The 45,757-nt window shown below is 43.5% G+C and carries 29 protein-coding genes (1 of these 29 only partly in view); 16 read left to right on the top strand and 13 right to left on the bottom strand.

Annotation, left to right across the window (positions count from 1 at the left end; genetic code table 11):
- The 4 genes from FAM09_RS28655 to FAM09_RS28670 all read right to left on the bottom strand — a co-directional run.
- On the bottom strand, window positions 1–315 hold the 5' end (the start) of the coding sequence (locus FAM09_RS28655) for an SDR family NAD(P)-dependent oxidoreductase (RefSeq protein WP_136580605.1). The gene continues 681 nt to the left of window position 1, outside the view; the window shows 315 of its 996 coding nt (coding positions 1–315); the start codon lies at window positions 313–315; the stop codon falls past the left edge of the window.
- 204 nt (window positions 316–519) lie between these two features.
- Window positions 520–2,313: a RagB/SusD family nutrient uptake outer membrane protein gene (locus FAM09_RS28660; RefSeq protein WP_136580606.1), complete on the bottom strand. Its 1,794-nt coding sequence runs from the start codon at window positions 2,311–2,313 to the stop codon at window positions 520–522.
- A gap of 31 nt (window positions 2,314–2,344) precedes the next feature.
- The gene (locus FAM09_RS28665) at window positions 2,345–5,683 is read right to left on the bottom strand and encodes a TonB-dependent receptor (RefSeq protein WP_166437302.1); all 3,339 of its coding nucleotides are present in this window, start codon (window positions 5,681–5,683) and stop codon (window positions 2,345–2,347) included.
- A 38-nt stretch (window positions 5,684–5,721) separates the two neighbouring features.
- A complete protein-coding gene (locus FAM09_RS28670) occupies window positions 5,722–6,870 on the bottom strand; it encodes a FecR family protein (protein ID WP_136580608.1) in 1,149 nt (382 codons plus the stop codon).
- A gap of 133 nt (window positions 6,871–7,003) precedes the next feature.
- Here FAM09_RS28670 and FAM09_RS28675 point away from each other — a divergent pair, with 133 nt between their 5' ends.
- The 3 genes from FAM09_RS28675 to FAM09_RS28685 all read left to right on the top strand — a co-directional run bounded on the left by FAM09_RS28675 (window position 7,004) and on the right by FAM09_RS28685 (window position 10,871).
- Window positions 7,004–7,585 (top strand): RNA polymerase sigma factor, encoded by a 582-nt coding sequence (locus tag FAM09_RS28675; protein WP_166437303.1) that lies wholly within the window; start codon window positions 7,004–7,006, stop codon window positions 7,583–7,585.
- A 174-nt stretch (window positions 7,586–7,759) separates the two neighbouring features.
- On the top strand, window positions 7,760–9,418 hold the full coding sequence (locus tag FAM09_RS28680) for a hypothetical protein (protein WP_208025674.1): 1,659 nt from the start codon (window positions 7,760–7,762) through the stop codon (window positions 9,416–9,418).
- Window positions 9,419–9,662: 244 nt separating this feature from the next.
- Window positions 9,663–10,871 carry a hypothetical protein gene (locus FAM09_RS28685; protein WP_136580610.1) on the top strand — a complete coding sequence of 403 codons (1,209 nt, stop codon included), beginning with the start codon at window positions 9,663–9,665 and terminating at the stop codon, window positions 10,869–10,871.
- Window positions 10,872–11,033: 162 nt separating this feature from the next.
- On the opposite strand, the gene FAM09_RS28690 is transcribed toward FAM09_RS28685, so the two are convergent.
- Window positions 11,034–13,970 carry a ligand-binding sensor domain-containing protein gene (locus tag FAM09_RS28690; protein WP_136580611.1) on the bottom strand — a complete coding sequence of 979 codons (2,937 nt, stop codon included), beginning with the start codon at window positions 13,968–13,970 and terminating at the stop codon, window positions 11,034–11,036.
- Between the two features lie 365 nt (window positions 13,971–14,335).
- On the opposite strand from FAM09_RS28690, the gene FAM09_RS28695 reads away from it, so the two are divergent.
- The 8 genes from FAM09_RS28695 to FAM09_RS28725 all read left to right on the top strand — a co-directional run bounded on the left by FAM09_RS28695 (window position 14,336) and on the right by FAM09_RS28725 (window position 26,450).
- On the top strand, window positions 14,336–17,461 hold the full coding sequence (locus tag FAM09_RS28695; RefSeq protein ID WP_136580612.1) for a SusC/RagA family TonB-linked outer membrane protein: 3,126 nt from the start codon (window positions 14,336–14,338) through the stop codon (window positions 17,459–17,461).
- A gap of 22 nt (window positions 17,462–17,483) precedes the next feature.
- Window positions 17,484–18,992 (top strand): RagB/SusD family nutrient uptake outer membrane protein, encoded by a 1,509-nt coding sequence (locus FAM09_RS28700; RefSeq protein WP_136580613.1) that lies wholly within the window; start codon window positions 17,484–17,486, stop codon window positions 18,990–18,992.
- Between the two features lie 20 nt (window positions 18,993–19,012).
- Window positions 19,013–20,569, top strand: coding sequence for a PKD domain-containing protein (locus FAM09_RS28705; protein ID WP_136580614.1), 1,557 nt, complete (start codon window positions 19,013–19,015; stop codon window positions 20,567–20,569).
- Between the two features lie 17 nt (window positions 20,570–20,586).
- Window positions 20,587–21,483, top strand: coding sequence for a PKD domain-containing protein (locus FAM09_RS28710; RefSeq protein ID WP_136580615.1), 897 nt, complete (start codon window positions 20,587–20,589; stop codon window positions 21,481–21,483).
- The gene (locus tag FAM09_RS28715) at window positions 21,480–22,514 is read left to right on the top strand and encodes a family 16 glycosylhydrolase (RefSeq protein WP_136580616.1); all 1,035 of its coding nucleotides are present in this window, start codon (window positions 21,480–21,482) and stop codon (window positions 22,512–22,514) included. Before FAM09_RS28710 ends, FAM09_RS28715 begins: the two co-directional genes overlap by 4 nt.
- Window positions 22,515–22,549: 35 nt before the next feature.
- Window positions 22,550–23,455, top strand: coding sequence for a glycoside hydrolase family 16 protein (locus FAM09_RS28720; protein ID WP_136580617.1), 906 nt, complete (start codon window positions 22,550–22,552; stop codon window positions 23,453–23,455).
- A 219-nt stretch (window positions 23,456–23,674) separates the two neighbouring features.
- A complete protein-coding gene (locus FAM09_RS30835; RefSeq protein ID WP_153825482.1) occupies window positions 23,675–23,836 on the top strand; it encodes a hypothetical protein in 162 nt (53 codons plus the stop codon).
- 802 nt (window positions 23,837–24,638) lie between these two features.
- Window positions 24,639–26,450 (top strand): galactose-binding domain-containing protein, encoded by a 1,812-nt coding sequence (locus tag FAM09_RS28725; protein ID WP_136580618.1) that lies wholly within the window; start codon window positions 24,639–24,641, stop codon window positions 26,448–26,450.
- A gap of 73 nt (window positions 26,451–26,523) precedes the next feature.
- Here the strand turns inward: FAM09_RS28725 and FAM09_RS28730 are convergent, their stop codons facing one another.
- Genes FAM09_RS28730 through FAM09_RS28740 form a run of 3 tightly spaced genes read right to left on the bottom strand, consistent with a single transcriptional unit; the run spans window position 26,524 to window position 32,493 of the window.
- Window positions 26,524–27,495, bottom strand: coding sequence for a BT_3987 domain-containing protein (locus tag FAM09_RS28730; RefSeq protein ID WP_136580619.1), 972 nt, complete (start codon window positions 27,493–27,495; stop codon window positions 26,524–26,526).
- A 39-nt stretch (window positions 27,496–27,534) separates the two neighbouring features.
- Window positions 27,535–29,388 carry a RagB/SusD family nutrient uptake outer membrane protein gene (locus tag FAM09_RS28735; RefSeq protein ID WP_136580620.1) on the bottom strand — a complete coding sequence of 618 codons (1,854 nt, stop codon included), beginning with the start codon at window positions 29,386–29,388 and terminating at the stop codon, window positions 27,535–27,537.
- An 18-nt stretch (window positions 29,389–29,406) separates the two neighbouring features.
- Window positions 29,407–32,493 carry a SusC/RagA family TonB-linked outer membrane protein gene (locus FAM09_RS28740; RefSeq protein ID WP_208025675.1) on the bottom strand — a complete coding sequence of 1,029 codons (3,087 nt, stop codon included), beginning with the start codon at window positions 32,491–32,493 and terminating at the stop codon, window positions 29,407–29,409.
- 246 nt (window positions 32,494–32,739) lie between these two features.
- Here FAM09_RS28740 and FAM09_RS28745 point away from each other — a divergent pair, with 246 nt between their 5' ends.
- Together FAM09_RS28745 and FAM09_RS28750 are read left to right on the top strand one after the other, a co-directional pair.
- Entirely contained in the window at window positions 32,740–34,170 is a 1,431-nt protein-coding gene (locus FAM09_RS28745; RefSeq protein WP_136580621.1) for a sensor histidine kinase, read from the top strand.
- Window positions 34,171–34,182: 12 nt separating this feature from the next.
- Complete coding sequence (locus tag FAM09_RS28750; protein ID WP_136580622.1) at window positions 34,183–34,896, top strand: response regulator transcription factor; 714 nt, start codon at window positions 34,183–34,185, stop codon at window positions 34,894–34,896.
- Window positions 34,897–34,899: 3 nt separating this feature from the next.
- Here the strand turns inward: FAM09_RS28750 and FAM09_RS28755 are convergent, their stop codons facing one another.
- The 3 genes from FAM09_RS28755 to FAM09_RS28765 form a co-directional block, all read right to left on the bottom strand.
- On the bottom strand, window positions 34,900–36,738 hold the full coding sequence (locus FAM09_RS28755; RefSeq protein ID WP_136580623.1) for a phosphoenolpyruvate carboxykinase (GTP): 1,839 nt from the start codon (window positions 36,736–36,738) through the stop codon (window positions 34,900–34,902).
- 48 nt (window positions 36,739–36,786) lie between these two features.
- Entirely contained in the window at window positions 36,787–38,055 is a 1,269-nt protein-coding gene (gene dctA, locus FAM09_RS28760; RefSeq protein WP_136580624.1) for a C4-dicarboxylate transporter DctA, read from the bottom strand.
- Window positions 38,056–38,121: 66 nt separating this feature from the next.
- Window positions 38,122–40,803 (bottom strand): TonB-dependent receptor, encoded by a 2,682-nt coding sequence (locus FAM09_RS28765; protein ID WP_136580625.1) that lies wholly within the window; start codon window positions 40,801–40,803, stop codon window positions 38,122–38,124.
- Between the two features lie 203 nt (window positions 40,804–41,006).
- Here FAM09_RS28765 and FAM09_RS28770 point away from each other — a divergent pair, with 203 nt between their 5' ends.
- On the top strand, window positions 41,007–42,266 hold the full coding sequence (locus FAM09_RS28770) for a hypothetical protein (RefSeq protein ID WP_136580626.1): 1,260 nt from the start codon (window positions 41,007–41,009) through the stop codon (window positions 42,264–42,266).
- A gap of 116 nt (window positions 42,267–42,382) precedes the next feature.
- The gene (locus FAM09_RS28775) at window positions 42,383–42,706 is read left to right on the top strand and encodes a bleomycin resistance protein (RefSeq protein ID WP_243751800.1); all 324 of its coding nucleotides are present in this window, start codon (window positions 42,383–42,385) and stop codon (window positions 42,704–42,706) included.
- 32 nt (window positions 42,707–42,738) lie between these two features.
- Here FAM09_RS28775 and FAM09_RS28780 read toward each other — a convergent pair whose 3' ends face one another.
- Window positions 42,739–43,557, bottom strand: coding sequence for an ion transporter (locus tag FAM09_RS28780; protein WP_136580628.1), 819 nt, complete (start codon window positions 43,555–43,557; stop codon window positions 42,739–42,741).
- Between the two features lie 305 nt (window positions 43,558–43,862).
- Here FAM09_RS28780 and FAM09_RS28785 point away from each other — a divergent pair, with 305 nt between their 5' ends.
- Complete coding sequence (locus tag FAM09_RS28785; protein WP_136580629.1) at window positions 43,863–44,879, top strand: hypothetical protein; 1,017 nt, start codon at window positions 43,863–43,865, stop codon at window positions 44,877–44,879.
- 213 nt (window positions 44,880–45,092) lie between these two features.
- Here FAM09_RS28785 and FAM09_RS28790 read toward each other — a convergent pair whose 3' ends face one another.
- The gene (locus tag FAM09_RS28790; RefSeq protein ID WP_136580630.1) at window positions 45,093–45,434 is read right to left on the bottom strand and encodes a HopJ type III effector protein; all 342 of its coding nucleotides are present in this window, start codon (window positions 45,432–45,434) and stop codon (window positions 45,093–45,095) included.
- Between the last annotated feature and the right edge of the window lie 323 nt (window positions 45,435–45,757).

The raw sequence follows: 45,757 nt of genomic DNA on the forward strand, positions 1-45,757 counted from the left end.
CGAAGCCAAAAACTTTTCCGCAAATGCGTTAATGGAATCTGGACTCATTAAATCCATTGTTTCCAATTCTACGTTCCTGACAGCGGACAAATTTCGCTTTGCTTTTTCGATATCTCTTGCAGGCACAATTACCGTTGCTCCTGCTGCTGCCAGGGTTTTGACAGTCTCCAAACCAATACCTGTGTTACCGCCTGTTACGATGGCGATTTTCCCTGTAAGGTCAATTCCTTTGATTACATCACTTGTAGTGGATGTGGCGTTAAATCCAGACTCTATCGAATGCTGCAACGCTCCTTCATAATTGTTTTGTTCCATCTTTTTATTATTTGTTTTCGATGGAACAAAAGTCGGGAGGAAGTTTCGTAGGCACTTTGTTTAAACGTCCGAATTTGCTTTGTTTAAAAGGTCGGATTCTTTAGGCTGTAATGACTCAAACAAAGAAGCAACGCGCCGTTTGCCGATTCCTCCACGAAATTGAAAACCCGCTCTGGTAGCTCCTGTAGCGGTTTTTTTAATTGATCACCACCCCGGATTTTGGATAATCGCTTTATCCCTGTCGAGCTCATACTGACTGATCGGCCACCAATAATAAGAAGGCTTGAACAAATGGGGTGTAGCGGTTTCCACTCTCTCGTAAAAAGCATCCCCATCTTTATTGACGTTCATGCCATGTAAGGTGCCCATCACCTGTGGCGCTATTTTCCAGCGTCTGATGTCGAACCAGCGGTGTCCTTCATATGCCAACTCTATTCGTCTTTCCGCCCAAATCATGCTACGCATATCATTTCTATCAGCCGGCAGGGGAAGTGCATCCTGTCCAATGCCATATTGCGGTATGCCCGCCCGCTCACGAACCATATTGAGATAGCGTACAATATCGGGGTGGCCAGGTTGATACTCATTGAGCGCTTCCGCATAGTTCAGGTACATCTCACCCAAACGGAACAGGATAATGGGCCTGTCCTGTCTTTGTCCGTTTCCGCCGGAGCCTATGTTTGTTCCGGGCCCAACATTTTTTCTTATTAAATAGCCGGTTTTACTATAATCTGTTGGATGTCCATTCTTGCCATTGGGGCCTGAAAGGTAAAAGGTAATTGGCGCCGTGGACCTCATATTTCCGCCCTGCCACATACTGTTATTATAGGTTACCCCATGATAAAACCGGGGTTCCCTGTTCATATACATGTTATAAATAATTTGTCCGTTGACGTTAGTGTAGCCGGTTTCGGAATACAGAGCAGACGCGGCAGGCAATTTTCCATCTTTCATAAAATAGGCATCAACCATCTCCTGCGTAGGGCCGATCCCGCACCAGCCGCCTGCCTGCCTGGGGGTACAATGTACATCCCATTGCGTTACATTATTCGATTTTCGGGCAAAGATCTGCTCATCGTTCCACGATTGAAAATAAATGCCATCCAGCGACTTAATTACATTTCCCGATGGGTCCTTGTACAAGGAATAGATCCCTAAATCGATCACCGCTTTGGCTGCGTCTGCCGCCCGCTTCCATTTTTCAGGATTGTTGACAGGTGATATGAACGGCGTGCCATCGGCCGTTTTAAATGTCGACAGGTCGGTGTTTCCATTATACAAGGGGCTGGCAGCATACAATAATAAGCGCGCTTTTACAGCCAGGGCCATTCCTTTTGTGGCCCTTCCATATTCTGCATCGCTTTGCTGACCATTTCTTTCCGGGTACAACGGAAGCGTTGCTGCGGCCTTGTCTAATTCGCCTGCAACATAGTCAACACAATCATCATACGAACTCCGTGGTATTTGCATTGCACCGGCAACAGCGTCCGGAGGAATGGTTTCTTCCCCCATTAAAACAACCGGCCCGTATTGACGCATTAAACAGAAATAATAATAAGCCCTTAAAAATCTGGCTTCGGCTTTATATTGATCGATCAGCGGCTGTCCGTTCAACTGGAGGATCTCCTCATTTTCATCGATGTGGTTTATAAAGTAAGAGGCAGACCGGATGGCCTGGTAATACGAACCCCATCGCTCGAAGGGAATATTGGAAGGATTCAGATTGCCGATATTCACGGGGTAATTGGGCGACCCTGACCAGGTAAGATCGGCTTCATCACTTGTGCCAACCCAGGGAAAATCATGAATGGCCTCCCATTCATCAGGCACATAGCTGTATATATTGGCCAGGAATTGTTCGGATGTCGCTTTTTTACGGAACACTTCTTCAATAGTGATCCTGTCATTGGGCACCTGGTCGAGGTATTTTTTACAGGCGATAAAAAAACATGTACAGCTTAAAAGAACCAGGCCTTTATATTTGAATAGTTGTACCATTATAGTTACTATTTATTGGGATATAAGCTTTTTAGAATGTGCACCTGAAACCAAAGTTGTAAGTCTTTAAAAGTGGATACTGTGATCCCCTTCCATCTCCCAACTCTACGTCCCAAAGCTTAAAGCCGCTGAACGTACATAAATTGTAGCCGATAAAATAGATGTTCAGATGAGAGGCGCCAATACGCTTCAGCCATTTTTTATTATGCAGATCATAATTTAATTCAGCGGTCTGCAATCGCAGAAAGGCGCCGTTCTTAACCCACCACGAACTGGGTTCAAAGTTCATATTATCATTGCCATAGGTAACACGGGGATACAACGGATGAGGGTTGGGGTTATCGGGCGCCCAACGATCGCTGATCTGGGCTAACAAATTACCACGCTCCCCACCATACGAAAAAGGCCGGAAACCGTCGCCACTCAGAGATATATCAACAGCGCTTATTCCTTTGAACCAGGCGCCTATTGACCAGTTTTTCCAACTAATGGTAGGTCCAAAACCATATACTATTTCCGGTATGCTGCCGTATCCGATCGGCCCCTGGTCATACGCATCGATCTTTCCGTCTTCGTTCAGGTCTGCATATTTGATATCGCCGGGTAAATTGGTACCTACCTGGGTTGGGCTCTTTGCCACTTCCTCTTTCGACTGGAACAATCCCAGTGCCGTATACCCGAATCGCTGGCCCAGTTTACGCCCAATGCGCTGTTGCCAGGGATAAGGCCACAGGGCATTGGCATAGTCAATTACTTTTGACCGGTTCCAGGTAAAATTGCTTTTGAACCCAACTGTAACATTCTTGCCCATCCGTTTATTCATTTCAAGAGTGGCATCTACTCCTTTATTGTTCACAGCGCCTAAATTGGCGTATGGCAAATTGGTAATACCTATAATGGTAGGTACATCTCCGCGCTGACGAAATATGCCTGTTCTTTTTTCCCTGAATAGGTCAACTGTCAAAGACACATCATTTTGCCAGGTTTTAATTTCAACACCCAGGTTGTACTTCGCGGCTTTTTCCCAGGTGACAGTGACTGCATAATCACCGAAATTCAATCCGCCAATATCGTTGTTGACATTATTGCGCCCATAACTATAGCCGTTCTGCCCGTTGATCGTAGAGATATAAGCAAACCTGCGTCCGCCGATGTTGCTGTTGCCCACTTCCCCGTAAGAGAACCGGAGTTTAAAAAATGAAAGCGCGTTTTTAAGCGGCGAGAAGAATTTTTCTTCCGATGCTACCCAGCCTGCTCCGAACGAAGGGAAAAATCCAAACTGATGATCTGGCGCGAATGTCTCCGAACCATTGTACCCAAAGTTTGCTTCGGCGAGGTATTTATTATCGTAGGCATACGTCATTCTTCCGGCTAACCCTATATAACGGAAGGGAATGGAGTTGATAAAGTCCCCGGCAAACGCTTCCACTCTGTCTGACTGGTTGTACAGCAGCATGCCCGTTACTTCATGGTTTCCGAATATGCGGTTATAATTGACGACAGCTTCTGTATAGAACTGCCTGTTTCCCCCATTCGATCTGTTGTACCCTAAGTAATTCGTACCAATGCGGGTTTTATCGAGCAGGAGGCGGCCAGTATTATCTCTACCGGTAGCCAGATAACCGTCAACCGATTTTGTTCTTTGTATATTATGCTGGTTATAATTATCGAAAGAGAACATGGCGGCGAGCGAAAGGCCGTTCAATAAAAAGTTTAAATTTTGGGTGACACGGATATTACTCCACAGTTGGGTCCTGAACTCTGTTGCGTAGCCCGACTGCGTTAACAATGTATAGGGATTATAAATATCGCCTGTACGTAATTGAGAAAAGGCGCCATTCGAATATTTAACCGGGATCGATATGGGCGGTAACACATAGGCGGCATTGAATATGGAACCCGTTGCGTTACCGGGATAGTTACCATTACTGATCCAGCCCGATGCGCCAAAATCAACTTTCATCGTTTTCGTTACATGCAAAGTAAGATTAGCCGTGAAATTGTATCTTTTGAATTTCATGGATGAATTATAATCGGCCAGCTCATCTGTTTTGAACATCCCTGTTTCATTATAGTAACCGACTGATAAATAATATTGTGCTTTTTCAGAACCGCCTGATGCATTCACCCTGGCCCGCTGGTTATGGCCGAACCTGTTAAAGATCACATCGAACCAATTCACATTCGGATACAGGTCGGGGTCGGTCTGGTTGGCTGTTTTGGCTATCCGTTCCAGGGAATAACGCAATGTAGGGTCGTTGGGATTGCTGTTTTTATACGCTTCGTTCGATACCTCCAAATACGTTACCCCGTCGGCAAATTGAGGAAGCCGGGTAAATTCCGTAATACCCTGGTCATATTGTATATTGATTGACCCTTTCCCGTTTTTTCCTTTTTTAGTCTGGATCAGGATTACGCCATTGGCGCCCCGTACGCCATACATGGCAGTGGCGGAAGCATCTTTCAGTATCGTAAAGCTGGCAATGTCTTCAGCATCTACGTTGTTGAACGATCTGTCTACACCATCGACCAATACCAGCGGGGCACTGCTGGTAAATGTAGATATGCCTCTGATGTAGATCTCGGCATTGTCATAACCAGGTTCTCCACTTCGCTGAACCCCGATAATTCCCGCTACGCGGCCGGCAATGCTGTTTGTAAGATTGGCAACAGGTTGCTTTAGTTCTTCTGCTTTGATCGAACTTTGGGCGCCAATGGAAGTGATCTTTTTCTGTGTACCATAACTTACTACAATAACTTCATTTAATTTACTGTCGGTTTTGGAAAGCCTGATCGAAAGATTGGTATTGGCGCCAACGACCACCCGCTCGGTCTTATAACCGATATAGGAGAATAAAAGTGCCGTACCGGCATCAGGCACATCAATTTGAAAAGCGCCATTTGCGTCGGTCATGATCCCGGTGGTTGCATTGCCTTCAATCGTAATGGAAACGCCCTGCATAGCCTGGTTCGTAACACTGTCAGCAACAGTGCCTGTAACGTGTATTAAACTTATAGCAGGTGGGGGTGATAGTTCCCGGTCACTGTTTTCCTTGGGTACTATGAGCACCGTTTTATTGACGATCCGGTATGTTACAAACTGGTCTTTGAAACAGGAATCCAGTATTTCGGGCAGGGCTTTGTTCCTTAAGTGAACCGTAACCGGCCTGAAATACTTTACTGCGGTGTTTTTATAAAGAAAATCTACCCCGGTTTGTCTTCTGAGCGATTCTACTATGGTGGTTAACGGTGCTTTTTTCACGTTTAACGACAGGTCGTTCTGGCAATTGCTTTCAACGGGTATAAACAAAACGTACAGTATTATACAACAGGGAAGCAGTTGGGTAAGTGTATAAGGTTTTATTTGCATATGGCCGTTAGTTTGGTTGAGCGAATACAATTCGGGCATTAATTGGTTACTATAATTGTTCTGTTTGTGATTCTGAAATGTACTTTTCCGATCGACTGAAGATTTTGCAGGATCTCTGAAATAGGTTTATCCCTTGAGAAAGAACCGCCAAAGGTTTCATTTTGGTCAACATTTTCATAAATAACATCAACATTGTACCAACGGCTTATTACTTTCATAATGCTTTTGATGTCCATATCATCAAACAAAAAATAGCCATTCTTCCAGGAGATGGCCTGGTTAATATCTGGTGAATGGTCAATGGTGAATGGTGAATTAGCTTTTACCACAGCCTGTTCGCCGGGCTTTAATATTGACCATTGGCCAGTGACCAGTGACGACAACTTCACCGAGCCTTCTAACAGCGTTGTACGCATGCTTTCTTCATTTTCATAAGCGTTTACGTTAAAGTGCGTTCCCAGCACCTGTATTTCCTGGTTGCCGGAAATGACGGTAAAGGGATGTTGCTTATTGGGCGCCACTTCAAAATAGGCTTCACCGGATAGTTGTACACGGCGCTCAGTTGCTGAAAACCTTATGGGGTAGGTGAGTTTAGTAGCAGCATTTAACCAAATAGCTGTGCCGTCGGGTAACTTAACCTGGTATTGGCCGCCCCGGGGCGTTTCAATGCTGTTGAAGGCTGTTTTGCCTTCGGCTTCCTGCCGGTTAGAAATGGCGTAAACAAGCTGGCCCTGGTCATTTTTAGATACAGCTACACCATTTTGATTGTAGATGATACCGGTCTTTTGCGCATCAAGGATTATTTTTTGCCCGTTGGCCAGCGTTAACACCGCTTGCTCTCTTCCTGGTACGATCGGTGCGGTTACTGTTTGGGGTAGTGATTGTTTTTTTAGCAGGTCGTTTAGCACAATGCTACATGTTATGAGCAATAGCAGGCTGGCCGCAATAGCCGTTAAACGAACTAATTTTCGTACACGGGTTTGATGTGTTTTTACATGGTGTTTGAAGTTATTATATAATTGATCAATCAGGGCCTGGCTATTGCCGGTTGTTTTTATCCAATCCTTCAACCCTTGTGTGCCGTAATCAACCTGGTTATACCAGTTGTCCAGTTCCTGTTGTTCTTTTTCACCGGCCAGTCCTTTACAGTATTGATCAATAAGATAGATAAGTCTTTTCTTTTTCATATGCAATCGTTACTATATTGAACGATTACCAAAGTGCTAACCGTTATCGAAAACCTAAATTTTTTTAAAATAAAAAAGGATTTGTTATTATTATAAGTCAAAGCAATATATCATCATTCAATAAACCTGCATTGTGGCAATAAGCGATTTAGAACTGCTTATACTTTGGCAACAGGGTAATGACAGCGCATTTGAGGCCATCTATAAAAAATATGCCCTGTTGTTGCTTTCCCAGGCCATGCGCAAAACAAATGACCGTGTAATTGCGGAAGAGATGGTTCATAACACATTTATTACGCTATACAAACAAAGGAAGGATGCCGCGAGATTGCATTCGGTAGGGGCTTACCTTTGTACGATCCTGAAAAACAAGATCCTCGATTATTATAAACACGCATCAGTTGTAAAAAAATATGAAGATTTTTTAGCAACCCGTTCGGCCAAAGAAGATCCTTCTATTGAAACGTTACTGGAAGTTAAAGAATTGGAAAAATTGTTGATGGATCATATTGAAAAGCTGCCGCCACAATGTAAAAAGATATTCAAATTGAGCAGGCTGGAATATCTGAGCAATAAAGAAATTGCCGCCAGGTTACAGATCTCCGAAAATACCGTAGAACAACAAATGCGTAAAGCTTTAAAAATACTCCGTTCAACGCTGCTCAAATATGACAAGGAATTTTTTATGCTGGCAGTTTTTCATCTGCTACAATGAAGCCCATTTTTGCTAAACACGTATTTTCGTCATTGCATCAAAGAACTTTTGAGCTTTCATTTACCCCTATAAAAATTATTGGCAACCATTGCCCATAAAAGGAGTGGCTCCTATACTGCAAACGGATATACGTTAGAGCAAAGTCCGAATTGGTAACAATCATAAATAAATCGTATGAATGGTAAGCAATTGATCGCCTGGATTTGTATTTGTTGTATGCTAAGTGCTTTTCAGCCACATGAAGAAAAGCAGGATGTACCTAAGATCGTGAATATTGTAAACTTCATTCGCCTGCTTGAGCCCCGGGATCCTAAAATAACACAGGATGTATTGTACCAAACGGTGGTAAAGCAGGTAGCCATCATGCGAAAAAACCGCTTGGGCGGTACTTTTTTATTGCAATACGATGCATTGATGGATAAACGTTACCAGGCATTGTTAAGCAGTTTGAACAGAGATTCGTTTGAGATCGGCGCCTGGTGGGAACTGCCGCAGCCGCTGGTTGAAAAAGCCGGCATCAAGTGGCGGGGCCGGTATCCATGGGATTGGCACGCAGATGTTGGTTTTTCCACAGGCTATACGCCGGAACAACGCGAAAAACTGATCGATGTGTACATGAATGACTTTAAAAACATATTCGGTTATTATCCGCGGTCGGTGGGTTCCTGGTTCATCGATGCCCATAGTTTGCAGTATATGTATGAAAAGTATAACATCGTAGCTTCCAGTAATTGTAAAGATCAATATGGTACCGACGGGTATACTTTGTGGGGCGGTTACTGGAACCAGGCTTATTATCCCAGCAAGATCAACTCCTATATGCCTGCTCAACATGAACAAAACCAGATCCCCGTGCCAATTTTTCGCATGCTGGGAAGCGATCCCATCAGGCAGTATGATATGGGACTGGGATCTGCGCGGCAGGGTGTTATCACGCTTGAACCAGTATACGAATTTGGTGGGGGAAGTAAAGACTGGGTGAACTGGTTCTTTACCACTTTTACGAATGATCCGTCTTTAGGTTTCAATTATACACAGGCAGGCCAGGAAAATTCATTTACCTGGGATGGCATGTCGAAAGGGTTTGAGATACAAATGCCGCTGATAGCGCGTTTGCGCGATGAACATAAGATCAGGGTGGAAACAATGGAAGCTTCTGGCCGCTGGTTCAGAAAAAAATATAAAGTAACCCCGGTTACAAGTTTTTCAGTTGATAAAGACCTGGAAGGAAGCGATCTGAAAACAATATGGTTTAACAGCCGTTTTTATAGGATCAACATTTTATGGGAACACGGTACCTTGCGAATACGCGATGTTCACCTGTTCAATGAAAACCTTCCCTCGGTATACGAAACGCAGCCTGTAACCGAAAACGAATGCCGTTTTTTTACGCTGCCATTTGTAGACGGCTATATCTGGAGCAAACCCGAACAGCTTGCCGGCCTGCGGTTAAAGGCAGTCATAGATGGCAAAGTAATTTCTTTGGAAGGCGGCGATCCGAAATTTATACCGCGCCGGCGCGGTACTGGGCCTGCCACCATGCACATCAGTTGGCCTTTGCAAACCGTAAAGGGCAGCGTGGAAATCGATCTGAATGAAAAAAACATGGAGATAAAATTAAAAAGCAACCGGGCTTTGAACTGGTTTTTGGATTTGAACACCTCCGCTGGCGCACAATTGCCTTTTGGATCGGTCAGCGGCACGACCCTTGATTGTAATTTTGAAGGTATGCATTACAACATCCGGGCAGCAAAAGGCAGTTTTTCAAAACCGGGCAACGGATCCGTATTGCGCATACAACCTCAATCCAATTCGATCAATTTGATCTTTTAGATGTCAGCAGCACATATAATTATAGTCCTGTCACTTCTCTTTTTAAGCTAAATTAGGCGTAATACACCGGGCTTGCGTTTTTATCGGTTATGGTGATAATTTACCATTTTGTCCCCGCAATTTTATTAATTCCTCCCCTGTACAATAGTAAATCTATTGGCATTTTGCAGTTGGCTGCCGGTTTCGTTCATGGGATGTTTTGCTATTCTGGTAACCGGCATCTTTTTAACCAAAATTAACCCATATGAAAAATGCACTTCTTTTATTCCCTTTTACGGGACTATTGGTCTTAGTGATGGCTTGTAGCAAAAATAACAGCGGCTCCGAACCAACGACAACTACCGAAGAAGAAAAGCTGCCAACCGTAATCGCCGATAAAGTGAAAGATATTACTACGTCGGCTGCGATTTTTTTCGGTAAAATAACCAACAAGGGTGGCGCCATTACCGACAGGGGCATTTATTGGGGCAAAGAAGCTAACCCCACCGGAAACAAAATTTCTTCAACTGCTTATAGATCAGATGGTGAATTTGAGGTTTCTATAAAAGAGCTGACACCTAATACTACTTATTACGTGCGCGGCTATGCTACCAACAGCAGGGGTACTGCTTATACCAATGATGTTCAGTTTACAACCAACCAGGTGCCCGGTGCTGAGCTTTTTACCGATACTATGTTTGCAGCGGGGGCCACTACCGTGTTTGTGGCAGGAAAAGTGGTAGATGCAAAAGGCATAACGCAAAAAGAAACAGGTATCTGCATCAGCAAAAATGCCGATCCATCCATTAACGACACTAAAGTAGCGGCTCCAGGCAGCGTGCAACCCTTTTTTTTACGCATTAATGGCCTGGAACCTGCAACTGAATATTATATAAGATCGTATTCTACCAACATACATGGGAATACATTTTATGGTCAGAATGTAAAAGTGTCGACCATCCAAAAGGGAAATGTAACGTATACCCTCACTCAAAATCCAAATCCTACCGACGAAGAAAAAGCCGCCTATGCCCGAATAAAGGTTGCGTTTGACGAAGCGGTCGCTTACTACAACAATTTCACTTCTATAACCAAAATACTCAACGTTAATTATGTGCCGGGGGTGCCTACTGCCGATGCCAATATAAACGGAACTATAAGAGTTGGTTCCAACACCGGATACCAGCGCACCGGTACCGCGCTGCACGAAATAGCACATGCTGTAGGTGTTGGTCAACATACGTTCTGGACAAATACCCTTATTAAAAACGGGTTGTACCAGGGTGGGTTTGCCAACAGCATACTGCGTTTCATGACCCGCACTCCGGCTGAAGCCCTGAAGGGTGATAACCTGCATTTCTGGCCTTATGGCATCAATGGCGCCCATGAAGATAACGGACAGGAGATGCTTTACATCACAAACGTACTCATAATGCAGGGTATGAAAAAAGACGGCCTGCCAAGCAGCTATTAACCTGCCAGTAGAAATTTGGCAATTTCACGCTGATGGGCTATATAAATTAAAATGCAGCCAGGCTTTGAATTGGTTCTGCAATCTGCCGGCGGACTCCACTTAAGGAAATGGTCAAATTTGATCATTCTCTTTTTTTGTGTGCGCCAGGCATGGTTATAAGCTCTAAGGTGCAAGATCCCTGCTCCCCGAATTTACATCAAACAAAAACTCAACAAGGTTTGTCTCCGTAGGCAATCCCAGTTTCTTCCTTAACCGGTAGCGGCTTATTTCAACACCTCTTACTGAGATGCTCATCAGTTGGGCGATTTCTTTTGTTGAAAGGTTCATTCGCAAATAGGCACACAATTTTAATTCATGAGGTTTTAGCGATGGATACTTTTCTTTCAGCACATTTAAAAAATCGCTGTGAACGTGGTTGAAATGATGCGAAAACTGTTCCCATTCATCATTGAGCTTTTCTTCGTCGCCTAACACTTTCAGTATCTTTTTTAATTCCGGCATTTCTTCTGCGGCTTTACCCGATTTTTGCAGTTGCTGTAATTCTGTTTTTAACTTCAGAATAAACTCTTTCCTATGAACAAGGTTCATTGCCGAAGAAGCGAGCTCTGCATTTTTATGGGCGATCTCGTTCTCCAACTTTTCATTTTGTAAACGAATGATCTCTTTCTCCGACTTTTCTAACTCGATCTGGTGCTGATAGGCCATTTGCTTTTGTTCCTCTTCGTATTTTTTCTGATCGGCTATACGGCGTTGTTCCTGTTTAACCTGGTGCTTTTTGGCCTGGTACCTGAATAAACAATACAGGAAAAAGGCAACTATAACTCCATATAAAATATATGACCATATCGTTCTGTACCACGGCGGTGTAATGGCAAATGTATAACTGCATTCATTCGATATGTTGTCACTGTTATTTTTTGCTTTTAACCGGAAGGTATATGAACCCGCAGGGAGGTTGGTATAGTCTTTTTCCGGCTTTTTTGTCCATTCGCTCCAGCCTTTATCAAAACCTTCCAGGTAATAGCTGTATTCAATGCCAGGCTGCAGGCCATATAAGGAAGCAGCATAAGAAAAATGAAAAGAATTCCATGTAAACGAAACAGCAGCTGTTCTCGTTTTTACGGCACTGTCATTTGTATCGTAGCCGCCATATAAAACACTGTCTTTACCGGAAAATATTTTTACTGCCGTGATATACACTTTAAAAGGACGGATGTTTTGACGGTACTTTTCATAATTAATATGATAGAAACCATTTTCAGCCCCTATAAAAATGTTCTGGTTGTTAAACGGATATACATTTTCAAAACCACTTAATATCCTGTTCTTTAATTCGGAGATATAAACAATAACCGGTTCCCTGGAACTATAATCCGCTACGCCGGGTGATTTATCCTGCACAAACCAGATGTTGCCCCGGGCATCGTCTTTAAGGTATCGGATGGGCCTGTCGCCAAACACACGGGCATAGGTGGGCGAAGGTGACATAGTGCCTGATCTTTCATCATATTCATAAATTCCTTTTACCGTGGCTACCACGATCTTTCCCTTTATTTTAAAAACATGGTTGTTTAATGAAGAGGGTAAACCTTCTTTGTCAGTAAACAACTTAATTGAATAATCCGGCAGGCTGATCTTATAAACGCCCCGGTAGGGATGTGAAACCCATATATTCTTTTCATCGGTTTCAAGATACCGGGCCGATTCATTAAACTTTTCAATGCTGCCTTTGTCGATATAATTTCCTTTATTATTTTCAAATAAGCGAATTCCCCGATAGTTACCGGCCGCAAAGAATCGACTGGCTGAGCCAGGCAGTTGTTGAAAGGTCCAGAATCCCGTTTCTGCCGTCACTAAACGGCTACCATTGCCCGAAATATTCCAGAAACCATCATCGCGACCGGCAAGGATGTTGTTGCCGGATACATTCAAATTCCAGGTTTGGCCCCCAATCAGTGGCTGAAGGTTATCTGGTAAAGTTGTAAAGTCATTGGTTTGTTGAAAGGGCGCTCGCAGCACGCCGGTCGATAAAGCAAAATACAGGTTGTTACCCAGCGCTTTTACCCCATATCCGCCACCATTATTGAATGATGCCGGATTGATATGTTTTATGGCATTACTAAAAGCAATAAAGCTTAAGCCATTATCGAGCCCCAGCCAAATGTTGTTTGTGGCATCGCAAAACAGCCGGCGGATGGTATTGTTTTGTAAACCGCTTTTCACTGAAATGTTTTCAAGCACCCATCCTTGTTTGTTGATCAGGTAAACGCCGTTGAAATACGTGCCCGCCAGAAAATGACTCGCATCAATGGTTGTTAATGCCGTGAAGTGCTGCTGCCCGGTCGTTGCATTTTTTACATGGAAAGGCTGCAATATATTATTATATAAATAATATAATCCGTTCCCCGATGTACAAACCAGGCTGGTATCCTTACCAAAAGGGATCATATCAGTGATAAAAAAATTGGCAGGCAGGGTTTCCCGGGGTATGAAGGTTTCCCATTGCCCGTTCCTATACCTGAGCACACCCGCTTTTTCATCAAGGGCGATCAACTGGTTGTGGTGTTTGCGTAACGAAAGCCAGGAAGAAATAGGAGGGTGGGCAATAAGCCTGTTATTCGATAGCCTGAAAATTTTGTAGGTAGTGCGGAAGAAAACGTCGTCGCCCAGTGTTACAATATCCCAAACGTCGGCAAATGTTTTTTCAGTATCAGTAAGCAGTGGCTTTAACGACGTGTAAACAAGCTTTCCGGCAGGGTCGGGGGCAAAATAACCCATTTCGTCCTGGGCGCCGGCATACAACCTGCCGTCTTTACCGAATTCAATTGATCTTAAAATAGTATTGTTGGGAACAGGATAAAGCTGCCAGGTTGTCCCATCATATACCAGCAAGCCTTCGTTATTGGCTACATATATCCTGCCTTTACCATCCTGTTTGATCGCCCAGTTTTGTGCACCGCCATTATATTCCTGTTTTGAGAAATTGACCATTTCCCTTTGTCCAATAAACGACTGCCCCTTGCCCTGTGTGGCAATAAACAGCAGTAGCTTTAAAACAAGCCCAAACCAGGTACATCTGTTCGATTTTTTGATTTTCATATGGCAGATGTAGTACAGATGTAGTAAAACATGCTCAAATGTAACATTTTAAAAAGGATTGTGTAGTGCTGATGTAGCCTAAAAATTGTACCGGCCGGGCGGGCAAAATACCTTTACTGAGCGGTTAAACTTACCAGGAGTTATACAGTTTTTTAACATTACAGTTTTTAACGATTGCTGCCATTATGAGTAAATTATTATCATTCCCACTTTTTGCAGGTTACCCAAACCTGTTTAAACATTTCTTTCATTGTCATCCTCCTCTCATTAAAGATTTTAAAATTTATCTGTACAAACTGGCAGAATACCTGGCTTACTGGTTAAGCAACCTACCTGATTTTATACAACATAAAATAACCATGTGTATGAGACTAAAACTAAAGTTCGGGCTTAGCGCCGCGCTTATATTATTATATGGTGCGGTGTGCGCCCAGGGCATAGCTGTAAAGGGAAAAGTCAACAGTAAAGCCGGTGTGCCACTCGAAGGTGCAACGGTTTCTGTTAAAGGTGAAAATATTTCCGTTATTACAGGTGCCGGCGGTATTTTCTCCCTGTCGGTTCCGCAAAAGGGTTCAATCCTTGTTGTTTCTTATATGGGATTTGTATCCATGGAACAGAAGGTTTCGGGAACCGGTGAAATGTATTTTGTGCTTGAAGAAGTTGCCACATCTTTGAAAGATGTTGTAGTAGTTGGCTATGGAACACAAAAAGTAACAAAGGTATCCGGCGCCATTTCTACATTAAAGTCGGCTGAAATTGAAAAACTGAAACCTGTTCGTGTTGAAGAAGCATTGCAGGGTAATGTAGCGGGTGTAAATGTTATTCAAAGCGGTTCACCCGGCGCTAAACCAACTGTATTGATAAGAGGTATTCCCGACCTCGGCGGTACCGACCCAACAGTTATTGTTGATGGCATTCAGCAAACGCTATCTGACCTGAATTCCATTAACCCGGGCGATATAGAAAGCGTAACGGTTTTAAAAGACGCCGCCACAACAGCTATTTATGGTGTAAAGGGTGGCAATGGCGTGATCGTTATCACCACCAAATCGGGTCGCAAAAATCAAAAAACAGAACTTAACCTCAATAGCAGCTATAGCGTTCAGGAAGTGATCAGCACGATCCCTGTATTGAACGCTACCGAATACGGCGCTATACTGAATGAAGGAAGTACGCTGTCGGGCGGAAATATTGTTTTTCAGGACCTCTCTGGTTTGGGCGCCGGTACCAACTGGCAAAAGCAAATTTTTAAAAAGGCGCCCATACAAAACCATAATATATCGGCCAGGGGCGGCAGCGAAAAGATCACGTACTTTATTTCCGCCGGTTATTTATCACAGGGAGGTATCGTTGGCGGTTATGATAAGTCGCGATTTAACCGGCTCAATTTTACTTCCAACGTATCGTTTGACCTTTCTTCAAAACTCAAATTCATTGTTAATGCCACTTACCTTAATCTGAACAGCAAGGGTGTGCAGGAAAATGCTTTTAACAGCATCATCGGCAGCGCATTGAATTATGATCCTACCGTTCCGGTATACAATACCGTACCAAACACCATTGGGCAATACGGGTTCAGCAGTATCATTACCCGTGAAATTTATAATCCCCTTACCAAGCTCGCCAACACCTATAACCGGTTAATTGGCCATAAACTGTATGGCAAGTTTGAACTGCAATATGAGGTGATAAAAAATTTAAAGTTGACTGCCCGCCTTGGATACACCAAGTATGATGGCAACGCCAAAAGTTTTGACCCCCTCGTATTCTGGGGATTAAATAATACCGGCAATACATTAAATGCCGATGGAACTACCATTGCCGGATTTCATAACAGTGTCACACACGACAAGTCCACTGCTTCACAACTGATCTACGAAGGATTTGCCAACTACAATTTTCAGTTGGCTAATGGACATGATTTCGACATAACAGCCGGTATCAACCTCAATAAAGGTATCGGCAATGCGGCAGGAGCAAGCAGGCAGGATGTGCCTTATAACTCCTGGGAGTTTGCCGATTTTACTGCAGCTACGGGAACAACCGCCAACAATAACACGAACGGTTTGCGCGGATCTTATTATCAGTATGTAAACAGGCATGCTTCCGGTTTTGCACGGCTCAATTACGACTACCAGGATAAATACCTTGTTTCATTTACAGGAAGAAGAGACGGCTCGTATGCATTTGGAACCGAAAACAAATTTGGGAACTTTTACTCAGGTTCCGTTGGCTGGGTGGTCACCAACGAAGATTTTTTTAAAGTTGGCTTCATTAATAATCTGAAAGTAAGAGGAAGCTATGGTGCTGTGGGCAGTGATAATAACCTCGATCCCAAAAAGGTGCTGGTAACCATTCAAACAGATTATCTTTCTTCACTCTACGGATCGGGTAATAGCATCGGGTATACATTCGGCAATACATTTTATCCGGGAGCTACTGTTGCTTCGGTTGCCAATAATGCCCTCAAATGGGAAAAACAAAATCAATGGAATGCGGGCTTTGATGCAGCGTTTTTGAACAACCAACTCAACCTGAGTGCCGATTATTTTGAAAAAAGGACCGACGGCTTGCTGTTTACGCCTGTTGCTTCGGGTTACCTGGGCACAATTCCGCCGCCAATTGCCAACATCGGCAGTACAAAGAGCAGCGGTATAGATATTACTGCAGGCTTTAACACGACGATTACAAAAGATCTCAGGTTCACTTCCTCGATAACCTTTACCAAAGCTACCAATATGGTGATCAAAACTTCCGAAGACAGTTCCTGGGTTACCGGTGGCAATTACTTCAATGGCCAGTCGCAGTCTGTTACCATATTTGCACCAGGCAAAGCGCCTGCCGCTTATTATGGTTACAAAACCAATGGCTTGTTTCAAACCTGGGATGAAATTTCAAAATCACCCACGCAAACAGGGGCCCAGCCCGGCGATATAAAATTTGCCGATATCAATGGCGATGGAAAAATTGATGCTGCCGACAGAACCATTATCGGAAATCCCTTCCCCGATTTCACCATGGGGCTTTCGGTTGGCGTTACTTACAAGAACTTCGACCTCAGCGCATTTACGTATGCTTCCGTTGGCAATGATGTATACAGGGCTTTTGAAAGAAATGACAACTACACCAATAAGTACCGGGCCGTATTAGGCCGGTGGACAGGTCCCGGAAGCACCAATGATGCGGATCATCCGCGGTACTCCTTTACAGATGCCAACAATAACAGCCGCGTATCTGACCGGTATGTTGAAGATGGTTCATTTGTAAAGATCAAAAATATCCTCTTAGGGTATACATTGCCATCGACACCCATTACTAAACTGTTCAGAAGTTTGCGCGTATATGCCCAGGTAAAGAACGTTTTCACCTTCACAAAATACGCCGGATACGATCCTGAAATTGCTAACACAGGCCTGTTAGATACCGGTATCGACCGCGGGGCTTATCCGCAGGCAAGGTCGTATACCATTGGGCTTGATATCAAATTTTAATTCCTCTATTAAAATGTAACAGATGAAAAAGTTTAGTATAATATTCATAGCAATAATGCTGATGGGTTTGGGCTCGTGTAAAAAATGGGTTGAGTATGACCCCCATGACGACTTTGTAATTACAGAGATAGATTACCTTAAATCGGAGGCCGATTACCGTGCTCTGGTAGTGGGTGTTTATTCGCCGTTGCAATGGTTGAACCAGGTTGTGCCGGTAAGCGATATTGCGTCGGACGATGCGGTATCGGGCGGCGAAAGTGCTGCCGATGTATTATCGCTTCAGCAAATAGATGATTATACGTACTATCCGGTTAATGCAACACTGGCCGATCTGTGGCAGGTAAGCTACGAAGGGATCAACCGCGCAAACTATTTACATCAGTATAAAGAAATAAATCTGGCAGGCCAAACCGTGAACTTTGCCGGTAAAGAAGCACTGTACGGCGAGGTATATTTTTTAAGGGCCTGGTTTTATTTCACGCTTGTAAAAATGTTCGGCGATGTTCCCTTGTTCACCGAGAGAAGACTGACATTGTCTGATTCACGAAAATTAGCAAGATCATCCAAAGCAGAAGTATATAAACAAATTGAGCAGGACTTAACCGCGGCCATTGCCGTATTACCGGCCGTGCAATCAGATAAAGGGCGCGTTACCAAATATGCCGCACAGGCGCTGTTAGGTAAAGTATTCCTGTACCAGAACAAATTTACCGAGGCCGCTACCATGCTCGAAAATGTTATTACCGCCAATGCCTTTGCACTGGTGAGTGATTTTGGGTCAATCTTTTTGCAGAGCGGTGAAAACGGTCCTGAATCGGTATTTGAAATTCAATACTCAAACGGACAAGGCACTTACGACTGGAATCATGTAACAAGAGGACAGGGGAACTATGCTGTTCAACAATGCGGCATCCGGGGCTTGAATGGTTCAGGCAATATGCCCTATGCGTCTGGATGGAGCACCAATTTGCCAACACAAAATTTGGCCAGGGCCTTTGAAACCGGCGACCAAAGAAAGACGGTAACCATTCTGGATATTGAAGCCTATAAGTCGGCCAATCCTTCTTTTAACATAACCTACCAGGCGGCGCCGTATAAGAATACCGGCCTGTACAATCAAAAATATCTGCCGCGCAAAGGCGAAACCTCAGGACAGGTTGAATTGAACTACCTGAATAATTACAGAACCATTCGTTATGCCGATGTATTGCTGATGGCGGCCGAAGCAAACAACAGGGCAACGGCTGCCAACGATCAAAAAGCAAGGACCTATCTGAACCTGGTGCGGCGCAGGGCTTTTGCCGATCAGTTGCACGACATAACGGCCGGCGGTACTGCCTTATATGATGCGATTTTGAACGAAAGACGACTGGAACTGGCGATGGAAGGAGAACGTTTTTTTGATCTCGTAAGAACAGGCAGGGCATCAACGGTGCTGGGGGCGCTTGGTTTTGTAGCCGGTAAGCACGAAGTGTTTCCCATACCACAAACCGAAGCAGATGGTGGTTTAACGCAAAACAACGGCTATTAATTCTTCACAAAAAATTGTTTATGCAGAAATATATAACTGGCCTGGCCATACTCACCACATTGGTTGCCGGATGCAAAAAAGACAACTATGATGATCTGTCGCTGCTGGCTTCGGCAGAAGACCCGCAAAAATTGTCGGCCCTGTATGAAATTACCCAGGACAATACCGGTTTGGTTACTATAACTCCCAATGGAGAAAGCGTTTCTTATTACGAGGTGTTTTATGGCGATGGAACCAGCACGCCGGCAAAAGTTCAGCCCGGTGACACTACAAAGCATATTTATGGCGAAGGTGTTTATAATGTAAAAACGGTTGCGCATAACCTGGTGGGAAAAACTACCGAACTTACAAAACAGTTAACAGTTACGTTCCGGGCTCCTGAAAACCTGGAAGTAACTGCGGCTATTGATCCGGCCAATAACTTTACCGTGAATGTTTCTGCCACGGCCTTATATGAAACCCATTTTGCGGTGTATTTCGGTACAGGCGCCAATGAAGTGCCGCTTTCGTTTAACGAAGGCCAAACAATAAGCCATACCTATGGTACCTCCGGCACTTATACTATAAAAGTGATCGCATTAAGCGGCGGCGCTGCAACTACACAGATAACAAAAAACATCATCATATCGAGCCCGCTCAACCTGCCGCTACAGTTTGAAGCAGCGGCTTCGAATTATTCATTTACCAATTTCGATGGCGGTAACGCTTCCGTGATCGCCAATCCGCAGGTAAATGGCATCAATACCAGCGCACAGGTAGGCAGAATGGTGAAAGGCGCCGGCCAGGTTTGGGGAGGAAGCCTGATCGCCCTCAGCAGCCCGATAGATTTTTCAACGAATAAGATCTTTCGCATGAAGGTGTTCTCTCCCAGGGCAGGCGCCAAAGTATTATTGAAGGTAGAGAATGCCACCAATTCGGGTATCAGTTACGAAAAAGAAGTAACTACTTCTGTAGCCAATGCCTGGGAAGATCTGGTGTTCGATTATACAGGCATTAATACTTCTAATGCGTATCACAAAATTGTACTCATTTTTGAGCTGGGCACCATGGGAGATGGCTCTGCCAATTTTACGTTCCTCTTCGATGATATTCGCCTGGTGCCCAACGACGTAATGCTTCCCCTGAATTTTGAATCATCTTCGCTCACCTACTCATTTACTGATTTTGATGGCGGTAGTGCCACAGTGATCAACAATCCGCAATTGAATGGCATCAATACCAGCAGCAAGGTGGGCCAAATGGTGAAGAATGCAGGACAGGTTTGGGGTGGAAGCTATATTGCATTGACCAACCCGATCGATTTTTCGGTACTGAAAACTTTTCGCATGAAGGTCTTTTCACCCCGGGCCAATGCGAAAGTGCTGCTGAAGGTAGAGAATTTGAGCAACGGTGGTATTTCATACGAAAAAGAAGTAACCGTTGGTACCGCGAATGCCTGGACCGACTTATCCTTCGATTTCTCCGGTATCAACACCGGCAATTCTTACCAGAAAATTGTATTGATCTTTGATCTGGGAACCGTGGGCGATGGCTCGTCTGACTTTACTTTCCTGTTCGATGATATCAGGTTAATGTAACCGTAAAAAATATTACAATGCAACATTCAATCAAAATACTTACGTGTGCACTGCTGATCATAACAACAGTTGCCGGCTGTAGTAAAACAGATTATTCATTTGGCAACATAAAAACACCAATCGGTTTGAATGTAGACGCGGTAGTTGACGGGGCCGATCAGGCCAATCCCAACGGCAACGGTTCGGGCAGGGTAGCGATAGCAGCCACCGCAACGAACGCACTTTCTTATAAGATCGATTATGGCGATGGAACAACCAGTCTGGAACCATCGGGTATTGTAACGCACAAATACACCACCACAGGTACCAATACCTATACCATTACGGTTAATGCCATTGGCACTGCCGGCGCCATGAGTACCATCAGTAAACAGGTTACTGTATTTGTAGCCTTTTCACTGCCTGCCGATATTATGCAAAATCTCACCAATGGCGGCAGCCGTATATGGATCACCGACAGGGAAGCTGCCGGTCATTTCGGAGTAGGCCCGGCTACTGATTTTTCGCCAATATGGTATGCAGCGGCCCCCAACAGCAGGGAAGCCTGTGCTTATGATGATGAGATCACCTTTTCAAAAGACGCTAACGGCAAAGTATCGATGACCGTAGATAACAAAGGGACCTCGTTCTCTATAGCTGCGGCTACCGCATTTTATGGTATGAGCGGTGGCGATAACTGCTATTCCCTCAATACAGGTGGCACCAAACAATTGTCGTTTATGACGGCTACATCTGGTTCTACTTCTGCCAATTCAAGGCAAATTGAATTGGCTGTTCCTGGCAACGGCATCATCAATTTTGGCACCGGTGCAACAAAATATGAGATCTTGTCTATTACCGATAGCACAATGCATTTGCGCAATATTGGAGCAGACGGGAATTCGTGGTATCAAAAACTAAAAGCGAAATCATGATGGTAATTAAAATTGTAAAAGCAATTGGCTGTTCGCTTCTTTTTATTTCAACCCTTGCATGCGGCAAAAAGGGAGGCGATGAAGCAAATAACACGCCTCCCACTAATCTTTCGCTTACTGCAACGGTAAGTACCGATAAAAGCGGCCATGTTACATTTACCGCTACCGCAACCAACGCCATTTCCTATGATTTTGATTTTGGTAATGGCGTGTTTCAACTGGCGCCTTCGGGCATTGTAACCTATCGCTACACGGCCTCGGGCATGTACACGGTAAATGTAACGGCAAAAAGTGCAGGTGGGCAAACCATTTCGAAATCAATACAGGTAACTGTAACCGTTGAACAGTCTGTAATTTGGGCCGATGAATTTGATACGGCCGGAGCGCCCAACAGCGCAAAATGGGGCTACGATCTGGGCGCCGGTGGCTGGGGTAATAATGAATTGCAGTATTACACCAACAGAACCGACAATGCAGTGATATCGAACGGCACGCTGAAGATCATTGCCAAAGCTGAAAATTACAACGGCAGCGCTTATACCTCGGCAAGATTGTTATCGAAAGACAAGTTCTCTTTCAAATATGGAAAAATAGAAGCAAGGGCCAAATTACCTGCAGGCGTAGGTACCTGGCCTGCCATCTGGATGCTGGGAAACAACATTACTACTGCCGGATGGCCGGCCTGCGGAGAAATAGATATCATGGAGCACGTAGGAAAAGAATTAAATAAAATTTTCGGGACTGTGCATTATATTGGTCACTCGGGTAGTGGCGGTGTTGGAAACACCGTTACCATTTCGAATGCAACCACCGAATTCCATATTTACACCGTTGAATGGTCGGCCACTTCGATCAGGTTCTTTGTCGACAACCAGCTTTTCCACACGGTGAACAACAGCAGCAGTTTACCTTTTAATCAAAACTTTTTTATTATTCTGAATGTAGCCCTGGGCGGCAACTTTGGGGGGCCGATCGATCCGGCATTTTCTTCGGCTGCCATGGAAATCGATTACATCAGGGTTTACCAATAAACATTATCAGGATCAGAACAAAATAACATACACAGATGAAATTGTTAAGTTACAGGCTTATAGGTATTGTTTGTACATTTTCGGCATTGGCGCTGTTTTCTCATTGTATAGATGCAACCGGCAGATCGGCAGTAAGTGAACCGGCAAAGATGGATGAGAAAGAAATATTCTTTGATGATTTTTCAGGCCCTGGCCTCGATACATCAAAATGGAATGTGGAGATCACGGGTATGCATTTCAATAACGAATTACAGGCCTATGTTGACTCTGTGAATGTGTTGCAGTTTGTAAACGGAACCGAAGGGGAAGGGGCCGAGAACGGGGCGGCATTATTTACGCCGAGGTTCGTACCGGGATATACAACCGCCGATGGCCGCAAATTTGATTTTATTTCAAGCCGCATCAATACAAGGAATAAAGCGGAGTTTACATCCGGAACAGTATCGGCAAGAATTAAGCTCACGGAAGGAGCAGGGTTATGGCCGGCCTTTTGGATACTGGGAACAGGGCAATGGCCGGAAACCGGCGAAATAGATGTCATGGAATACGTTGGTGAAAAAGACTGGGCAAGTGCAGCCGTACACGGACCCAAATACAGCGGTGATGCCGGCCTGGTAAACAGGTTGTACTTTGCCGATAGCAACAATGCTACGCAGTGGCATATTTATTCGGTTGACTGGAAACCCGACAGCCTTATCTTCAAATATGATGGCATAACCATGTTCAGAGTAACCAAGGCAATGACTGCTTTTTTTGGGCCCTGGGCATTTGATAATCCCAAATATCTCATTCTGAATTTTGCAGTAGGCGGTGTTTATCCATTTAAAATAAACGGGATCAAAGAACCGTATTACGGCCTATCTGCTACAACGCTGCAGGCTATAAAGGAAGGCAAAAGCAGGATGCTGGTTGATTGGGTGAGGGTGACCACAAACAAGTGATGGAACGTGATGTTTCAAAATCTCACACCTTCCTGCAATACCGGTAAACTGACCGACGTGTTTTGATGTAAATAATCTATTGGTATTTCACGCTGCTGCCTGCAATAGGGCAGCAGCTTTTCAGTTTCTTTGCCATGGCTTAAGCGATTTTTTCAATCAGGCTCTTAATCAGCTAACGGGTTGTACCAGGGTGGGTTTGCCAACAGCATACTGCGTTTCATGACCCGCACTCCGGCTGAAGCCCTGAAGGGTGATAACCTGCATTTCTGGCCTTATGGCATCAATGGCGCCCATGAAGATAACGGACAGGAGATGCTTTACATCACAAACGTACTCATAATGCAGGGTATGAAAAAAGACGGCCTGCCAAGCAGCTATTAACCTGCCATTAGAAATTTGGCAATTTCACGCTGATGGACCATATAAATTAAAATGCAGCCAGGCTTTGAATTGGTTTTTTGATTTGAACACCTCCGCTGGCGCACAATTGCCTTTTAGATCGGTCAGCGGCACGACCCTTGATTGTAATTTTGAAGGTATGTATTACAACATCCGGGCAGCAAAAGGTAGTTTTTCAAAACCGGGCAATGGGTCTGTATTGCGCATACAACCCCAATCCAATTCGATCAATTTGATTTTTTAAACCGGATAGGTGTTCTTAAGGCTTCGTCTTAAGGTAAGGGTATTATTAATTGCTTCACAGAATATATACGCTTAAAGAATTCCATTAATTGGTTCTATCTGTCGGCAGACTCTATAAAAAAGGTAAAGCCCCGCATTGCGGGGTTACCTTTTTTATGCTACATAGTTACATGTTCTAAAAGTGCCAGAAGTTCTCCTGAGGCATGAGTCGTTAGCTACTATCGCTGGCGTTGTAAAAGATTTAGGTATTCAAACATGGAAGATGGTCAGGGCGCGGGCAGTTATAAGTTAAATTTTTCTATCATTTAGTATACAGGGTTAAATAGTTGAGTAATTCCTTTAATTGGTTCCGCCAATACGCGGCTGGCTTTAGGTAGGGTTGGGCCATGCATGCTGACGCTCTTATGCATACGCTATTCCCAAGCTGGCACTAAAATTGACTTTCGGTTCATTAATTTACTGCAGGGGTTTATTTTTCTTCATATTCTATCGCCGGCAGGTGTTAGCTTAATATCAATTCCTCATTTTAAAATGTAATATCATGTCATGTAAAAAAATCTGTTTCCCGGTCATGGTGGGAATGGCTATCATTTTGGGTTGCCGAAAAAACAACCAGGAACCAATGCTGGTAAACGACAGGCCGCTGGCAGCAAAAGGTAAATTGGGCAATAGGGCATTAGCAGGCAATACTACGGTAAATTTTACCCAGGCCATTACCTACAGTGGCGTCAAAGCTGTTTATCCTTTTAGCGGAACTATTTCCACCTACGGTGCTACCGGTATAGCGCAACCTGGTGGAGCTACACAAAGCGCAAGGCTTACCAATTTAAAATTGGGCCTGTATCGTGTGCCCATAAAGTGGAATGGCGGTAATGTAATTTCCAGCGCCGCTGGCGGCCCAACTAACATCTCAGGGTTGGCATGGGTAACGGCTATTAAAAACACAGGATCAGAGCCGATGGTAGTAATAGGTGGCGCCACTAATGATAACGATATTACTCCTTCCGATGCAGCGAACCTGGTAAATTATTTCAAAAACAATGGCATGCCTGTTAAATATTGGGTAGTAGGCAATGAGCCGGGCATGACGATGGATGAATACTGTGCTATGTTCAATACTGTTTTTGACGCCATGAAGAATGCGGATGCCTCCATTAAAATTGGTGGTCCTGCACTGGCCTGGTTTGATATGAACGGCCTTAGAAGATTTATACAGTTATCAGGCAGCAGAGCCGATTTTATAGATTATCATCATTACGCCATGGGTGTAAGTTTTTTGTCTGATGAACAAGCACTGTCAGAAACGGTGAGTTGGGAAAATGAAATAAATGCAATAAGAGCGATGATAACATCTGAACTTCCCGGCGCAGAAAACAGGATAGAGATACAGGTAGGTGAATACAACTGGTCATGGAGAACAGCTAATGGCTACCCCGGCTGGAATGGTGACGACAGGTTTTATAACAGCATAGCCACTGTATGGGGCGCTTCCGTGGCAGGCCATATTGCAAAAGCAGGAGGCCGCGGGCATCAATATGCTGATTTGAACGGAGCATTGGGGCTTACATTTGAAAAGGCTTCAGATGCATCCAATTTTGGAAGAAGTGTAAACGATGCAATGCCCCTTTATTATGGACTGCAAATGTTTTCCGGTGGCAATTTATTCCGGGCATTTGGCAATCCTGCCACTGCCTCTACTACGCTTAGCAACGTAGAAGTGTACGCTTCCACGAACAAAAACATTGTAATGGTGAACAAGGACCTTACTGCCAGTCAAACAGTTTCTGTTGATGCAACAGGAATTACTAATGGCTCAGTGATTGATGTTTGGCAAACCAACAATGCACAACCTTTCAGTGCTCCGCAAAAAGTAGGTTCTATTGTAGCATCCAACGGGTGGTTCAGCTACGATCTTCCGGCAAAAACGGTAACTACATTTATTGTTACAACAAGTATAGCACAAAACCTGGCCCTCACTTCAACAGCTACTGCTTCGGGTTATGTGAACGCTGCGGAATCTCCTGACAAAGCCAAAGACGGAAATACTTCCACTACCAAATGGTGCGATAATGTGAACCACGATAAATGGCTGCAATATGATTTTGGCAGTGGCCGCACTATTAAAAAAATTGTATTGGATTGGGAAGACTGGGATAAGAATACTAAATATAAAATTCAAACCAGTAATGATGGAATTAACTGGACTGATTGCATTGTGGAAAATATCAATGACACTGACCCGAGAAGCTATGATGTAAACCTTAGCAACATCCGTTATGTTCGTTTTTTTGTAGCACAGGCAGATGATACCGATGCAGTACGACTGATGGAGTTTGAAGTATGGGGAAATTAAATTTTATTAAATGCCACAACAAAAAAGCCTCTGATTTTCAGGGGCTTTTTTTATTAAGTAGATAGTATCGCTCTCAATAATAATCCAATAATCTCCACTCTGAAACCTGGATAAGGCTGGCGCCGCTTATGGATGTGATGTTTAACCTGTAATAAGAATATTCGGCTTCTGCAGCAAGATTGAACGTACGGGTTACATTTCTGCCGGGGAAACTTTCATTGCTCCTGCTGTCAATGGTTGTCCACGTTGTTCCATCATTGGAGCCTTCCAGGTTAAAATTTTTAGGATCGCGGTCCGGCGCGTCATTGGCTGAAGTAAGGCTATACGCATCTATCTTCCTGGAAGATGGATAGGCCAACTGCACATAGAGATCTGTGTTGTAATTAAACGCCAGGTATTTTGAAGAGAAGTTACTGTCCACAAGATTGGGTAGTTGCTCAGCGCCGGGAGAATTGGTATAATTTCCTGTAATTGTTCCGCCTTTTGTAACATCCCTTGACCTTACATTGATTTCATCAATTCTGAAATAGGTAACGGAAAGATTATCGTCAATCGTTCCCGATGACACACTGACCAATTTTATCGGCAACATATATTTTACGCCCAACGTTAAATTCTTTGGATTAATGGCCAAAGTAAGCGGCTCCGACGAGGCTCCCCCGTTTTTAACTATGGCGGTAGTGCCCGAAAGGGTGTAGGCGCTTTTTGGCAGCACCTGGTAAACGTTGCCCGTAAAGGCATTTACCTCATTGTATGTTTTTACGAGCGCAGTATCAACCACAAAATCACCGGTAATGTCTGAAGGCGCTCCATTATAGGAGGTATAATAAAATCCGAATGCCGTTTCCTGCACGGAATCCACTTTAACCAGCGCCCGCACTTTGTTTTTATCCTGGTATGCCTGCGGCATATAGCATACACCTTCTTTGAGGGTATACAGATCTTTTTCTTTAAGGCAGGCAGTAAATAAAATTGCAACAGACAACACAGCCACCAGTATTGAAAGTGGCTGAGGTTGTTTATTTATATTGAATCGGCTGAACATATATGCTGTTTTTTGTTTTTAAACCGGGTTAGCTGTTTATTACCAGCCTGGGTTTTGAACCAGGTATTTGTCTTTTAATATTTCGTTGTTGGGGATAGGCCACAAATAATCTCTCGGTAAGAACCTTCTTTTCTGCACCAGCGTTTTTTCATAAAAGCCTGCTCCATCGGCAAAAATGTTCATGCCATATACATCAGCGCCCATTGTTTCGGCGGCAATCTTCCATCTGCGCAGGTCAAAATAGCGAACATTTTCAAACGCCAACTCCACCTGGCGTTCGTGCCTGATAACATTGCGTACTGCATCCTGGCCATTAGGAAGAGGCAATGGATTTGTACCGGCGCCATATTGCGGAAGCCCGGCTCGTTCTCTTATCCCGTTCACCGCTTTAAGAATTTCCGGATCACCGGGGCTTGATTCATTTAATGCCTCTGCATAGTCGAGGTACATCTGGGCCAGCCTTACATATACCCAGCCTCTCGACTGGTTGCTGTTGGCAAGCTGTTTTCTTACGATATACCCGGTAGATGTAACATCCCATGTGCTTTGTGTTCTGCCCGAATTGCCGCTCAGCTCAAAAACAGGCACCACTTCATTAGGGCTGCTACCCTGGTTTTGCCAGTAACAACGGTTATAACTTACGCCTACATAAAATCTTGCTTCCCGGTTAACCCATTGATTAAATGTAGACCGGTCTTTGACATCATAAGGCGCCCTGAAATTGGAGAATCCTGATGTCTGGTAACCCGAAGCAGCATCAGTGATCGCTAATCCATTCTTCATTTCATAAGCATCTACCATGCTTTGGTTCACCGAAAGAAAACCTGCGCCTTTTCCTACCGTGTTATTGTAGCCTACCATTTTTGGTGTTATGTCGTACCAATAGTCGCCGGCGCCTCCGCACATTGATTTTCCCCAGATCCACTCGGTATTCCAGTCGTTCAGCATTACGTTTTTACAGGATTTGTATGCGGCTTTAAATGGGTCGGTATCATTTTCAGTATAAAGCCTGTATGTACCCGGCACAAATTCATTTAGGAATTCCCTGTAAGCATCTGCGGCGAGTTTCCATTTATTGGCATCATACACCTGGTTGATCAATTGCAACCCGTCCTTGTTCTTTAAAGAAGCGTAATCTTTATTGCCATTGAATAACGGACTGGCCGACAGTAATAATGCCTGCGCTTTATAGGCTTTACAAACACCGGTGGTTATGCGCCCCCATTCATTATTTAAAGGCAGGTTGGCAGGTTGATTTTGCCCTAATGTTTCGGAAGTTTTTAATTCAGCATAAGCCTCGTCCAGCTCACGCGTAACATATGCTACGCAATTGTCGAAAGAAGTACGCGGGAAAAATATGTCATCACCAGTTCCCTCAACGGGCACTACATCTTCCAAAATGATTACCGGCCCGTACAGGCGCATCATCCAGTAATAAAAAATAGCTCTCAATGCACGTGCTTCCGCTTTGAAGCGCATTTTCTGCAGGGCTGTTAAATCGGGAGCAGTTGCTGCATCGATCTTTGAAATAAAATCAGTGGCCGTTCTTACCGGTTTATAAAAATTGGTCCAAAAGGTACCGCCCACATTATTATCCCAGGTGCTTTGATTGAGTGCATTGGACATTACCCAACTGAGCGACCAGTAGTTGGCTTCATCCGAAGCGCCTGTCCACGGCCCTGCATAACTCCCACCGGGGGCAAAACGAGTGCTGAATTCATCGGGAATGTTGGCATATACCTGTGCCAGGTACCCGTTGGTATTGTTGTAGGTTTTAAATATATCTGCTTCTTTTAAAAGATTATCGGGTACCTGGTTAAGAAATTTTTTACAGGACGCCATCGTCGCCAGTGCCAGGAACACAATTATTATTTTGGATATCTTGGTTGTCATTGTATCGATAATTAAGAATTAAAAATTAACCTGCAACCCTATAGACATATTACGGGTGTTGGGGTAGGTATTGCCGTTTGACGTATTCAGTTCAGGGTCCCATAATTTGAACTTGCTCCAGTAGAGTAAATTCACACCTGAGAAATAAACCCTGGCGCTGGCTAAGCCAATTTTTTTGAAAGGTTCTTTTGGAATGTTATAGCCGAGATCAACCGTTTTTAAACGAATGAAGCTCATATCCTTTACCCACCAGGTACTGGCCACTGTATTATTCGATGTGGCAGCATTGCCCCAGCCGAGGCGGGGGAAATAAGGATGTTCCGCTTTATTTTCCTGCGTCCACCTGTTGGTTGAGATCATAAAAATGTTACCGTCATTACCGCCGCCACTGAAAGGCATCGCTGCATTGCCCGACATTAACCTCGACGCACCTGATATTCCCTGGAAAAACACACTGAGGTAAAACCTGCCAACGTTCATGTTGGCGCCAAAACCATATACGAAATTGGGCACATCCCAACGACTGATCTTCGTTTGGTCATAAATATCAATAACCCCATCACCGTTCAGGTCCTTATATTTCAGATCACCTACCCTGGGGTTACCCAATGCAATTTGTGAAGGGCTGTTATCAATTTCTTTCTGGCTTTGGAAGATCCTTTCGGCTATATAACCATAACTGGCCAGCAGGTTATGTCCCCTTCTTTCCTGGTAAGGATTGGCAAAAGGAGCCTGCCTGTTCTCCCGCAATATATCTGTGTTGTAAGTGAAGTTTCCCCTGAAAGAAATACTTACTTTTTTGGATAATGAAATGCCCTGCAATTCCACGGTCCCATCAAATCCGGCTGCATCAAGAACGCCGTAGTTGCCAACGGGATTATACTGCAACCCCGCGTAGTCGGGGAAGTCGGCCCTGGTCAAAAATACACCGGTGCGGTGCGACCGAAAATAATCCAGCACAAACGATAGTTTATTATTCAAAACATTAAACTCGAGGCCGAGGTCCTGTGTATGGGCAGTAGCCCATTTTACGTCTGCGCCGTATTGTGAGATGTTCACACCTGTAACACCCATGCTTGCGCCAGGCCTGCCGAATGTAATTCCACGGGCATTGTTTGTAACCAATGTTAAAAATCCAAAACGTAAACCGGTTCCCGGTGCACCCGCTATACCATTGGAGTAACGGATCTTAAAGTATTGGAAAATGTTGGCCAATGGTTCAAAAAACTTTTCTTTTGAAACAACCCAACCCACCCCAATGGAGGGGAAGAAGCCAAACCGGTTAGCAGGCGCATAGTTTTCAGAACCATTATAACCGGCAGTTATTTCTGTAAAGTATTTATCATTATATGAATAAGTGACTTTGCCCGCTACGTTTTGCTGGCGAAACGGAATATAAGTGCTCAGGGTGCCGTTGAAAGGAAATAACTGGCTCAGCTGGTTGTAAACGACTGTAGAGTAAATATGATGATCGCCAAAGTAGCGGTCGTAGGAAACCTGCCCCTCCATGGTGAACTGACGGGTGCCTCCATTGGAGGTGGCGAATCCTAACTCATCCGAACCTGCGATCATTTGTTCCAGGTTCAGGGTGCCGTCGGGTTTATAAGGATTTGCCTGGTTTAAATAGTAAATGCTTCTGTTCCTTATTCTGCGTTCAAATGATTCATTATACAGATCATAAGAATACATACCTCTTGCACTAAGGCCCTTGGTAATAAAATCCAGATCCTGGGTAAGAAAAAGGCCGCTGTTTATTTTTGACGTAAATCTTTTAATATAACCCGTTTGTGTTACGGCCGCCCAGGGATTGGGAGAAGGGGTGGAACCATAACCTATACCCGAAACCAGGTTGCCCGGGTACATAGGTGGGTAAAAAACAGGACTGGCATTTTGTGCCTGGGCAAAGGCCTGCCCGGCGCCCCCGCCAGGCTCAACGAAATTGGTAATATAACCGTTTATGTATAAACTGAATTTTGTTGTTTTGGTCAGGTTCATATCGATGTTCGACGTATAGTTAAACCTTCTGAAGAGGGTGGTGGCGTCGTAATCTACTTTAGGATCTGTTTTCAACAGCGACGTTTCATCATAGTAGGCTACAGAGGTATAGTATTTCGTGTTTTCATTGCCACCGGTAGCGCTGACGTTGAGGCGTTTGTTGAACGAATATTTTTTGAACAATAAGTCCATCCAGTTTACATTCGGAAACCTGTAAGGATTAGCCGTTCCGGAAAGCGTGCTGTCTATATATGCCTGGGTAAACTGCGGGGCCTGGCCAGAAGCAACCAACGCCTCATTTTTAAGTTCCATATAAGTTTTGGCGTCGGCCATTTCAGGCACTTTGGTAAAAGAGGTAGTTCCGTGGTTATAATTCAACATCAGTTTTACCTTACCTGCTTTACCTTTTTTAGTGTTGATGAGAATTACCCCATTGGCGCCCAATGAGCCATATACCGCGGTAGAAGACGCGTCTTTTAAAATGGTGAAAGACTCGATGTCTTCCGGGTCAACGCTGTTTAAGTCTCTGCCCTGCACACCGTCGATGATGACCAATGCACCGCTGGGGCTTCCGCCAAATGTTTGAATTCCTCTTATCCATATATCGGCGGAGTTACTGCCGGGTAACCCGGAGCGCTGTACGCCCACTACACCTGCCACCCGACCGGCCAGCATGGTGCTGAGATTGGCTACCGGGTGTTGCAATTCTTTTGCGCTGATGGTTGACTGTGCTCCTACAACACTGATCTTTTTTTGTTTACCACCGTAACTGGTTACAATCACATCTTCAAGACTGCCGGCTTTGGCTTCCATGATCACTTCAAGTACAAGCGAATTGTTAACCGGCCTTATCATTTCAATATAACCAGTATGCGTAAATACAAGTACATCTGTGGTGCTTACCTGCAATTTAAATTCGCCCTCGTTATTGGTGGTTGTACCCGTTGTGCTTTTATTCTGTATTACAACAGAAACGCCAGGAATGGGTTTGTCCATCTTGTCTTTTACAATTCCTGTAACGGTAATGATAGTTTGTGAAAAAGCACCGTTTATAATGGGGATTGTCATTAAGAACGCAGACAGAACTCTAAGCAGAAAGTTTCTGGGCATAGCTTTCGTTTTAATTTTGGTTAGAAAAACAATATTAAAAAGTTAGCAGTGGTAGAATAGTTAATGGATCTGAAACGGATTGTTAACAGAAACTAAACGGGTGGCCCTTAGCGGAAATTATTTCGCCTTTTTTCAGAAATATTTTATGTGTACCCCACTGATTGCGGGAAAATTATGTAGAAAAAGATTATATATTACTGAGCAAAGCGTTAGCGGAAACTGAATCATAACCCAAAACAAGGCTGCTTGAAATATACGACCACCCTTCATACGGTCATTGCCGTTGCCAGCTTTCTTATACTCTCGTATGTACAATTCTTCCTGCTATACAATACCTATGAATTGAAAAACGATCATTATTTCTTTGCGGAGAAGAGAACCATTACGAACGAATACCTGGCAGCCATCAGGAACGACAAGGTGTTTCCCGGCGGCGGAGCGATATTAGACAGGTATGTGATGGGGCATATGCAGCAGTTGGAGAAGTTATACAACCACAACCGGCCGGCGTTCAACCGGTTTAGTCAACAGGTTTGCGACAGTGCCTTTCGTGATCTGCGCAGGGCCAATAATTTAGACAGCCTGCTGCAGGTCATCATGCAGCGTAACCGGCTCAACAGGAAAATACAGTATGCTTCTACCATCGAATCGGTGGAAATAGCCTTTCAGCGCGACCGGTATATTCCGGTTTACCAGCAGCATGGCAGTTATCAATGGATCGATCCGCACATACAAACGAAAGCAGGGATACGGGTGGGAGGCACGCTAAACGACCTGAAAGTAAATACCCTGGCAAAGAATATAGTGGTTAGCATCAGCGTTGCACACACCTACCGCATATCGTTCAGCCTGTATATAGATACCTACGACCGAAAACAAACGATCCTCCGCCTGATGATGCCTACCTTCCTGTTGTCGCTTTTGTCGGTTGGTGGCGTGGTGCTCCTGTACTTTGTTACCTTCCGTAACTGGATAAAGCAAAAGAAACTGTCGCAGATGAAATCTGATTTCATCAACAGCATTACGCACGAATTTCATACCCCGTTATCTGCCATTATCGTAGCCAATCGCACCATGCAGAATGAAAAGATCATAACGAACAGGGAAAGCCTGTTGCCCCTGACCGAAGTGGTGCAGCGGCAGGCTGAACGGCTCAAAACGTTGATTGGCCAAACGTTGGAGATAACAACGATGAACAAACTTTCCCTGCAGCTTCAAAAAAGATCGGTGCACCACCTGCTCGACGACCTGTTGCTCGATTACCGGCTCAATGCAACGGAATCGAACGTTAACCTCTCCCTGCACAAAAATGCCACACGGGATGTCGTTCTCCTCGATCCCTTCTGGTTTACTACCATAATTTTGAATATTTTTGATAATGCTGTCAAATACAACGCCAGGGAGAATAAAGAGATCGTAGTCACCACGTTCAGCGACCGGAAGTTCCTGCACATCGCGATAGCCGACAATGGCATTGGGATGACAAGTGAAGTGCGCAGGCATATTTTCGAGAAGTTTTACCGTGGCAGGAGTGAGGCCCATAGCCGGGTGAAGGGGCTGGGATTAGGGTTGTTTTACGTTAACAAGGCGATCGATTCGCATCGATGGAAGATTGACATCAGGAGCGCGGAAGGCGAGGGAAGTGTATTTACGATCAGCATACCCTTATCAGATTAAAAAAAACTTCCTATGAATGCTAAGATCCTGTTGGTTGAAGACGAGATCGATCTTGGGAATGTGGTGAAACAGTACCTGGAGATCGTTGGCTTCGAGGTAAGCTGGGCGAAGAATGGCAAGGAGGCGCTCGGCCAGTTGCAACATGAGCGGGGCGCTTATCAATTAGCCCTTATCGACATTTCTATGCCTGTGATGGATGGTTTTGAGCTGGCCAACAAGATCATTGAATCAGGTCTTCGTATTCCTTTTCTTTTTTTAACGGCCCGCAATGAAAAGGCTGATCGCCTGTACGGCCTGAAAATCGGCGCAGACGACTATATTTCAAAACCTTTCGACGTAGATGAGCTGGTGCTTCGGATAAAGAATATCATCCGGCGCTGTGCTGGTGCTGAAATGCCGCAACGACCGGTGATCGTTCGCGGCGACGTGGAATTTAACAAAGATTCTCTGGGGCTGTCTATCAAACATGGCAATGAGATCGTTCTCACGCCCCGGGAAGCGGAGTTGCTGTTGTACCTCTTCGGGCATGCGAACAGGATATTGCGGCGCGAAGATATCCTCATAGAGCTATGGGGGAAGAACGACTATTTTCTCGGCCGCAGTCTCGACGTTTTTATTTCCCGCCTTCGAAAACACCTGAACAATTCAGATTGTATGAGCATCGAGAATGTGTATGGCGTAGGATTTATCTTCCGCGTGAAAGAGTTGCCGGTGATCAGTCCGTAATAATCACCTCTCAGGCTGCAAACCCCAATGCTCCGGTGAGCGCCATAAGGCAGATAATAATAACTCTCTCATAAAAATAAACTCCTTCGGCAGTTTATCGTACATCCGTGCAAAAAGTTCTTCGTGGCTCAGCAATTCTGCCTTCCAGGCCTCCCGGTCAACTTCCATTATTTCTCTGAACTGCTGTTTTGTAAAATCAAGCCCGGTCCAATCCATATCACGGTAACGGGGCACCCAGCCCACAGGGCTCTCTATAGCAGAGGCAGTACCATTTACCCGTTCAACAATCCATTTCAGTACTCTCATATTATCTTTAAATCCGGGCCACAAAAAATTGCCGTCCTTATCTTTCCTAAACCAGTTTACGCCAAAGATCCGTGGGGCATTAGACAAACTTCTACCAAATTGAAGCCAGTGATTAAAATAGTCAGCCATGTGATAACCGCAAAACGGCAACATAGCAAAAGGATCTCTTCTTACTTTACCCTGTTCTCCAAATGCAGCCGCAGTAGTTTCAGAACCCATCGTACTGGCAAGGTATACCCCAAAATTCCAATTAAATGCCTGATAAACCAATGGGATGGTTGTAGCCCGCCTGCCACCAAATATAAAAGCGCTGATTCGCACACCTTCTGGGTTTTCCCAGTCACTGTCAATAGAGGGGCATTGCGATGCAGGAGCTGTAAATCTCGAATTGGGATGTGCAACCGGTTGGCCGCCTGATGGATCATGTTTTGCTCCCTGCCAGTTTATAATATTGGCAGGAGCTTCTTTTGTTAAGCCTTCCCACCATACATCGCCATCGGGTGTTACGCCAACATTGGTAAAAATACTGTTGCTGCGTAGGGCAGCCATTGCATTGGGGTTTGTTTTATCATTTGTGCCGGGAGCTACTCCAAAATATCCATACTCAGGGTTGATCGCATAGAGGTAACCGTCTTTACCAGGTTTGATCCAGGCGATATCGTCGCCAACGGTTGTCACTTTCCACCCATTCATTGTGGTGGGTGGTATAAGCATGGCAAAATTGGTTTTACCGCAGGCTGAAGGAAAGGCAGCAGCCACATAAGTTTTCTTCCCCTGTGGATTTTCTACGCCAAGTATTAGCATGTGCTCTGCCAGCCAGCCCTGTTCTTTTCCCATTACCGATGCTATACGTAATGCGAAACATTTTTTTCCTAACAAGGCATTACCACCGTAGCCAGAACCGTAAGAAACAATACTTTTTTCCTCAGGAAAATGAACAATATATTTTGTTGTGGGATTGCAGGGCCATTTTGAATCCGCTTGCCCTTTTTCCAGGGGAGCGCCAGAAGAATGCAGGCATTTTATAAATTCTCCATGGCTGCCTAAAGCTTCTATCACTTTATTACCAACCCGGGTCATTATATTCATATTCACAACAACATACTCGCTGTCGGTAATTTGTACGCCAGTTTTAGCGATCTCAGAACCTACCGGTCCCATGCAGAAGGGGATTACATACATGGTCCTTCCTTTCATGCTGCCTTGTAACAACCCGGTTAATGTATTTTTCATTTCTCCCGGCTCCATCCAGTTGTTCGTTGGCCCCGCATCTTCTTTTCTCCGGCAGCAGATATACGTTCTGTCTTCCACTCTTGCCACATCACTTTTGTCGCTGAAGCAGGCATAGCTGTTTGGCCATTTATTCTCATTCAATTTTACAAAAGTTCCTTTCTGCACTAATTGGTTACACAAAGCATCATATTCCTCTTTGCTGCCGTTACACCAATAAATGCTTTCAGGCGTACACAGGGCGGCTGTTTCTTTTACCCAATTAAGTAAACCTTTATGATTGGTAATTGTGCTTACTGTTGTCATAATAAGTTAATGTTTAAAAGATATTACCAGGCTTTTATACGGCTAATATTATTTTTCTGCCAGCGGTATTTCTTCCTGTAGCAGGTTTAATTCTTCAGGATCATATTCATATACTTCTTTTGAAAATGCAGCATCCATTTTTACCCTGTCAAATTCTTTTTCATTATTGGCGAGGAAAACGGTTGCCACGCCATTACCGATAAAATTGGTGATGGCCCGGGCCTCACTCATAAAGCGATCTACGCCCAGTAATAGTGCCAGCCCTTCTACAGGTATTACTTTAACGGCTGTAAGTGTTGACGCAAGAACAACAAAACCGCTGCCGGTAACACCTGCTGCTCCTTTTGAGGTCACCATTAATATTCCAATTACAGTCAATATTTGCCCCATGGTTAAATCAACGTGAAACACCTGTGCCAGAAAAAGCACAGCCATAGACAAATAAATGGTTGTACCATCTAAATTAAATGAATAACCAGCAGGTATTACCAGGCCCACAACGGGTTTGCTACATCCCATTTTTTCTAATTTCTCCATTAAGGATGGCAATGCGGCTTCCGATGACGAAGTGCCTAATACGATCAGTAACTCTTCTTTTATATATCGTAAAAATTTCCAGATGTTGATCCTGTAATACCGGAGAATTGCTCCCAATATAACAAAAATGAAAAGCGCCATTGTGATATAAACAGTAAGCATCAGCTTCCCTAATGGCATTAATGTGTCGATACCATATTTTCCAATGGTAAAGGCCATGCCCCCGAATGCGCCTATAGGTGCAAACAACATTACCCAATGCAAAGCTTTAAAAACATATTTGCTGGCAACGGAAAGCGGTTTTATTATTTTTTCGCGGCCCCCATATTTACTTAAAAAGATGCCGAATAATATAGATACCAGTAAGACCTGGATCGTTAAATTGTCTTTTAAAAAAGTTAGCCAGCTAAATGCTTTCGCATCTGTAGTGTACTTTGAAATATCGCCACCTTGTACCGCTGCTTTATTTACCCCACTGCCCGGTTGAATGAACCATGCTACTATAATGCCAATAAATAATGCGAGGGTTGTTACAATTTCAAAATACAACAACGCCTTGCCTCCAACCCGGCCAACTTTTTTTAAATTACCCATGCCGCTTATGCCGAGCGAAATAGTAAGAAAAATGATGGGATTGATAAAGACTTTTACTATTTCAATAAAATATTTACCTAATGGCTGCATCTTTACAGCCGTGGGGGGATCAAAATGCCCCAGTAAGGCCCCGGTTGTAATTGCAGTTAAAACCCAAAAGGTGAGGTTGGTGAATACTTTTTTCATTATAACTATTGCATTAATAAATTGGCATCGCAATGGTTTGCAAAATAGGACCTATTGTTGTTATTATTAAAATTTCAAATTAAATGTTGAGTAATAATAAGCGCCATTAAACCCAAACTGATTGGCGTTTCGGGTATAAGGTATTTGTCCGCTGCTATACGATGCATAAGTAGACAATACTTTATCGGGATATACATTAAAAATATTGTTGGAACCGAGCGTAATTGAAAATTTTTTGGTGATGTCATAATTAACTGTTGCGTCTACAAGGGTTTTTCCGGAGAATGTCTGGCTGCGGTGTGGAAGTCCTGAAGGTTTTTCCCAGGCTATTACTTTACCGAAATAGGTTGCCTTGGCTGTTATATTAAATTTACCCACCTGGTATCCCACACTTGCCAGAATTTTATTTCGGGGTTGAGATGTTTCAATGAGTGAGATGCTTACTGTATCAATTAATTTAACAGTACTGGTTGCTCCGTCCTGCAATTGCGCTGGTGTTGGTTTTTGTGAAGTGATCTCTGTTTTATTAAAAGTGAAAGCCAGGCTGGCATTTAACCCACTTGTGGGTGTAAGGTTTTGTTTAAAGCTGGTAACAAAATCAATACCTGTTGTACGGGTGTTGATATGATTGGTAAAAAAGGTAACCTCTCTTATACCTGAGCTTGGTGGAAATGCTGCCAGCAACGCCGGAATTGAACTATTAACAGGGAGTTGTTCCGAAATAATGATCCTGTCTTTTACATCTATCTGGAACGCATCTAATGTAAATAAAAATTGTGTGCCTGCTTTTGCTGTTAGACCAATGTTGTAATTCCAGCTTAATTCAGCTTTAGGATATTCGATACCCAATTGCGATAGCCTGGGGTCATCGCTGCGCAATTGTTTTGTTTGGCGGATAACACCAGCCTGTACTGTTGAAGTGGTTTGGCTATTGAAAACCTGTTGTAATGATGGTGCTCTGAAGCCGCGATTGATGGAAGCCCTCACCGCAAAGTTTTTTGTGAGATTATAACGGGTGGCCAGTTTACCTGAAAGATTACTGCCAAAATCACTATAGTTTTCATACCGAGCGGCAAATGCTACCAGAAATTTTTCAGTAATATCGCTTTCAAGATCTGCAAACAATCCAATATTTGTTCTGCTTTCACTTGCTTTATCCGCCGGGGAAATACCAGGTCTTCCGCTGCTGCCGGGCGCCTTATTGTTTGATGTGGCTAATGGCCCGGCCTTATAGGAGAGTGAATCGCCTTCAGTAAGTTTAAACTGATCGATGCGTAACTGACTACCAAATGCTACATTGACAGATTTTGTTCCAAATGCACCGTCAAAACTTTTGCTGAATGTAGCTTCAGTAGTGCTTTGGCCAAATGTATTTCTGCCTACATAAAAATCAGTTGGTGATTCAGCGCCCATTGATGGATTGGTTGTGTTGTTGGCATATAGATCCAGATAGTTTGATCCGTAACCGGTGCTTAGATCAATATTCCATCCTGTTGCCGACGTTTTATTTACTCCGGCAAAGAGAGAATAGTCAGTGGTTTTGCCGGGAAGTTCCGGTATATAACCATCAGGGAAAAGGGATGGGTTTGAATTAGCATCACTGGCAATTGCGTTCCTAAAAAAGCCATACGCTAAAATATCCTTTCTTGAAAACCCGCCGAAACTATATAGCGTCCAGCTCTTTCCTAATGGGTAACCGATGTTTACGAAAGCCTGATAGGCTTTGGTCTGGTTGCTGCCATATTTGGTTACATAAGCAGACTTATCCGTTGGCCACACACCTCTGGCATTACGAATACTATCATCAGTTGCCTTGTTACTATTGTAGATTCTTCCCGTAAATGGATCAACCCTGTCGGTGCCGCCCACATATTGATAATGTAATGTGAAATTTAAATAACTTCCTTTTTTACCCAAACCAAATCCATAGTTTAAGGCAGCCAGAGCAGTGCCGCCGTCTCCTTCTTTTGTAACCCCGAATTGCGTTTTAAATGTTCCGCTATTTATATTTTTCTTTAAGGAGAGGTTCATTATACCAGCGATTGCATCTGATCCATATTGTGCTGCGGCCCCGTCTCTTAAAATTTCCATTCGTTCTACGGCTAATGAGGGAATGCTGTTTAAATCAGTTACTACGGTGCCTTTACCTACCGTTACATTATTATTAATGGCAGAAAACTGATGGCGTCTTTTTCCATTTACCAGTACTAATGACTGGTCGGGCGACATGCCTCTTAAAGTAGCAGGGTCGGCAAAATTGGCCACACCGTTGATGCCATTTTTTGCCGAGTTGAACGAGGGAGAGGTAAACTGCGCCATCTGTCCCAAGTCAGTTTGCCCTGTATTTTCTAATTCTTTAGTATTGATAACATCTACCGGTACAGGGCGGTTAACATCTGTACGGGGTTTGCCACGGGAACCAATGATAGTCACAGCTCCCAGGCCGGCAGCACTAGCGGTTAACTTTATTGTGTAATTAGTCTCTGATGTGACCTTTACATCATTAGCCGAGTAACCAACAGACGATATTATCAATACATCACCTTGCTCTGCTTTAATAGTAAATAGCCCTGCGCTGTCTGTAGTAACCGCCTTACCTTTCCCTTTAAGGGTAACGGTGGCGCCGGCAAGCGCCTCTCCTTTATCACCGGTTATTTTGCCTGAGATTGTATTGTTTTGCGCTTGTATGCTTTGTACCAGGCAGAAACAAAGCAGGAAAAAATATAATGATTTTAATACATTTTTCATATTGCAGTCGTTTTAATATGGCAAAAGAATAATCTACGTACTTAAGGGCGGCTAACCCTCATTTCAATTCCTAATTTACAATTCATGGCTGCCTTTTATATTTATGATTGCTTCTGAATTGATTTCTGAAGAAAATATTATCTTTCCGAAGGTTCCTGTTTAATTTCCGAAACGTTGCAAATTGCTAAAAGCCATATTGTTATATGAAAATTAAGACCGGCAAGGAAGAGATTGTTTACCTGCTTACGAAAGTGGTGGAAAAGTATGAGCAGACTACTGGTCACAAAATTACCCTTAATACAAACAGAAAGAATTACGAAGATCTGGCAAAGCTTCTGAGCGATATAAGTAATGAATTACCCCACACTGCACATATACTGAACCATGAAAAATATCCTGCCAGCCTTAATACTGAAAAATTAGAATATCCTTATAGAAAATATGATATTACCGGTGGACAGATCAAGGATGCTTATAACGGAATTGTTGCAAGCCCAAGGCCCTTTCTTGTAGATGCCTGTTACATCTACCTCTTTGGAACCGGAAGAAAAGGTTTTGAGGAAAATCCGGTTGATGAAGGTTTGCTTGTTACTGAGTTTTCCCCCGGGAATGAGCTGGAGACTTATAAAAAAGAACAGGAAACACTTAAAGCCAGGATCTCGAGGTATGAGATGGAGCGGGAAACATTACTCACGCAGAATCGCTCGAAATTTACCAAACAGAAAAGGGCCCTTTTAGCACTGCTTTTTGCCCTTCTTGCCGTTTCTTTTTTTACAACATACAAATGGCTCCGCTTAAAAAATGAATGGAGCATGGTAAAGAAGGATATGAACGTTTTGCCATATCAACCTACCCAGGCTGAGATTGATAGTCTGGAGGGGATCTGGTTATGTTATACCGGTTCACCACAGGCCAGAAGTTCAGACCCAAATCGATTTCACCAGGTTGTTTTTAATGTAGTGCATATAGAATATAAGGACGGGTATTTTATTTACAACAGGTATGGAGCTAATTTTAACCACACGGGCTATGCGCAATATGAGGCGCCATATCTGGTATCCCTCCATTCTCATATTAAAAATAATACCGGTGCCATTGAATCGCCACGACATTCGCTGATGCAACTGAATAAGGAAACACGATTTATCCCTATTATTTCAGCTTCCTGGAATTTTGATGTGGGCAGCCTGAATAATATTGTAGGTATTCGTGAAGTATATGTAAAAGAAGGGAAAGGCGGCACTATTGAAGAGGTCATAAATACAGTAGAAAATGCAAGCTGTAAATGCAAGATCGTTAACTGGCATCAGGCAAATGGCAGTGTAAAGACTTTTTATCTGAAAAATCAAATGCTTGATAATTTACGGGAAGCAACACTAAAAAATTTGCTGGATGAAAAGAGCATTATTCTGAGGGAACCACAGGAGGGGGTAATATTATCTGCTGATACGAGCCACAAATAGCGAAAGGCAAGGTTACCGGCAAATTGGGATGATCGGTTCTGGTTGAAACAGACGTTGCTTTATATTTACAGTACTTAAATAAAAATATGCTTACAGCCATTAATCCAAAAATACCAATGCGTGACAGAACCGTCACAAAGGAGTACTACATAAACAAATTGGGTTTTCAGCAATTTGGAGGTGACTATGACGAATATTTAATGGTTCAAAAAGACAGCATTCAAATTCATTTTTTTTTGTTTAAAGAGCTTGATCCCAGGGAGAACTATGGGCAAGTGTATATACGAACAGATGACATCGATTCGCTGTACCAGGAAATGTTAGACAAAAAAATAAGTATACACCCGGCCGGACATTTGCAAATTAAACCCTGGAAGCAAAAAGAATTTTCCATGCTTGACCCTGATAACAACTTGCTCACTTTCGGACAAAGCATTTAGAAACGAAAGACGCTTAACGGCCCCGCTTATTTTTATAACAACGTACCACAAAACTTACAAAACACTGCATCCTTGTCGTGGCCTTCTCTTCCACAGCCCGGGCAGGTTTCGTGGCCATGTTTTCTCGCACGAACAGCAATGGCCATTTCGGTGGTGATAATACCGGTAGGCACCGCAATGATCCCATAACCAATGAACATCATTACAGAGGCAATAAACTTACCCGTTGGCGTTACCGGGGCTATGTCGCCATAACCCACCGTAGTGATGGTTACAATAGCCCAATAAATGCTGTCGGGAATGCTGATAAATCCATTTTCTCCATTTTCTACCAGGTACATTATGGAGCCCAGAATGATAACGAGGCTCAGTACCACCAGCATGAAGATGGTGATCTTTTTTAAGCTGGTAGTGAGGGCTGTTTTCAGGAACTCCATTTCAGTTAAAAAATGGGTAAGCTTGAAAATGCGAAATACCCGCAAAAGCCGTAAAGCCCGAAGCACCAGTAAAGATTGCGCTCCCCCAAAAAATATACTTAAGTAAGATGGTATGATGGCCAGCAGATCGATGAAGCCAAAAAACGATAAAACATATCGCCAGGGTCTTTTAATGCTTATCAAACGCAGTATGTATTCCAGTGTAAACATTCCGGTGAAGATCCATTCCATCACATAAAAAATGCGGCCGTAACGGAGATGGTAGCTTTTAATGCTGTCGAGCATTACCACCATAATGCTTGAGACTATTAATATCAGCAAGGCTACGTCGAAGACCTTGCCGGCTACGGTGTTTGATTCGTAAATGGTATTATGAAGCTTACTTCGCCACGATAGGGGGTTGGCTTTTTCCATACACACTCAGGTTTTGATACTGTAAAGTTCCGCATAATCATCCAAATCAGCATTCCCGCTTTAATACACTGAATGTAAGCAATTTTTTGCTGTTCGATAAACGCCGGCCCACCTCATGTGACGGGTGAGATTATAAAATCCCAGGCAGCACTAGAAGGGTGTTTTTTAAAAAAGTGGCCCGGGTATTAAAAAATGCGAAAGCCGGGAATTTGTTTCAATTCTGATAATCAGTCAAATTTGTAACAAAACAGATAGTAATAAAGATCTGCGTACATTTATGTGTTAGCAATCATTAACTGTTCAAAATGAAAGCTCAAAAATTAGCAGCTATTAATGACATGACCTCTCCTTTGTTTAGGATCATGTCTGTTTACAATGAGAACGAGCCTAACAGGCGACAAATAGACAACGATATCTGCGCATTTCATATCGGCAATGGCTATATTTTAAGCGTTGCACATGCGTTGAAAGGAGAACTCACCATATTTCGTTCAATGACAGAGGCAGACTACCAGGCCACTATTATGCCTCATTTAACTGATGCTGAGATTTTGCAGTTTAACGGATGGTATATCCCTGACAACGCTACTAACAAAAGATATTTGAATTTAGCCAATCAAAATGACTACACGTTGTTAGTCGATATTTTGAAGAGAATTAATTATGATACCAGGATCGAAACCTTATATCAAAAAAATATCTGTAAACCATATTTGATTATACAACAGAAAGCAGCGCAATTCTATAATGATGCTGCTGCACATGCCCGCTTTCCTCCTTCACTTACATTTTTAGACCCAAACTCACAGCGGCAGACGTATTTGATAGAAATAGAATTGATAGAAGCTTTTACCGCTGACGATGTTGCACTTTATAGAATTATCAATACGCACCAAAGCATCATTGACTTAATTCCCTTTTTCGAAATTGACAATGAAATATATGATGTTTCAGAGAAAGACTTCTACTGTCTTCAATCAGCGCCATCAGATTTAACTCCTGGAAGATTATTAAACGTAGCCAATATTGAGGGTTTTTTGGACCAATGGATAAAGCAGCCTGACAGAATTGGCGGCAACTACACGTTGGAAGGATTAAGATATCTGATAAAGGGATATTTTCGGTTCGGATCTTCAGGGGCCCCTTATTTAAAATTTGATGCAGCAACAAACGTTTTTAAGGTCAATGCGATTCAAAGTGAAGCCTGCCCCATACAATTGACTATAAATGATAATAGAAATGGCAATTTTCAATGGATCAATGCCATTGCCACTCCTTTAGCAAATGTTATCGACAGAATTAATGCCTATAAAGTTCCTTAAGTTTTTTTCATATGTTGATTTTTTTCGTTTATTATTAATAGGAACATTTTTAACTTCCATTGAACCCGCTGGGTTAAAAATAACTCTGGCGCCACTCCAAAAAAATTGTTTTGGCAACGAATCCCAAATCCATAAGCAAAGTTTCAACCAATAATTAAAATAAAAAAAGCTATGAATCCATAATTCATAGCTTTTGTCTTAGGGCTTCCAGAACTATTTCGCCAACAGGGCCTGCCCTTCAAAAGCGATCCCTGGCCAGCCATGGGTGATAAATTGCCTGATATTTTGGTGATCGGTCCCATTGGGATTATTCAATACCGATTGATAGTGTTCTGCAAATAAGTACAGCGTATCTTCTTTACTCAGGTTATTTAATTGAGCGAAAGCAAAAACTTTGGCGCTGCCCTGGTTTTGTGTTGCTTCGTTATATGCCTCCCCATTTTTAAAGGCTGTGGGCTGATGTTGATAGTACGTTTCAATAAATTCAATCACCTCTTTAAACGTAAGTGAATTGTCTTTTAATTTTTTTGTCAAAGTAATTATTTGCTCTTTCATTCAGCATTTATTTTATTAAAATCAATGTGAGGCTGTGTGGGAATCTTGAGATTACAACTTCAGCACACCTCATTTAACGGTCAAGAATAGAAATTAAAGATATAGATTTTCATTAGACATGAGACGGTGAAATTATTAATCCCAGGTTGTAAGGTTATGTCGTAGCTCACTCAATAATATTTAACTGCTCAATTACAGCTTTGTAATATTGCCTGCCAATGGGTATAGACACCCCGCCCACTATTAAATGATCTCTGGCTATATTGTCTATAAAATAAATAGAAGCGGCGAACGAGCGATGTGTTTTGATGAACATGTCCGGG

The organism is Niastella caeni (assembly GCF_004834005.1).
Lineage (GTDB): Bacteria > Bacteroidota > Bacteroidia > Chitinophagales > Chitinophagaceae > Niastella > Niastella caeni.

What these genes read in the sequence shown, in the direction of transcription:
- FAM09_RS28790 (WP_136580630.1), bottom strand. Translation starts at nt 45,434, where the DNA reads ATGAAAGAGCAAATAATTACTTTGACAAAAAAATTAAAAGACAATTCA.
- FAM09_RS28755 (WP_136580623.1), bottom strand. Translation starts at nt 36,738, where the DNA reads ATGACAACAGTAAGCACAATTACCAATCATAAAGGTTTACTTAATTGG.
- FAM09_RS28780 (WP_136580628.1), bottom strand. Translation starts at nt 43,557, where the DNA reads ATGGAAAAAGCCAACCCCCTATCGTGGCGAAGTAAGCTTCATAATACC.
- FAM09_RS28740 (WP_208025675.1), bottom strand. Translation starts at nt 32,493, where the DNA reads ATGCCCAGAAACTTTCTGCTTAGAGTTCTGTCTGCGTTCTTAATGACA.
- FAM09_RS28710 (WP_136580615.1), top strand. Translation starts at nt 20,587, where the DNA reads ATGCAACATTCAATCAAAATACTTACGTGTGCACTGCTGATCATAACA.
- FAM09_RS28705 (WP_136580614.1), top strand. Translation starts at nt 19,013, where the DNA reads ATGCAGAAATATATAACTGGCCTGGCCATACTCACCACATTGGTTGCC.
- FAM09_RS28750 (WP_136580622.1), top strand. Translation starts at nt 34,183, where the DNA reads ATGAATGCTAAGATCCTGTTGGTTGAAGACGAGATCGATCTTGGGAAT.
- FAM09_RS28735 (WP_136580620.1), bottom strand. Translation starts at nt 29,388, where the DNA reads ATGACAACCAAGATATCCAAAATAATAATTGTGTTCCTGGCACTGGCG.
- dctA (WP_136580624.1), bottom strand. Translation starts at nt 38,055, where the DNA reads ATGAAAAAAGTATTCACCAACCTCACCTTTTGGGTTTTAACTGCAATT.
- FAM09_RS28665 (WP_166437302.1), bottom strand. Translation starts at nt 5,683, where the DNA reads ATGCAAATAAAACCTTATACACTTACCCAACTGCTTCCCTGTTGTATA.
- FAM09_RS28685 (WP_136580610.1), top strand. Translation starts at nt 9,663, where the DNA reads ATGAAAAATGCACTTCTTTTATTCCCTTTTACGGGACTATTGGTCTTA.
- FAM09_RS28730 (WP_136580619.1), bottom strand. Translation starts at nt 27,495, where the DNA reads ATGTTCAGCCGATTCAATATAAATAAACAACCTCAGCCACTTTCAATA.
- FAM09_RS28720 (WP_136580617.1), top strand. Translation starts at nt 22,550, where the DNA reads ATGAAATTGTTAAGTTACAGGCTTATAGGTATTGTTTGTACATTTTCG.
- FAM09_RS28700 (WP_136580613.1), top strand. Translation starts at nt 17,484, where the DNA reads ATGAAAAAGTTTAGTATAATATTCATAGCAATAATGCTGATGGGTTTG.
- FAM09_RS30835 (WP_153825482.1), top strand. Translation starts at nt 23,675, where the DNA reads ATGACCCGCACTCCGGCTGAAGCCCTGAAGGGTGATAACCTGCATTTC.
- FAM09_RS28725 (WP_136580618.1), top strand. Translation starts at nt 24,639, where the DNA reads ATGTCATGTAAAAAAATCTGTTTCCCGGTCATGGTGGGAATGGCTATC.
- FAM09_RS28765 (WP_136580625.1), bottom strand. Translation starts at nt 40,803, where the DNA reads ATGAAAAATGTATTAAAATCATTATATTTTTTCCTGCTTTGTTTCTGC.
- FAM09_RS28670 (WP_136580608.1), bottom strand. Translation starts at nt 6,870, where the DNA reads ATGAAAAAGAAAAGACTTATCTATCTTATTGATCAATACTGTAAAGGA.
- FAM09_RS28680 (WP_208025674.1), top strand. Translation starts at nt 7,760, where the DNA reads ATGAATGGTAAGCAATTGATCGCCTGGATTTGTATTTGTTGTATGCTA.
- FAM09_RS28785 (WP_136580629.1), top strand. Translation starts at nt 43,863, where the DNA reads ATGAAAGCTCAAAAATTAGCAGCTATTAATGACATGACCTCTCCTTTG.
- FAM09_RS28660 (WP_136580606.1), bottom strand. Translation starts at nt 2,313, where the DNA reads ATGGTACAACTATTCAAATATAAAGGCCTGGTTCTTTTAAGCTGTACA.
- FAM09_RS28695 (WP_136580612.1), top strand. Translation starts at nt 14,336, where the DNA reads ATGAGACTAAAACTAAAGTTCGGGCTTAGCGCCGCGCTTATATTATTA.
- FAM09_RS28775 (WP_243751800.1), top strand. Translation starts at nt 42,383, where the DNA reads ATGCGTGACAGAACCGTCACAAAGGAGTACTACATAAACAAATTGGGT.
- FAM09_RS28770 (WP_136580626.1), top strand. Translation starts at nt 41,007, where the DNA reads ATGAAAATTAAGACCGGCAAGGAAGAGATTGTTTACCTGCTTACGAAA.
- FAM09_RS28690 (WP_136580611.1), bottom strand. Translation starts at nt 13,970, where the DNA reads ATGAAAATCAAAAAATCGAACAGATGTACCTGGTTTGGGCTTGTTTTA.
- FAM09_RS28715 (WP_136580616.1), top strand. Translation starts at nt 21,480, where the DNA reads ATGATGGTAATTAAAATTGTAAAAGCAATTGGCTGTTCGCTTCTTTTT.